This window comes from Pseudomonas sp. 58 R 12 (assembly GCF_900005865.1).
In the GTDB taxonomy this organism is placed as follows: domain Bacteria; phylum Pseudomonadota; class Gammaproteobacteria; order Pseudomonadales; family Pseudomonadaceae; genus Aquipseudomonas; species Aquipseudomonas tritici.
On sequence record NZ_CVTP01000028.1, the window covers coordinates 692,114 to 748,871 of the forward strand.

The 56,758-nt window shown below is 60.6% G+C and carries 53 protein-coding genes (2 of these 53 cut by a window edge); 15 read left to right on the forward strand and 38 right to left on the reverse strand.

Annotated features, from left to right (window positions below; all coding sequences use genetic code 11):
• Positions 1-532, forward strand: the 3' portion of a protein-coding gene (locus BFP95_RS27515; RefSeq protein WP_065910987.1) for an ABC transporter ATP-binding protein. The gene continues 236 nt to the left of window position 1, outside the view; 532 of the gene's 768 nt are visible here — the last part of the coding sequence; the start codon falls outside the window, past its left edge; its stop codon occupies positions 530-532.
• Positions 533-544: 12 nt separating this feature from the next.
• Entirely contained in the window at positions 545-1,939 is a 1,395-nt protein-coding gene (locus tag BFP95_RS27520; protein WP_065910988.1) for an FAD/NAD(P)-binding protein, read from the forward strand.
• 12 nt (positions 1,940-1,951) lie between these two features.
• Here the strand turns inward: BFP95_RS27520 and BFP95_RS27525 are convergent, their stop codons facing one another.
• Genes BFP95_RS27525 through BFP95_RS27540 form a run of 4 tightly spaced genes read right to left on the reverse strand, consistent with a single transcriptional unit; the run spans position 1,952 to position 6,578 of the window.
• Positions 1,952-3,199, reverse strand: coding sequence for an efflux RND transporter periplasmic adaptor subunit (locus tag BFP95_RS27525; RefSeq protein WP_065910989.1), 1,248 nt, complete (start codon positions 3,197-3,199; stop codon positions 1,952-1,954).
• A complete protein-coding gene (locus tag BFP95_RS27530) occupies positions 3,189-4,667 on the reverse strand; it encodes a TolC family protein (protein ID WP_065910990.1) in 1,479 nt (492 codons plus the stop codon). Before BFP95_RS27530 ends, BFP95_RS27525 begins: the two co-directional genes overlap by 11 nt.
• Positions 4,660-5,877: an ABC transporter permease gene (locus BFP95_RS27535; protein WP_065873430.1), complete on the reverse strand. Its 1,218-nt coding sequence runs from the start codon at positions 5,875-5,877 to the stop codon at positions 4,660-4,662. The genes BFP95_RS27530 and BFP95_RS27535 overlap by 8 nt, the downstream gene beginning before the upstream one ends.
• On the reverse strand, positions 5,874-6,578 hold the full coding sequence (locus BFP95_RS27540) for an ABC transporter ATP-binding protein (RefSeq protein WP_065881857.1): 705 nt from the start codon (positions 6,576-6,578) through the stop codon (positions 5,874-5,876). The genes BFP95_RS27535 and BFP95_RS27540 overlap by 4 nt, the downstream gene beginning before the upstream one ends.
• 362 nt (positions 6,579-6,940) lie before the next feature.
• Between BFP95_RS27540 and BFP95_RS27545 the strand changes: the two genes are divergently transcribed.
• A complete protein-coding gene (locus BFP95_RS27545; protein ID WP_065873428.1) occupies positions 6,941-7,699 on the forward strand; it encodes a TetR/AcrR family transcriptional regulator in 759 nt (252 codons plus the stop codon).
• Between the two features lie 180 nt (positions 7,700-7,879).
• On the opposite strand, the gene BFP95_RS27550 is transcribed toward BFP95_RS27545, so the two are convergent.
• The 3 genes from BFP95_RS27550 to BFP95_RS27560 form a co-directional block, all read right to left on the reverse strand.
• Positions 7,880-8,938 carry an FUSC family protein gene (locus BFP95_RS27550; protein WP_065911060.1) on the reverse strand — a complete coding sequence of 353 codons (1,059 nt, stop codon included), beginning with the start codon at positions 8,936-8,938 and terminating at the stop codon, positions 7,880-7,882.
• Positions 8,939-9,086: 148 nt separating this feature from the next.
• Complete coding sequence (locus BFP95_RS27555; RefSeq protein ID WP_065881859.1) at positions 9,087-10,703, reverse strand: NADP-dependent glyceraldehyde-3-phosphate dehydrogenase; 1,617 nt, start codon at positions 10,701-10,703, stop codon at positions 9,087-9,089.
• Between the two features lie 78 nt (positions 10,704-10,781).
• A complete protein-coding gene (locus BFP95_RS27560) occupies positions 10,782-11,846 on the reverse strand; it encodes an MFS transporter (RefSeq protein WP_065910991.1) in 1,065 nt (354 codons plus the stop codon).
• Between the two features lie 128 nt (positions 11,847-11,974).
• Here BFP95_RS27560 and BFP95_RS27565 point away from each other — a divergent pair, with 128 nt between their 5' ends.
• The 4 genes from BFP95_RS27565 to BFP95_RS27580 all read left to right on the forward strand — a co-directional run bounded on the left by BFP95_RS27565 (position 11,975) and on the right by BFP95_RS27580 (position 16,354).
• Entirely contained in the window at positions 11,975-12,691 is a 717-nt protein-coding gene (locus BFP95_RS27565; protein WP_065873425.1) for an ArsR/SmtB family transcription factor, read from the forward strand.
• Between the two features lie 28 nt (positions 12,692-12,719).
• Positions 12,720-13,595 (forward strand): Dyp-type peroxidase, encoded by an 876-nt coding sequence (locus tag BFP95_RS27570; RefSeq protein WP_065910992.1) that lies wholly within the window; start codon positions 12,720-12,722, stop codon positions 13,593-13,595.
• A gap of 199 nt (positions 13,596-13,794) precedes the next feature.
• Positions 13,795-15,162: an MFS transporter gene (locus tag BFP95_RS27575; protein WP_065873423.1), complete on the forward strand. Its 1,368-nt coding sequence runs from the start codon at positions 13,795-13,797 to the stop codon at positions 15,160-15,162.
• 58 nt (positions 15,163-15,220) lie between these two features.
• Positions 15,221-16,354: an MFS transporter gene (locus BFP95_RS27580; protein ID WP_065910993.1), complete on the forward strand. Its 1,134-nt coding sequence runs from the start codon at positions 15,221-15,223 to the stop codon at positions 16,352-16,354.
• Position 16,355: 1 nt separating this feature from the next.
• On the opposite strand, the gene BFP95_RS27585 is transcribed toward BFP95_RS27580, so the two are convergent.
• Positions 16,356-16,877 carry a DUF3087 domain-containing protein gene (locus BFP95_RS27585; RefSeq protein ID WP_065872054.1) on the reverse strand — a complete coding sequence of 174 codons (522 nt, stop codon included), beginning with the start codon at positions 16,875-16,877 and terminating at the stop codon, positions 16,356-16,358.
• A 113-nt stretch (positions 16,878-16,990) separates the two neighbouring features.
• On the opposite strand from BFP95_RS27585, the gene BFP95_RS29860 reads away from it, so the two are divergent.
• Both BFP95_RS29860 and BFP95_RS27590 read left to right on the forward strand, forming a co-directional pair.
• Complete coding sequence (locus tag BFP95_RS29860; protein ID WP_175403064.1) at positions 16,991-17,167, forward strand: hypothetical protein; 177 nt, start codon at positions 16,991-16,993, stop codon at positions 17,165-17,167.
• Between the two features lie 14 nt (positions 17,168-17,181).
• Entirely contained in the window at positions 17,182-17,382 is a 201-nt protein-coding gene (locus BFP95_RS27590; RefSeq protein ID WP_065872055.1) for a DUF6021 family protein, read from the forward strand.
• A gap of 31 nt (positions 17,383-17,413) precedes the next feature.
• Here BFP95_RS27590 and BFP95_RS27595 read toward each other — a convergent pair whose 3' ends face one another.
• Complete coding sequence (locus BFP95_RS27595) at positions 17,414-17,650, reverse strand: DUF6555 family protein (protein ID WP_065872056.1); 237 nt, start codon at positions 17,648-17,650, stop codon at positions 17,414-17,416.
• 120 nt (positions 17,651-17,770) lie between these two features.
• On the opposite strand from BFP95_RS27595, the gene BFP95_RS27600 reads away from it, so the two are divergent.
• Positions 17,771-18,607 carry an arylamine N-acetyltransferase family protein gene (locus BFP95_RS27600; RefSeq protein ID WP_065910994.1) on the forward strand — a complete coding sequence of 279 codons (837 nt, stop codon included), beginning with the start codon at positions 17,771-17,773 and terminating at the stop codon, positions 18,605-18,607.
• Between the two features lie 124 nt (positions 18,608-18,731).
• Entirely contained in the window at positions 18,732-19,484 is a 753-nt protein-coding gene (locus tag BFP95_RS27605; protein WP_065890761.1) for an outer membrane beta-barrel protein, read from the forward strand.
• A 60-nt stretch (positions 19,485-19,544) separates the two neighbouring features.
• Here the strand turns inward: BFP95_RS27605 and BFP95_RS27610 are convergent, their stop codons facing one another.
• The 25 genes from BFP95_RS27610 to BFP95_RS27730 all read right to left on the reverse strand — a co-directional run bounded on the left by BFP95_RS27610 (position 19,545) and on the right by BFP95_RS27730 (position 47,892).
• Positions 19,545-19,859, reverse strand: a complete 315-nt coding sequence (locus tag BFP95_RS27610; RefSeq protein ID WP_065881873.1) for a helix-turn-helix domain-containing protein — start codon at positions 19,857-19,859, stop codon at positions 19,545-19,547.
• Complete coding sequence (locus tag BFP95_RS27615; protein WP_065911061.1) at positions 19,849-20,199, reverse strand: toxin; 351 nt, start codon at positions 20,197-20,199, stop codon at positions 19,849-19,851. Before BFP95_RS27615 ends, BFP95_RS27610 begins: the two co-directional genes overlap by 11 nt.
• Before the next feature lie 238 nt (positions 20,200-20,437).
• Positions 20,438-21,901 (reverse strand): NADH-quinone oxidoreductase subunit NuoN, encoded by a 1,464-nt coding sequence (gene nuoN / locus BFP95_RS27620; protein ID WP_049712664.1) that lies wholly within the window; start codon positions 21,899-21,901, stop codon positions 20,438-20,440.
• A gap of 7 nt (positions 21,902-21,908) precedes the next feature.
• Positions 21,909-23,441 (reverse strand): NADH-quinone oxidoreductase subunit M, encoded by a 1,533-nt coding sequence (nuoM, locus tag BFP95_RS27625; RefSeq protein ID WP_049712665.1) that lies wholly within the window; start codon positions 23,439-23,441, stop codon positions 21,909-21,911.
• A gap of 49 nt (positions 23,442-23,490) precedes the next feature.
• Positions 23,491-25,344, reverse strand: coding sequence for an NADH-quinone oxidoreductase subunit L (gene nuoL, locus BFP95_RS27630; RefSeq protein WP_065872059.1), 1,854 nt, complete (start codon positions 25,342-25,344; stop codon positions 23,491-23,493).
• Positions 25,341-25,649, reverse strand: coding sequence for an NADH-quinone oxidoreductase subunit NuoK (nuoK, locus tag BFP95_RS27635; RefSeq protein ID WP_003174727.1), 309 nt, complete (start codon positions 25,647-25,649; stop codon positions 25,341-25,343). Before nuoK ends, nuoL begins: the two co-directional genes overlap by 4 nt.
• Positions 25,650-25,651: 2 nt before the next feature.
• The gene (gene nuoJ / locus BFP95_RS27640; RefSeq protein ID WP_049712667.1) at positions 25,652-26,155 is read right to left on the reverse strand and encodes an NADH-quinone oxidoreductase subunit J; all 504 of its coding nucleotides are present in this window, start codon (positions 26,153-26,155) and stop codon (positions 25,652-25,654) included.
• Positions 26,156-26,164: 9 nt separating this feature from the next.
• The gene (gene nuoI, locus BFP95_RS27645; protein ID WP_003174725.1) at positions 26,165-26,713 is read right to left on the reverse strand and encodes an NADH-quinone oxidoreductase subunit NuoI; all 549 of its coding nucleotides are present in this window, start codon (positions 26,711-26,713) and stop codon (positions 26,165-26,167) included.
• A gap of 11 nt (positions 26,714-26,724) precedes the next feature.
• Entirely contained in the window at positions 26,725-27,732 is a 1,008-nt protein-coding gene (gene nuoH, locus BFP95_RS27650) for an NADH-quinone oxidoreductase subunit NuoH (protein WP_012724954.1), read from the reverse strand.
• A complete protein-coding gene (nuoG, locus tag BFP95_RS27655; RefSeq protein WP_065910995.1) occupies positions 27,729-30,443 on the reverse strand; it encodes an NADH-quinone oxidoreductase subunit NuoG in 2,715 nt (904 codons plus the stop codon). The genes nuoH and nuoG overlap by 4 nt, the downstream gene beginning before the upstream one ends.
• Before the next feature lie 135 nt (positions 30,444-30,578).
• A complete protein-coding gene (gene nuoF / locus BFP95_RS27660) occupies positions 30,579-31,934 on the reverse strand; it encodes an NADH-quinone oxidoreductase subunit NuoF (RefSeq protein ID WP_065872061.1) in 1,356 nt (451 codons plus the stop codon).
• Entirely contained in the window at positions 31,931-32,428 is a 498-nt protein-coding gene (gene nuoE / locus BFP95_RS27665) for an NADH-quinone oxidoreductase subunit NuoE (RefSeq protein WP_065872062.1), read from the reverse strand. The genes nuoF and nuoE overlap by 4 nt, the downstream gene beginning before the upstream one ends.
• Positions 32,429-32,430: 2 nt before the next feature.
• Complete coding sequence (gene nuoC, locus BFP95_RS27670) at positions 32,431-34,215, reverse strand: NADH-quinone oxidoreductase subunit C/D (RefSeq protein WP_065872063.1); 1,785 nt, start codon at positions 34,213-34,215, stop codon at positions 32,431-32,433.
• 72 nt (positions 34,216-34,287) lie between these two features.
• Positions 34,288-34,962 carry a NuoB/complex I 20 kDa subunit family protein gene (locus BFP95_RS27675; protein ID WP_012724951.1) on the reverse strand — a complete coding sequence of 225 codons (675 nt, stop codon included), beginning with the start codon at positions 34,960-34,962 and terminating at the stop codon, positions 34,288-34,290.
• A 10-nt stretch (positions 34,963-34,972) separates the two neighbouring features.
• Positions 34,973-35,386, reverse strand: coding sequence for an NADH-quinone oxidoreductase subunit A (locus tag BFP95_RS27680; RefSeq protein WP_003219575.1), 414 nt, complete (start codon positions 35,384-35,386; stop codon positions 34,973-34,975).
• A 651-nt stretch (positions 35,387-36,037) separates the two neighbouring features.
• A complete protein-coding gene (gene aceA, locus BFP95_RS27685; RefSeq protein WP_065872064.1) occupies positions 36,038-37,363 on the reverse strand; it encodes an isocitrate lyase in 1,326 nt (441 codons plus the stop codon).
• A 490-nt stretch (positions 37,364-37,853) separates the two neighbouring features.
• On the reverse strand, positions 37,854-38,591 hold the full coding sequence (locus tag BFP95_RS27690; RefSeq protein WP_065881881.1) for a secretin N-terminal domain-containing protein: 738 nt from the start codon (positions 38,589-38,591) through the stop codon (positions 37,854-37,856).
• Positions 38,592-38,796: 205 nt separating this feature from the next.
• Positions 38,797-39,219, reverse strand: coding sequence for a GNAT family N-acetyltransferase (locus BFP95_RS27695; protein WP_049712672.1), 423 nt, complete (start codon positions 39,217-39,219; stop codon positions 38,797-38,799).
• Positions 39,212-40,378, reverse strand: a complete 1,167-nt coding sequence (locus tag BFP95_RS27700) for a ribosomal protein uL16 3-hydroxylase (protein WP_049712673.1) — start codon at positions 40,376-40,378, stop codon at positions 39,212-39,214. Before BFP95_RS27700 ends, BFP95_RS27695 begins: the two co-directional genes overlap by 8 nt.
• Positions 40,379-40,461: 83 nt before the next feature.
• Entirely contained in the window at positions 40,462-41,832 is a 1,371-nt protein-coding gene (gene purB / locus BFP95_RS27705) for an adenylosuccinate lyase (RefSeq protein ID WP_065872066.1), read from the reverse strand.
• Between the two features lie 125 nt (positions 41,833-41,957).
• On the reverse strand, positions 41,958-42,581 hold the full coding sequence (hflD, locus tag BFP95_RS27710) for a high frequency lysogenization protein HflD (RefSeq protein WP_065872067.1): 624 nt from the start codon (positions 42,579-42,581) through the stop codon (positions 41,958-41,960).
• Positions 42,578-43,702, reverse strand: a complete 1,125-nt coding sequence (mnmA, locus tag BFP95_RS27715) for a tRNA 2-thiouridine(34) synthase MnmA (RefSeq protein ID WP_065910996.1) — start codon at positions 43,700-43,702, stop codon at positions 42,578-42,580. Before mnmA ends, hflD begins: the two co-directional genes overlap by 4 nt.
• Positions 43,703-43,760: 58 nt before the next feature.
• The gene (locus tag BFP95_RS27720; RefSeq protein WP_065890767.1) at positions 43,761-44,207 is read right to left on the reverse strand and encodes an NUDIX hydrolase; all 447 of its coding nucleotides are present in this window, start codon (positions 44,205-44,207) and stop codon (positions 43,761-43,763) included.
• A gap of 69 nt (positions 44,208-44,276) precedes the next feature.
• Complete coding sequence (locus tag BFP95_RS27725; protein WP_065910997.1) at positions 44,277-45,494, reverse strand: serine hydrolase domain-containing protein; 1,218 nt, start codon at positions 45,492-45,494, stop codon at positions 44,277-44,279.
• Between the two features lie 172 nt (positions 45,495-45,666).
• Positions 45,667-47,892 (reverse strand): NADP-dependent isocitrate dehydrogenase, encoded by a 2,226-nt coding sequence (locus BFP95_RS27730; RefSeq protein ID WP_065910998.1) that lies wholly within the window; start codon positions 47,890-47,892, stop codon positions 45,667-45,669.
• 495 nt (positions 47,893-48,387) lie between these two features.
• On the opposite strand from BFP95_RS27730, the gene icd reads away from it, so the two are divergent.
• Positions 48,388-49,644: an NADP-dependent isocitrate dehydrogenase gene (gene icd / locus BFP95_RS27735; RefSeq protein ID WP_065872222.1), complete on the forward strand. Its 1,257-nt coding sequence runs from the start codon at positions 48,388-48,390 to the stop codon at positions 49,642-49,644.
• A 77-nt stretch (positions 49,645-49,721) separates the two neighbouring features.
• Here icd and cspD read toward each other — a convergent pair whose 3' ends face one another.
• Entirely contained in the window at positions 49,722-49,988 is a 267-nt protein-coding gene (gene cspD, locus BFP95_RS27740) for a cold shock domain-containing protein CspD (RefSeq protein ID WP_065872072.1), read from the reverse strand.
• Between the two features lie 218 nt (positions 49,989-50,206).
• On the opposite strand from cspD, the gene clpS reads away from it, so the two are divergent.
• Positions 50,207-50,575: an ATP-dependent Clp protease adapter ClpS gene (gene clpS / locus BFP95_RS27745; RefSeq protein ID WP_005789091.1), complete on the forward strand. Its 369-nt coding sequence runs from the start codon at positions 50,207-50,209 to the stop codon at positions 50,573-50,575.
• Between the two features lie 29 nt (positions 50,576-50,604).
• Positions 50,605-52,875: an ATP-dependent Clp protease ATP-binding subunit ClpA gene (gene clpA / locus BFP95_RS27750; RefSeq protein WP_049712679.1), complete on the forward strand. Its 2,271-nt coding sequence runs from the start codon at positions 50,605-50,607 to the stop codon at positions 52,873-52,875.
• Positions 52,876-53,050: 175 nt separating this feature from the next.
• On the opposite strand, the gene infA is transcribed toward clpA, so the two are convergent.
• The 3 genes from infA to aat form a co-directional block, all read right to left on the reverse strand.
• Entirely contained in the window at positions 53,051-53,269 is a 219-nt protein-coding gene (gene infA, locus BFP95_RS27755; protein ID WP_002553999.1) for a translation initiation factor IF-1, read from the reverse strand.
• Between the two features lie 100 nt (positions 53,270-53,369).
• On the reverse strand, positions 53,370-54,077 hold the full coding sequence (locus BFP95_RS27760; RefSeq protein ID WP_065872073.1) for an arginyltransferase: 708 nt from the start codon (positions 54,075-54,077) through the stop codon (positions 53,370-53,372).
• A gap of 55 nt (positions 54,078-54,132) precedes the next feature.
• On the reverse strand, positions 54,133-54,813 hold the full coding sequence (aat, locus tag BFP95_RS27765) for a leucyl/phenylalanyl-tRNA--protein transferase (protein ID WP_065872074.1): 681 nt from the start codon (positions 54,811-54,813) through the stop codon (positions 54,133-54,135).
• A gap of 497 nt (positions 54,814-55,310) precedes the next feature.
• Here aat and BFP95_RS27770 point away from each other — a divergent pair, with 497 nt between their 5' ends.
• A protein-coding gene (locus tag BFP95_RS27770; protein WP_049712682.1) for a DNA translocase FtsK crosses the window boundary here: on the forward strand, positions 55,311-56,758 show its 5' portion. 958 nt of this gene lie beyond the right edge of the window; the window shows 1,448 of its 2,406 coding nt (coding positions 1-1,448); it begins with the start codon at positions 55,311-55,313; its stop codon lies off the right edge, out of view.

Sequence of the window (56,758 nt, forward strand, 5' to 3'; positions counted from 1 at the left end):
CGGCGGCGACCTGGCCGGTGTCGATCCCAGCCAACGCGTGCGCCAGGGCATGGTGCATGTGCTGGAAGGTCGCCACGTGTTCGGCCAGCTCACCGTGGAGGACAACCTGCGCAGCGGCGGCTTTGTGCGGCGCCTGAGCCGCAAGGACATGGCGCACGACCTGGAACGTATCTACGCCTGGTTTCCAAGGCTCAAGACCAAGCGCAATACCCGCGCCGGGCTGACGTCGGGCGGCGAGCAACAGATGGTCGCCATCGGCCGGGCGCTGATGACGCGTCCTACTTTGGTACTGCTCGACGAGCCGTCCATGGGTTTGGCGCCTATGATCGTGCAGGAGATTTTCGAGATCATCGCGCACCTCAACCGTGAGCAGCAGGTGAGCTTTTTGATCGCCGAGCAGAACATCAACGTTGCGCTGAACTATGCGTCCCACGGCTACGTGCTGGATACTGGGCGCGTGGCCCTGAGTGGCAGCGCCGCTGAACTGCTGGCGCGGGGCGACCTGCATGATATTTATCTGGGCAAACAGTAAGGGCGACTTCGCATGACTGAATCCATCCGCAACGCTGATGTGCTGATCATCGGCGGCGGCCTGAGCGGCACGATGCTGGCCGTGCAACTGCTGCGCTTGCCGGGCAAGCGGCAGATTCTGGTGATCGAGCCGCGCGCTGAACTCGGCCGGGGCGAAGCCTACAGCGCCGTCGAGCTGGGCCACACCCTGAACGGCAACGCGGCGCGCATGAGCGTCGACCCGGACAATGCCGACGACCTGACCCAATGGCTCACCGACTACATTGGCGCGGGCGGTTGGCCCGAGTCAGGCCAGCAGGCGGTGCCGATCAGCGAGCTGTTTCCGCCGCGCGGCATTTTTGGCCTGTATGCCCAGCAACGCTTGGCCGAAGCCAGGGCGCAGTCCGCTTCCAGCGTTGAGCATGTGCGCGGTGAAGGGGTCGACCTGCAAGTTGATGACGCCTCGACGCTGCTCACCCTTGATAACGGGCAGCAACTGCGCGGCGACGTTGCGGTGTTGGCCACCGGCATGTTCCCGGCGGCGCGTACACCGCAGACCGAGTCCAGCGGCTTGAACGCGGCGGCGGTCGACCCTTGGGACGTGCAGGCGATGACCTTGATTGACCCGCAAGCGCCGGTGCTGATCATCGGTTCCGGGCTGACCATGGTCGATGCCGTGGTGTCCCTGGAACAGGCCGGGCATTGTGGGCCGATCGAAGTTTTCTCGCGTCACGGCCTGCTACCTCACGTGCGCCGACAACCGCCGAGCTGGGTGGATTTTCTCGGTGAGGACCACCGCCTGCGGAGTCCTCTGCAATTGCTGCGTGAGGTGCGTCGCCAATGCCGGATTGCGCAAGCGCAGGGTATCGATTGGCAAGCGCCACTGGACACGGTGCGCGCGCATATCGCTCGCCTGTGGAGCCAGGCCAGCGAGCGTGAAAAACGTCAGTTCGTGCGTCATGTCAGGCCGTGGTGGGAAAGCCATCATCACCGCTCGCCGCCGTTGAGCGCGCAGCTGGTGGCACGGTTGCAGGAAGAGGGGCGGTTGCGGATTCGGGCGGCGTCTTACAGAGGCCTGGAACCTTCGGTTGAAGGGGTGACCATCCGTTTGCGTCACCGCGGCGAGCAAGCGGTCGCGCAGGTTTCAGGGGCGGCGTTGATCAACTCCAGCGGCATCGAATACGACTGGCGCCGCGTGGCCCGGCCGTTGCCGCAACAGTTGCTCAAGCGTGGGTTGATTCAGCCAGGGCCATTGGCGTTGGGGATTGCGGCGGATGCTTCGGGGGCTGTGGTGGATGCCCAGGGGCAGGTCAGCTCGCGGTTGTTTGCCATGGGGCCGCCGTTGCGGGGGATGTGGTGGGAAAGTACGGCGGTAACGGATGTGGCGATTCAAGCTAAAGCCTTGGCCGCAAAGCTGACAAAAATCTAAATGGATCTTCATTTATCTTGAGACTTTCACAAGTCCAGGCCTAAGCCCAAACACCTCAACCCCCTGCGCCGTCGATTGCCCAGTCGTCACCTTCACTCGCTCCACCGGCTTATCCATCGCCTCCCGGTATTCAACCGTCATGTCCGGCTGGATCGCCTGGCTCGGAATCACAATCGCCTGCGCATTGTTGTAGGTCACGATGGTCAGCCGCGCGCTCATCCCCAGCCGCACACGCTGCAACTGTTGCGGCGTGAGCTTGGGAATCGACAAGGTCACCGGGAATTGCGCACTGCCCTGGCTGTCGGTGGCAATCGCCAAACCACTCACCACGCTTACCGACCCTGTCAGCCGCTCACCCTCAAAACCATCCCCCAGCACTTCCACCGCCTGGCCCTGGTGCAACTGGTTGATGTCCAGCTCCGACACCTTGGCAACGATTTTCAGCCGCTCGATATTTGCCAGGCCAAACAACACCTGACCCTGGCTGACCTTACTGCCGGCCTGCACCGGGGCATTGTTGTTGCCGCCGCCTTGGGAGGAGGAGCTATTGCCCGGCGGTGGCACCACGATGCCGGAGAAGGGTGCCTTGACCTCTTTGCCTTCGAGCAGTTGGTGCAGGGCGTCGTATTTCACCGTGGCGTTGGTCAGTTCCATGTCGGCGATCTGGCGGTATTCGCCCTTGCCCTGGTCGATCGCCTGTTGCAATTCGCTGCGGGCGGAGGCGAGGTCCAGTTGTTGCTGCTGGGTCTGTTGCCTGAGGTCGTCCAGCTCATTGCGCGGGATGATACCGCGCTGGAATAGGTTTTCACTTTCGGTGAGTTTGCGCTGGGTGTTACTGGCGGTCATTTCGGTGGTGCGCAGGCTGCGGCGTGCACGACTGACGGTGGGGCCGTTGTCCCAGTCCTGCATCTCTTGCACGGTGCGCCGGGCCTTGAGTTGGGCGGAGAGGGCGTCGCGCAGTTGCACCTCCAGGGTCGCCGGGTCCATGCGCAACAGCACTTGGCCGGCCTCGACCCGCTGGCCTTGCTCCACCAGATTGGCTTGCACATTGCCATCGAAAGGCGCGGTAAGGGTGATGGTGGTGTCGGGCTCGATCTTGCCCACCAAGCCGATCTGGTGCACCAGCGCGTCGGGCTTGACGGCCAGCCACTGCTCATTGGTGCTGGCCGGCGCGGACGCAGGGCTGCGCAAGGCCAGGCCCGCGCCACCCAGCAGTACGATCAATACAGCGCCCAGCAGGCGTTTTTGATTAGTAGTCATTGAGGGCGATTTCCCAACTTTCCAGCGTCATGCCCAGCGTCAAGTCGAGCTGGGTCTGGGCGTTCAAATAAGCGATCAGCGCATTGAGCTGCGCGTTTTCGGCGTTGCGCAGGTCGGTCTCGAAACTCAGCACCTGGAAGTTGGTGGAGCGCCCGGCGCTGAGTTTTTCCCGCTCGATCTCGATCTTGCGCCGCGACAATTCCACGGCGCGCTGGGAGATTTCATATTGGCGCCAGCGGGTGCCGAGGTCCCGCACCACATCGTTGACGCTGCGCTCCAGTTCCTGGCGCGCGTCGGTGATGCGGATCTCCTGGTCCTCCACGTTTACCCGTGCGCGGACTTCGGCCTGGCGCGTGCTGATATCGCCGATGGGGATTTGCACCTGCACCCCGGCGTAGCTGTCCCACGTGCGATTGTTGCTGCTGCCGGCATCGTTATTGTAGGCGTCGCGCACCTGATTCGCGCCGGCCACCAAGTCCACCTGCCAGCGCCCGGAGTCCTTGGCGATCACCAGGTTGAGGTCAGCCTGCTGGCTGCCGAGCAAGGCGGCAAGGTATTCAGGCTGCTGGGTCTGCGCCAGGTTGAAGGCCTGGCGCTTGTCGATCTGCATCGGCCGGGCCTCCAGGGCTTCGGTGGCGCGGACCGGCGTGGACAGGTCCAGGGCCAGCAGGCGCAGTAGGGAGAGACGGCTGGTGTCCAGTTGATTCTGCGCCTCTTCCACGCCGAGTTGCTGGGTGGCGATGTCGGCTTCGGTCTGCACGATTTCAAACTCGGCCATGCGCCCGGCACTGATCAGCGCCTTGTTGACTTCCAGCAAGGTGCCGGAGCGCTTGAGGGCGTCCTGCACGATGCTCAGTTGCTCCTGCGCGCGCAGCAGCTCGCGGTAGGTCGCGATGATCTGGCTGATGGTCTGCGCCACGGTGGCCTTGAGGTTCAGGCGGTTGGCCTGTTCCGACAGGCGCGACAGGCGCAGCGGTGCGGTGGTGGCGTCCCAGCCGGCGCCACGCAGCAGCGGCTGGATGATCGCCAGGTCGAGGCCATCGCTGCGGTAGCGGCCGGCGCGGTCGGCGTTGTTCAGTTGCTGGGTCCAGGCCATGCTCAGGCGCGTGCCGTATTCGCCGAGCAGGCTGGTGGCCGGCGCCACGCTGGCATTGCGCGCGTTGTCGGCGGAGCCGCGGGTATTACGGTAGTAACTGTTGAGGGTGAGCTTGGGGTTGAACACATCTTCGGCGACGCGCAGGTCGAACTTCTGCGCGACCCGTTGCAGGTAGGCGCTGCGAATCGCCGGGTTGTTGCGCAGGCCCAGGTAGACCGCATCGCCCAACGTCATGGTGGTGGCCTGGGCATTCAACGAGACGCCGCGGTCATAGCCGCTGCGCGTGGTGCTCGGCGCCGACGGTTTGATCACCACGTCGGCGGCCACGCCCGGCAGGCTGACCAATGCGAGCAGCCAGAGCCATTTACTCATCGCGCAGGGCCTCCACCGGCTGCAACCGTGAGGCCGAGACCGCCGGGTAGAGGCCGAAGAACAACCCCACCAGCAACGTGCTGCCCACCCCCAGCGGCAAGGCCGCGACGGCGAGGGCGAATTCCCAGCTCGACAGCCAGGCATACAGCCACGCGGCGGTCATGCCCAACACTGCACCGCACAAGGCCCCCACCGCCGTGAGCGTGATGGCTTCGAGCAGGAACAGGTTGCGGATGTCCCGCTGGCGCGCGCCGAGGGCCATGCGAATGCCGATCTCGCGGCGGCGTTCCGAAACGTTCATCAGCATCACATTCATTACCCCCACGCCACCGCCCACCAGGGAGATCGCACCCAGGGCCAGCAGCAGGTAGGCGAAGGTACGGCTTTGCCGGGTCATGCCGTCGATCATTTGCTGGGGCACCTGGATGTCCACATCGTGGTCGGGAAGTTGCGGTTTGAGAGCGGCGGCTACGTCCTTGGCAACGCGCTCCATGTCCTGGCCCTGCGTGGCGCGGATGATCACGTTGCCGATCTGCGGCGCTGCATAGATGCGGCGCATGCCTTCGGCGGGGATGAACAGTGATTCGTTGGCCTGCACCGGCATCAGCATCGCCCGCGGCTGGCCCTGCAAAATGCCCACAATCAGGAACAGGTAATCGTTGATGCGCACACGGTCGCCCAGTTGCAGTGGGTCACCCGGCGCGCCCAGGGCCTCTGCCACCTGCGCGCCGATCACGCCGTAGGTTTCGTTGGCATCAAAGCTCGACAGGAAACGCCCCTGTTGCAGTGCCAGGCGCATCGCGTCCTTGATACCCGGTGTACTGCCGACGAAGTTGGTGTTGACGGTGCGGCCATGGAATACGATGGGCCCGCTGAATAACGAGAGGGCGCCGATGTGCGCAACGCCGGGCACCGCTTGGCGCACAGAGTCCAGGTCCAGGCGGGCGGGCATCGGTGAACTGCTGCCGCCTTTAGGTGGGAACTGGGCGATCAGGGTGTCGGTGCCCATGTCCTTGAAGATCATCGCGGCATCCACCGCCGCGTTATGGCCGATATTGATCAATGCCACCACCGACGAGCTGCCGATCACGATACCCAGCAGGGCCAGGATCGAACGCTTGCCCAGGGTGCGCAGGCTGACAAACGCTTCATGCAGCAGTTGGCTGAGGCTTTGTTCGACCCGCAGGCGGCTCTCTCCCTGCGGGGTCATAGGCAGCCGGCCTCTTGCACCACGCCATTGCGCACCAGGATCTTGCGGTCCAGGCGCTCGGCGATGTGCGGGTCGTGAGTGACGATGATCAGCGTGACCTGTTGCTCGCGGTTCAAGGCCAGCAGCAGGTCCATGATGTCCTGGGCGGTGGTGCTGTCGAGGTTGCCGGTGGGTTCGTCGGCCAGTATCACCGAGGGTTTGCCCACCAGGGCCCGGGCAATCGCAACCCGTTGGCGCTGGCCGCCGGAAAGGTCGGCGGGGCGATGGTGGGCACGGTCGGCCAGGCCCACTTGCTCGAGCATGCGCAGGGCTTGCTCCACCGACTCGTGGCGCGATAGGCCGCGATAACTCAAGGGCAGGGCGACATTGTCCAGGGCGCTGAGGCGCGGCAGCAGGTTGAAACTCTGGAACACGAACCCGATCTGCTGGTTGCGGATGGCCGCCAGCTGATCGGGGGTGGCGTTGAAGATATCGTGGCCGGCAAAGTGGTACTGACCGCAGTTGGGCAGGTCCAGCAGGCCGAGGATATTGAGCAGGGTACTTTTGCCGGAGCCGGATGCGCCGAGGATGCCGCAGCTGTCGCCGCTGGCGATGGTCAGGCATACATCATTGAGAATGGACAGGTGTTGCCCGGCCAGCTGATAGCTTTTGCCGATGCCTTGCAGCGAGATCAAGCCTGGGTGCGCGGGGGTAGCTGTCATGAATATGCCTTCAGTCTGGGCGCCGCCCTCATCTGCTCCGGTAAAGCTTTGTAACAAGTTGGGGAGACTGAAGGAGTACACGCCATGGACTGGTTTTGTTTCTTGTTTTTAAAATATTGTTTGAATACTAACCGGCTTCCCGTCGCTTCGCCAGCCATCGATGTAGAGCGGTATTACCTTGGGAAAATGCTTACTCCCGGTGGAGAAAGGTGGCTCAACACTTTGATGAATCATCCATGGCGAGCCCGTCGTTCGAGGCTTTCGAACATATGGCGGTGTGTCACTACTTGCTTTCGAGCGACGTCCCCGGTATAAAAAAATCAAATAATTTTTTAAAACAATATTTCCCACGTGGAACTTCTATGGTCGCGAAGAAAGTCAGCGCTCCAAACATTACCAAGACTCGATTGCTGGATGCGACAGAGGCTCTCTTCATCAAGTATGGATACGACGCCGTTTTGTTGCGGCAGATTACCGAGCGCGCCCAGGTGAACCTGGCGGCGGTGAACTACCACTTCGGGGACAAGGACTCCCTGATGAAAACCCTGCTGATGCAGCGCCTGGAACCGCTCAACGAGCAGCGCCTGGAGCTGTTGGCACGCTGCGAAGCCGAGTCCGACGGCCCACTCGATTGCGACACCTTGCTTGGCGTGCTGTTTGCCCCGGCCATGGGCCTGGAACGCAGCGATCCAGCCAGCGCGAGTGGGGAAGGGCGTTCGTTTATCCGGTTCCTGGGTCGGGTCTACAGCGACACGTCGCCGTTTATCCAGGAATACCTCAAGGTGCATTACCAGCCGGTGTTCCAGCGTTTCTTCGAAGCCTTCGCCCTGGCCTTGCCGGATCTGCCGCGCAATGAACTCGGGGTGCGCCTGCAATTTGCCCTCAAGGCGATTTCCGGCGTGATGGCCGGGACCGAGCTGCGCCTGCTGATGAACTCCATGAGCCTGGGCCGTCCGGCGACGGATGCCGAGGTGATGGCCAAGTTGATCACCCTGGTGTCGGCGGCGATCCGCGTGCCACAGCAAAGCCCGGAAGCGGAGCATGCCTTGGCCAAGGTGCTGGATACCCAGCGGGCCATTCGTGAGCAGGCGGTCGCGCCCGCGAACAAGGCGGCGCGCTAGCTCAAATTCCAGGCAAAAAAAAGCCCGCTGGGGCGGCGGGCTTGATATGCAACGTTTGTAACGGATGAGGCTTCACACTACGTTCCGGGATGTGAATAAAACGTGAAAACTTTGTAAGGTAAAGTGTGAAAACCTTGAAATCTGTAATCGCATGGGGAATTTCTTTTCCTCCCGGCGAATTCAGATTTTCCAGCGCCCGGCACTCTTGGCCAGCCGCTGGCGCAGCGCATCGATGTTCTGCGCCAGTTGCAAGGTCAGCAGCCGGTAGCCATCCAACGCGCTATAGACCGGCACGTCCAACCCAGGCTCAACGCTGGCGTGGCTCGGCCGCTCCAACCGCTCCGTTACTCCAGATTTCAACGCCCGTGCCATGCCCACCAGTTGCACGCGAATTTGCCGATGCTCGGCCTTCAACATCACCTGCATCCGCGCCATCGCCGGTTTATCGCGAGGGTCGGGCCGGGTATTGCCGAGAATTTCCAGGGTGCTGATGCACATCCGTAAATGCCGCTGGATCGCGTCCAGCTCAGTCATGGAGATGCGTACCTCCTTGGACACCGACGGCATTAACGAGCGCAACTGCAACATCGCCGCATTCAGCCGATTGAGCAGCTTCAGGTGCTGATCATCCGTGACCGACTCGCCATTGATAATCCGGCTGTAGATCTCGGCGCAATCGCGCAACGCGCTGGCCAGGTTGTAGCGCCAGGAGTACACGGCATACAGCGGCAGGGCGAAGGAAAAGGCCAGGGCGAGGGCGATACCGATCAGGATATCCACGGTGCGCCATAACCCGTCCGACAGCGGGTTGTCGCCGTGACCCGCGACGATAAACACAGTGATCGCCGAGAGCAGCGCGGTGTAACCGCCCTTGCCGATGGCGTGGTAGGAAAAGAAGCCGCACACCACCGACATCAGCAGGTAGGTCAACAGCGGCTGGCCGACGTACGCCTCCTGCACCACCAGCAACAAGCCGACACTGGCGCCGATCAAGGTGCCATAGGCACGCTCCACGGCTTTCTTGCCGATATTGCCGTGGTGCTGCAAGCCGCCGATCACCACCAGCATGGTCACCGAGGCCCATTCACCGTGGGGCAGGTTGAGGCCAGTGGTCAGCATAATCGTCGCCAGCAAGCCGATGGACACGCGCACGGCGTGGATCAGCTTGGCGTGGCGATAGCGGCGGTAGGGGTCGAGCAGTGGGCGCAACAGGCGCCGGGCGAAGAGGGGCAGGTTCATCGGTATTAAAGTGGCCTCGGTGATCAGGGCAAACTCGATCACATGTGGGAGCTGGCTTGCCTGCGATGCAGGCACCTCGGTGTTTCAGGTACACCCGGTCGATGCTATCGCAGGCAAGCCAGCTCCCACATTGTGAGCGGTGGCACGCTTAAAAAATGTAATCAGTGGTCAAGAAACTCGAATCACGGTTACGCAAAATATCGCTGACCAGCGCCTTGTTGCTCTCCTGGAATTTGGTCGCCACCAAGGTGCGGATCGAGAACACGCGCAATGCGTCATGTACCGACAGCGTGCCCTCGGCCGAGTTCTTGCGCCCGTTGAAAGGGAAAGTGTCCGGCCCGCGCTGGCACTGGGCGTTGATGTTGATACGGCCGACCTGGTTAGCGAAGGTATCCACCAGGCGCCCGACTTCCACGGCATTCGTACCGAAGATGCTCAGTTGTTGACCGAAATCCGAGTCCAGCACGTAGTCGATCACCTTCTCTACATCACGGTAAGGCACGATCGGCACCACTGGGCCGAACTGTTCCTCGTGGTACACGCGCATCTGCGGGTTCACCGGGTACAGCACGGCCGGGTAGAAGAACGACCCGCGACTCTCACCGCCATGCTCATTCACCACCTTGGCACCGTGTTGCGCGGCATCGGCCACCAGGCTGTTGAGGTAATCCACCTTGCCCACTTCGGGCAATGGCGTCAGCGTCACACCGTTTTCCCACGGCATGCCGGGTTTGAGCGTGGCCAGCCTCTTATTGAATTTGTCGATAAAGCTGCCGACGACATCTTCATGCACGAACAGGATTTTCAACGCGGTGCAGCGCTGGCCATTGAACGACAACGAGCCGGTGACGGCTTCACTGACGGCATTGTCCAGGTCTACCTCAGGCAGCACGATGCCGGGATTCTTCGCATCCAGGCCCAGCGCCGCACGCAGGCGGTGCGGCTTGGGGTGCAGTTTCTTCAAGTCACTGGCGGCCTTGTTGGTGCCGATAAACGCGAAGATATCGATCCTCCCGCTGGCCATCAGCGCGCTGACGGTTTCGCGGCCACTGCCGTAGATCACGTTGATCACCCCGGCTGGGAAGCTGTCGCGAAACGCCTCCAGCAATGGGCGGATCAGCAGCACGCCGAGCTTGGCTGGCTTGAACACCACGGTGTTGCCCATGATCAGCGCCGGGATCAGCGTGGTGAACGTTTCGTTCAGTGGGTAGTTATAAGGGCCCATGCACAAGGCCACGCCCAGCGGGACGCGGCGGATTTGGCCGAGGGTGTCCTGTTCCAGCTCGAAACGGCTGGAGCGACGGTCGAGTTCCTTGAGGGCATTAATGGTGTCGGTGATGTAGTCGCAGGTACGGTCGAATTCTTTCTGCGAGTCCTTGAGGTTCTTGCCGATTTCCCACATCAGCAACTTCACCACCGCGTCGCGTTGTTCACGCATGCGTCGCAAGAACGCTTCGACATGCTGGATGCGGTCGGCCACACGCATCGTCGGCCATTCGCCCTGGCCCCGGTCATAGGCGCGCACGGCGGCGTCGAGGGCGGTCAGTGCGGTGTCGGCATCCAGCAGCGGCGTGCTGCCGATATGCACACGCTCGTCGCCCAGTTGCACCGGGCTTTGCACCTTGGCTAACGGGCCGTTCCATACTTGCAACTGGCCGTCGACCAGGTAATCGCGCTGTTCGATGGGCGCTGCCAGGCGGAATTCTTCGGGAATGTCGGCGGCGGAGGCGGGAAACAGCTGGGCGAGCAGGTTGCTGGTGGTCATGTCGCTACCCCTGTAATAGTTGCAAAACATGACTAGAGAGTCACCCATCCAAGGGCTGCGTGGCAAGGGCCAGGCGCGTCAGAGCAGCCCGCCGGCCAGCGCTACGCCCAGCGCCGCGCCGATTTGCCGGGCGGTGTTGAGGATGCCGGCGGCCACCCCAGCCTGTTCCTTTTGCACCCCATTCATCAGCGCGGCAGTGGCGGCGGGGGTGATCAGCCCCGCGGCGAGGCCGATCAGCGGCATGGGCACGACGATCAACGCGTAATCGGGTGTTGAGACGCTGATCAGCAGCAGGGCGAAACCCACGGTGTATGAAAACAAGGCGCCACCGATCAGCCAGCGGCTGCCAAAGGCGCGAACCAGTTCGCCGGCCATCAGGCTGCCAAGGCTGACCATGACCGTCAGTGGCAGGAAGGCGGCGCCGGTCCTCAGCGGTGAGAAACCCAACGTCCGCTGGAAATACAGGCTGAGTAAAAACATCAGGCCATACAACAGCAGCGCCGACACCAGGGACACTGCCACGCAGGCGCTGAACACGCGGTTGCCAAACAGTTGCACCGCGCGCCACACCGACGCTCGAGGCTGTGGTGCACTGGCGGCAAGGCGCGCGCTCAAGCCGATGGCGATCAGGCCCAGTGGCAGGTTGGCGAGGAAAATGCTGCGCCAGCCCAGGGTCTCGATCAGCACGCCGCCTACCAGAGGCCCGGCAGCCATGGCGATACCGCCACAACCGGCCCAAATGCCGATTGCTTTCGCGCGCCCGACCGGGTCGTCGAGATACGCCTGGTTGATCAACGCCAGTGACGCCGGCACCAGCATCGCTGCACCCATGCCTTGCAGTACCCGAGCGGCAACCAGTGTCATGCCATTCCCGGCCAAACCACACAGCAACGACGCCAGGGTAAACAGCAGCAATCCATGCAGATAGAGACGGCGCGCGCCAAACCGGTCCGCCAGTGCACCGCCGCCGAGCAGCAGGCAACCAAAGCTCAATGTGTAGGCGCTGACCACCCACTGTAGCCCTGTATTGTTGCTGTGCAAGGCGAGGGCGATGGGCTCCAGCGCGACGTTGACGATGGACGTGTCGAGGATCACCAGTACGTAGCTGAGGCTGGTTGCGGCCACTGCCTGTCGTTGTTGCATCGCGGGTCATCCTTGAAAGGGGCAGGCGGCGAATCTAGCCGAACGGTTGACGTGGATGCTTCGACAGCGGCCGAAGCATGCACGCGGTCGGCGCGCCTATACTGCGCCGGTCCTGATGGAGAGCTGCCATGTCAAACCCGTCCACCTTCACTGAAGTTGCCGCCCTGATTGCCGAGCCTGCCCGCGCCGCGATCCTGCTGGCGTTATTCGACGGGCGTGCGCTGCCGGCCGGCGAACTGGCCTTTGCCGCCAGCATCACCCCGCAGACGGCCAGTACCCACCTGGCCAAGCTGGTCGCCGGTGGGTTGCTCGCCTGCGAAACCCAGGGCCGGCATCGTTATTACCGCTTGGCCGGTGCGCATGTGGCACAGGCCATTGAATACCTCAGCGCAATTGCCCCGATGTCGGCGATAGTGCTCAAACCCCAGAGCCGCGAAGCCCAAGGGCTGCGTTTTGCGCGTTGCTGCTACAACCATCTGGCCGGGCAATTGGGCGTCGCCGTGACCCAGGCGTTGGAGAAAAACGGCTACCTGCGCGCCATCGACGATAAACACTTCGAGGTGCTGCCTGCAGGCGAAATATGGTTGCGCACCCTGGGCATCGACTCTCCTACCGTGAAGCCCGCCCGCCAATGCCTGGACTGGACCGAGCGCACTCATCACGTGGCCGGCCCGCTGGGCGTGCAACTGCTGAGCGCCTTGTGCGAAGCCGGTTGGTTGCGCCGTTCCAAAAACTCCCGTGCGGTGCTGGTCACGCCCAAAGGGTGGGCGCAGTTCAAGGCGCAACTGGGGCTGGCCCCGCGTGACCTGGAAAACCTTGAGCACAAGCCCGCGCTGGCCGGGTAAACTTGGCGGCTTTCTTGAAGGAGTTCACATGAGTCAGTACCAGCCGGGCATTCTTGCCGCACCGGTGCCGTTGCAGGCACGCCATCTGTTTTTTGCCATGGATTCCCTGGCTGCCGTTCCCGCAGCGCTGGACGCGTTGGTGCAGTTGGCCGATTCGGCGGCAGTGGTCGGTTTTGGCGAGCCGCTGGTAAGCGCTCTGGGCGCAGGGATTGAAGGCTTGCGCACATTCCCCACCGTCAGTGGGCCGGGCGCGCATAACCCGTCGACCCAGCAAGCACTGTGGGTGTGGTTGCATGGCGTGGATCGTGGTGAACTGCTGTTGCGCAGCCGCGCGTTTGAAAAGGCGCTGGCCCCGGCGTTTCGCCTGGTGCAGGCGACCGAAGGTTTCCGCTACAAGACCGGCTTCGACCTGACCGACTACGAAGACGGCACTGAAAACCCCCATGACGACGCAGCGGTTGAAGCGGCCCTGACCGACAGCGGCGCCAGTTTTGCCGCGATCCAGCAGTGGCAGCACGACCTCGACGGCTTCGCCGCCTTGCCTGCGCAAGAGCGCGACCACATCATCGGCCGTCGCCACGGCGACAACGAAGAACTCGACGACGCCCCCGAGTCCGCCCACACCAAACGCACCGCCCAGGAAAGCTTTACCCCGGAAGCCTTCGTGGTACGCCGTTCCATGCCATGGGCCGAGAATGGCCAGGCCGGGTTGATGTTTCTTGCGTTTGGTCATTCCTTTGATGCGTTTGAAGCGCAACTGCGCCGCATGAGCGGCCTGGAAGATGGGATTGTCGACGGGTTGTATCGCATCAGCACGCCGCTGACCGGCGGCTACTACTGGTGCCCGCCGATCAAGGAGGGGCGTCTGGACCTGAGTGCACTGTTCGTCACTGCAAGCCACTGAAAATGTGCGAGGGGGGGCAGCTACCTACCGGCTCGGCGGGTGAATACCTGGCCACCTGGCTTGGCAGTGAATTATTGTGGGGCATGGCTAAAACGGAGCATCGGTGAACATGAAGATACGGACAGCCACGCAATCAGCCACTGAAAAAATTCGCCGCCGCCCTTAATCTAAACGCCTTTGTCACCTGCCCGGACCGTTCATGTCTTCTGTTGCCGATGGGTTGCCCCTCAATAAACGCCTGCCGGCCGTCATTGCGATCTCCTTGGGGATCGGCATGGCGACGCTGGACACGGCCATCGTCAACACCGCGTTGCCGACCTTGGCCGAGGGGATTGGCACTGACTCTGCGTCGGTGATCTGGGTGGTCAATGCCTACCAGTTGGCGATCATCGCGACGGTGCTGCCGTTTGCTTCGCTCAGTGACGTACTGGGACATCGCCGCGTTTACCTCGGCGGGTTGCTCGTCTTTATCGTGTCGTCGCTGTTTTGCGGCCTCGCCGGTTCGCTCGTCACCCTGACCGCCGCGCGGGTGGTGCAGGGGCTGGGGGCGGCGGCGATCATGAGCGTGAATACGGCGTTGTTGCGGCATATCTATCCTTCAAAAATGCTTGGACGGGGGTTGGGCTATAACTCGTTGGTGGTGGGGCTGGCGTTTACGCTTGGGCCGACGGCGGCGTCGGCGATACTGTCTGTGGCGACCTGGCACTGGTTGTATCTGATCAACGTACCCTTGGGCTTGCTCGCACTGGCGCTGGGCTTGCGCTCGTTGCCGACCTTGCCGATGACTGGGCACGCCTTTGATCGAGTCGCCGCCGTGTTGTGTGCCGGGTTGTTTGCCTTGCTGGTCTTGGGGCTGGGCACGGCAGTGCACGGTGCACAAGGCACTCTGACCCTAGGCCTGGTCGCCGTGGCGCTGGCGTGCGGCGCCTTGCTGCTGCGGCGCCAAGCCGGGCACCCGGCGCCGATGCTGGCGCTGGATCTGTTCAAGCGCCCGGTGTTTGCTTTGTCTTCCCTTACCGCTATTTGCGCCTTCAGCGCCCAGGGCCTGGCGTTTGTGTCGTTGCCGTTTCTGTTGCAAGCGGCGCTTGGCCATAGCCAGGTCGAAACCGGCTTTCTAATGACGCCGTGGCCGGCTGTGGTGGCGGTGATGGCGCTGGTAGCGGGGCGCCTGGCGGACCGTGTATCCCTGGGCGCGCTGTGCGGCATCGGCCTATTGATGCTCAGCGTGGGAATGGCCGCGCTGGCAACATTGGGCAGCGGCGCCTCGGCGTTTGATATCGGCTGGCGCATGGCGCTGTGTGGAGCCGGTTTTGGCTTCTTCCAGTCACCTAACCTCAAGGCGTTGATGACCAGCGCACCGCTGGCTCGCAGTGGTGGAGCCAGCGGCATCGTGGCGATTTCGCGATTGCTGGGGCAGACGCTGGGCGCGTCGTTGGTGGCCTTGTGTTTCCACCTGTCGCTGGGCAACGGCCCGCATTATGCGCTGTGGTTGGGTTGCGGGTTCGCACTGGTGGGCGCCGTGGCCAGTGGCTTGCGTTTGTTGCCCTACGGGAAAAAGCCGTTGTAAATCACGGTTGCGGAAGGCTACCGTGGCGACCTGAATATTTCGGGATGTTTCCAGATTTATGTCCAGCCTGGCCCTCCGCACTGCTGATACCCATTCTCGCCGCGCCGCGCTGACCCTGGCCTTATGCTTGCCCAGTGACGTGTTGCTGTACCTGCTGCTGCCGATGGAATCCCAGGCGTTCGGTATCACCCTGGCCCAAGCCGGGGTGCTGCTGGCGGCCAACCGCCTGGTGCGGATTTTCGGCTACCGGCATGTGCTCAATTTCTACGCGCGCAACGGCGACCGCCTGACCTGCATGATTGCCGCCGGCGCGGCGACTCTGTGCGCGTTGGGCAACTCGATGTTGTCGGGTTTCGCGGCCTTGTTGGGCTTGCGGCTGGTGTGGGGCCTGTGTTTTGCCGCGTTGAACCTGTCGACCCAAGTACTGGCCACCTCGGAGCCGGCCGGTGCCGCACGCCGGGCCGGGCGTTCCCGGGCGATGATTGCGCTGGGGCCGATGCTGGCGCTGCCGCTCGGCGGCTGGCTGACGTTGTGGGCCGGGCCGCGTCCGATCTTTTTGATTTTGGCCGGGTGTTGCCTGGTGGGCTTGTGGATGGCGCGCGGCTTGCCTACCGCTGGGCATGATTTACACAGCACGCCGGGGCGTCGCTTCAAGTGGCCGGACAGCGTGGCGGTGTGGTCGTTTATCGAGGGCGTGGCGCTGGATGGTCTGTTTATCTTTGGCCTGTCGATCCAGGCGCAGAAGCTGCTTGGCGGTGATGCGGTGCTGATCGCCGGTGGCCTGATGGCCCTGCGGTATGTGTCGGAAATGCTCCTGAGCCCGTTGGGCGGCCGCGCCGCGCAGCATTTTGGCGCCACCTCGATGTTGCTGTTGTTTTCGTTCCTGAGTGCCCTGGCCCTGACGGCGTTTGGCAGTTACTGGGTGATTGTCGGCGCGGCGGCGGTGTTGGTACTGCGCGCGCTGCAACTGCCGCTGGTGACGACCCTGGTGGCGGAGCGTAACCCCGGTTCGATGCGCGTATCGGCCCTGGCCTCGAATGCCGTGTGGCGTGATGTCGGCGCCGGCCTCGGGCCATTGCTCGCAGGCCTGCTACTGCCGATTGTCTCGGCGCCCTGGGTGTTTGGCCTGGCGGGCGCGGCGATTGCGCTGAGCGCGGTGTTCTGCTGGCGGGCCAACACGGCAACGCAATGATTCAAGGGGTTTTGAAGCTTTGCAGCCAGGCCGGCTCGAAGCGGGTTTGTTCGGTATCCATGCCCAATGCCTGCATCTTGGCCTTATGGGCCTCGACCTCACCGACCAATTGCGCCTGGGCGCTGGAGTTGGCGTCCAACTCATGCATTTGCGTCAGGCCCAGGTGATAAAAACGCAGCACCTTGATCGCCGTCGGGTCATTGGCCTGGACCCGCTCGGTGACCTTGTGCATCACATTGGTCACGCTCATCAGGCTGCGCTTGAGTTGCCAGCCGTACACCGCCGGCGCCAGCCAAGGCTGGGTCCAGAACGGCCCGCGCACCAGGGCCAAGGTGATCAGCACCCCGGCGAAGACGCCGCCGACATTGAAGCGGAAGTTATCACCGCCGGGCTCGCCGAACAGCATCACTGCCAGGCTCGACAGCAACATACCCAGGGCCAGGAAGAGCACCGCCACAATCAGCGTACTGCGCCGGGTCTGTTGGCGAAAGGTGACAGGGTCGCAGGGTTTGAGCTCGAACATCCGGGTCGTTTCTCCAGAAGGGGCTGGCATCATCTCACGCTTGGGCAAACAAGTTGAACGATGGCGCACAGCGGTTTCTCTAAAGCTGTGTAGACCCTTTGAGGTGAACCATCATGTCCGACTACAAGCAGCCGCCGCCCGGCACCCCGAATCCTGACCGCACACCCGGTGAAGAGGAGCGTGACAACGATGCGTTGCGCCCCAATGACCCGGCGGAACGTCAGAACGACGACGTGGAACGCGTCGAGGAAGACCTGGAAAACCTTCACGACAAAGCCCGCCCGCTTTAAACAAGGAGATCGCCGTGAGTAATCCACCGAAAGGTCCGTCTTCAGACGAGCATGCCAGCGGTAAGGATGAATTGGGCTTCGACCCGGATTCGCCGGATGTGGCAGACCCACAGGTCGACCCCATCGGCCCTGCCATTGCACCGCTGGACAAGGACAAGAAAGACCCGGCAGAAAAAAAGCCGCCCTACGATCCGTTGGGCGACTTGAAGCCTTGAATCGAGCCCCGCCTTTGTGCGGGGCTTTTGTTTATTTGGGCGCGATCCAGATGACGTCGGTAATGCCGAATTTCTCCGCCCAAGGTCGGGTGGTTTTCTTCACCTGTTCGTGGCCCACGCGACCCACACGGCTGACATGCGCAATGTCGGCATCAACGGCCGCCCAGTGCCATGCCTCGGCGTTGTTCATCACTTCGGCGCGCACCACAAAGGACTTCGGTTGACCGTGCAGTTGGTAGTTGATGGTGTAGATTTTTGCGGTACTCATGTTGCCTCCCTGTGTTGTTATAGATGGATACGGGAGCGTTCAAAAAGGTTCATTCAAAATGACAACCTGCGTGCTGGCGCGGCATAGTGTCGCCTCTATCCCGCGCCCAAGGATTGCGCCATGTCACTGTTGACCCATAGCCGCCGCTACCTGCAACGCCTGGGCTATGACACGCCGCCCGCGCCAACCTTGCACACCCTGCAGGATTTGCAGCTGCGCCATGTGTGCACCTTTGCCTTCGAAAGCCTGTCGACTTTGATGCGCCTGCCGGTGCCCATTGACCTGCCCAGCGTCGAGCAAAAAGTGCTGTTGGAGGGGCGGGGCGGATACTGCTATGAGTTGAACCAGATGTTCCTGGCCCTGTTGCAGGAACTCGGTTTCGATGCAAGAGGTATCACCGGTCGGGTGGTGATGGGCGGCCCGCCGGACGCGCGCACCTCGCGCACTCATCGCTTGAGCCTGGTGACGCTGGAAGGCGTGCGCTATATCACCGACGTGGGTTTTGGCGGCATGGTGCCCAGCACCCCATTGCAACTGGACACCGATGCGGTGCAGGCCACGGCGCACGAACCTTATCGGCTGAGCTTCGACGGCCAGGGCAGTTACACCCTGTGGGCGCAAGTCGCCGGGGAATGGCGGGGCTTGTATGTATTCGACCTGCAAGTGCAGGGGGCCATCGACTATGAAATCGGCAACTGGTACGTCTCCACCCACCCGGATTCGCCGTTCGTGGGCCAACTGAAAGTCGCGCGGTTGGCGGCGGGTAAACGCCATACCCTGAACAATGCCAGCTATGCAGTGCACTCCCTGGACCGGCCGAGTGAAAAACGTACGCTCCAGAGTGCCGATGAAATGGTGGGGATGCTCGCCGACATTTTTGGGATTCGCGTGCCAGTCTCGCCCCAGCTTCGCCAAATCCTTGCGGGCTTGGCAGCGTCTGAATCTGGAGGCCGTTGAGCTAGAGCCTTGGTTGGCCCGTTTTATTTTCAGATCGGTGCAAATTATTTCGAACCTTTCGCGTAAGCCAGGGTTCGAAGCGGTTCCTGAATAATTTGCTCACCAGACAAGGAGATGTAAAACGATGTCCAAGCTATTCGGAAAATTCTTCAAGGGTTCATCGCTGCTGGCGCTGGTCGCTGCGCCTGCCGTGGTGTTCGCCGCACCGTCCACCGACCCGATTTCCACCTTCGGGATCATGGGCAGCTACAACGACTTCAAATTTGAAGGCGGTAGCCAAAGCGACAGGAGCCACATGCCCGAAGCAGGCCTGTTCTACAACTTCGGTAACAAGCTCACTGCCGAATCCGGCTTTATCTACCAGGCCGGTATCGAAGCCAAGTACGGCGAAAAAAGCGACAACAAACTCAAGGAAGGCCAGGCTGACCTGGACCTCGGCTGGCGTGCTGCGCTGGATGCGCGCAACTTTGTCGACGTGATCGTGGGTGGTGGCTACAGCTGGACCCGCTACGAGCCGGAAATCAACGACCTCGATGTGAAACTCACCAACAAATCGCCGTTCGCCAAGGCGGCCCTGGGCTACAACCACCAGTTCGACGACATGACCCTGCGCGTCGAAGCGGGCGCCCGTCGTACTATCGATGGACGCACCAGGCTCAAGGTAGATGACGTTGGCAGCGACACCGTGGACCTAAAGGACCGCACCAACCCGTACGCCGAAGTCAGCCTGCTGATGAATCAGAAAGGCGACCTGCCGGTGATGGCGGGCCTGTACTACACCCGCACCGAGTACAAGCTCGACGGTGATTCCGACGTAGCCGACAACACCAAGCTCAAGCGTGATGAGTACGGTTTCAAGGTCGGTATCGCGTTCTAACGCCGTTGCAATGGAAAACGCCCCGAATGTTCGGGGCGTTTTTTTTGGGGTAATTGCAGGTCAACCCAAGGCAGCAAGTTGCGCCACGGTCTCAGGAAAACGTGCCACCAGGCGAATCAGGGTGGCGGCCTGAGCGTTGGGTTTGGCCCGGCCTTGCTCCCAGTTCTCCAGCGTACGCGTGTTGGTGCGCAGGTACATGGCGAAGACCGCACGGGAGAGGTTGAGCTGTTGGCGCACGGCGACCACTTCCTCTGCGGTGAGCGGCTTCAGGTTGTTGAGATGAACCTTGTGGGTCCGCAGGGTGACTTTGCCTTGGCGTTCGTTTGCCAGGGCGTCGAAGCCTTCGACCAGTTCGGAAAAGATTTCACGTTTCATGGTGTGTTCTCGCTTTGATTTCCCTGTCCAGCATGTGTTTAAGGGCTTTTTTGTGCTGTGGCGTCAGGTCGTCCTGTTCGTGTTTGCCGTACAGGGTGAATAACCAGAATTGCGTGCCGCCCGACCACCAGTAGTAAATGACCCGCAGGCCACCGCGCTTGCCTTTGTTGCGTCGTTCGTCGACAAAGCGAACCTTGCGTAACCCGCCTGTTCCCTCGATCACGTCTCCCGCTTCCGGGTTCTTTATCAACGCCTGTTGAAAACCGTGGAAAAGCTCGTCACTCAGATAGTCCTTGCGATGCCGCTCGAAGGCCGGCAGTTCGATAAATAGAGCATCCATGTTCTGTACGTAGCCTGCGTATAGTTTGGTGGCCCACTCGCTTTGGGTCAAGTGACCCTGCTGTGGGAACTTTCCTAAAACGCAAACACCATACGGCGGCCTTCATTGGGTAGATGCCAGATTAGGAGGCAGGTGCAGGAGGAAATTTCCCTGAGTAGGGGAGGGTAAAAGCACCGGCCCCAGAAACGCAAAACGGCGCCCGAAGGCACCGTTTTGTTTACTGCATCCCGCTAAGCGATCAAACGCCCAGTACCGCGTGCTGCACCAGGGTGAGCAACGGTTGTGGGTACACGCCCAGGAAGAACGCGAGCAGGGCGATGGCCAGCAGCATTACGCCGCCTGCCTTCTGTTCCCAATGCAGCTCGGCGTCCACACGGCGCAGGTTTGGCTCGATCAGGTACAGGGTGACCATCACGCGCAGGTAGTAGAACACGCCGATGGCGGAGCCCAATACCAGCGACGCAACCAGCCACCATTCATGCGCTTGAACACCGGTCGCCACGATGTAGAACTTGCCGATAAAGCCTGCGGTCAGCGGGATACCGGCCAGCGACAGCATCATCACGGTGAGTACGGCGGTCAGGTACGGACGGCGCCAGAACAGGCCGCGGTATTCGTACAGGGCGTCGGCGTCACGGCCTTTGAATGGCGAGGACATCAGCGTGATCACGCCGAATGCGCCGAGGCTGGTGATCACGTAGGTGACCAGGTACACGCCCATGGCTTCCACGGCCAGGCCTTTGCTCGCCACCAGGGCGATCAGCAGGTAGCCGAAGTGGGCGATGGACGAATAACCCAGCAGACGCTTGAGGTTGTTCTGGGTCAGCGCCAGCAGGTTACCGAACAGGATCGACGCAATGGCGATCACGGTTAGCACGTCGCTCAGCACGCCGGTGTTGGCGGCGGGGGAGATCTGGAACAGACGCACCATCACCGCAAACACGGCCACTTTCGACGCGGTCGCCAGGAACGCAGCCACTGGCGCCGGGGCGCCTTCGTACACGTCCGGGGTCCACAAGTGGAACGGCACCAGGGACAGCTTGAACGCCAGGCCGATCAGCATCATGGCCAGGCCCAGTTGGGCAATCGGCGCAGGCATGCTGGTCGCCGCCAATGCGTGGCCGATGCCGGTGAAGCTCAGGCTGCCGGCTTCTGCGTAGAGCAGGGCCATACCGAACAACAGGAACGCGGAACCGGCGGCCGACAGCACCATGTACTTGATGCCGGCTTCCAGGGAGCGCTTGTTGAAGAAGGCGTAGGCCACCAGGCCGTAGGTCGGGATCGACAGCAGTTCCAGGCCGATGAACAAGCCGGCCAGGTGCTGAGCGCTGACCAGCACGATACCGCCGGCCGCAGCCAGCAGGATCAGCAGGTACAGCTCTTCCTTGTTGCCCGGGTAGCCGGTGCCGCCTTCGCCAAGGTAGGCGTGGGCGAGGGTGACGCAGGCCAGGGTCGCGACCAGGATCAACGCGATGTACAACAGCGCGAAGTCATCGACCATCATCAGTGGCGTGACCGCCAGTGGTGCGACCTTGAGGGCCGGAATGATCGACAGCAGGGCCAGGTTGAGACCGGCACACGACAGCAGGAACGTTTGCGAGTGATTGCGGCGCCAGGCGATTGCCAGCATCACCACCACGATGGTGAGGCTGGTAATCAGCAGCGGCGCAAGCGCGATAAAGTGTTGGATCGTGAATTCCATAGCGCTCTTACCGGGCCGAAGCGAGTTGAGAGAAGGCGGTGCCGAACCACTGCTGCACGCCATGCATCGTCGCGGCAGAAGTGTCCAGGAACGGTTGCGGGTACACGCCGATGTAGATCAGCAGTACCGCAAGGCCGAGCACCATGATCAGTTCGCGCGCATCCATCCCTTGCAGGACGGTGTCGGACTTGGCCGGGCCGAAGTAGGCGCGGTGGATCATGATCAGCGAGTAGACCGAACCAAACACCAGGCCGGAGGTAGCAATCGCACTGATCCACGGTGTTTGCACGAAGGCACCCATCAGGATCAGGAACTCGCCGATGAAGTTACCGGTACCCGGCAAGCCCAGCGACGCGGCGGCAAAGAACAGGCTGATCGCCGGCAGGTAAGCGATGCGCGACCACACGCCACCCATTTCCCGCATGTCACGGGTGTGCAGGCGTTCGTACAGCTGGCCACTCAGGATAAACAGTGCAGCGGCCGAGACACCGTGGGCCAACATCTGGATCACGGCGCCTTGCAATGCCAACTGGCTGCCGGAGTAGATGCCGATCAGTACGAAGCCCATGTGGGAAACGGACGAGAAGGCAATCAGACGCTTGATGTCGGTTTGTGCGAAGGCCAGGAACGCGCCGTAGAAGATCCCGATCAGACCCAGGGTCATGGCGATCGGCGCGAACTCGGCCGAGGCATTCGGGAACAGCGGCAGGGCGAAACGCAACAGGCCGTAGGCGGCGGTCTTCAACAGGATACCGGCCAAGTCCACGGAACCGGCGGTCGGTGCCTGTGCGTGGGCATCCGGCAGCCAGGAGTGGAACGGCACCACCGGCAGCTTCACCGCGAACGCGATGAAGAAGCCCAGCATCAGGATGTACTCGGTGGTCAGGGACATCTTGGTTTTCAACAGGTCGGCGTAGTTGAACGTAATCACGCCCGTGCTGTTGAAGTTGACCAGTACCAGACCCAGGATCGCCACCAACATGATCAGGCCGGAAGCCTGGGTGAAGATGAAGAACTTGGTCGCCGCGTAGATCCGGGTTTTCTTGCCGTCCGAAGAACTGTGACCCCAGAGCGCGATGAGGAAGTACATCGGCACCAGCATCATTTCCCAGAAGAAGAAGAACATGAACAGGTCGAGGGCGAGGAACACGCCGACAACGCCGCCCAGGATCCACATCAGGTTCAGGTGGAAGAAGCCCACGTGACGCTGGATCTCTTTCCAGGAGCAGAGTACCGAGAGGATACCCAGCAGGCCGGTCAGCAGAATCATCAACAGCGACAGGCCGTCGAGGGCCAGGTGCACGTTGATGCCGAAGCGCTGGATCCACACGTGCTTGAACTCAAGCGCGAAGGTTGGATCGGCACCCGGTGCCGGAGCAAATGAATAGTCGCCATGGGCCCACAGCCAGAGGCCGAGTGCGAGTTCCAGGGACATGGTCAGCAACGCAATCCAGCGGGGCAGGGTGGCGCCGAAGCGTTCACCCATCCAGCAGAGCAGGCCGCCGATAAAGGGGATCAGGATTAGCCAGGGCAGAATCATGACAGGCTCGTTTCCTTTCGCAAGTTCGCAAAGATCGCAATGTTCATAGTCAAACCGCTACCACAACGATGGCGCCGATCACCAGCACGGCACCTGCCGCCATGGAAGCTGCATACCAACGCAATTGGCCCGTCTCGCTGCGACTCAGGGCGGTGTGACCGGCCTTGGCGGCACGCGGGATCAAACCGATGGTCTGGTCGAGCGGGTCTTTACGCAGTACATGGCTGATGGCGAGGTAAGGCTTGACGAACAGTTTGTCGTAGAGCCAATCGAAGCCCCAGGCAGCAAACCACCAGGCCGACAGGAAACGACCAATGCCACTGTTGGCAACGGCCGTCACGAAGCGACGTTTGCCGAGGAACAGCAGGGCCGCCAGCAGGATACCCGCGATGGCGATGGCGCCCGAGGCGATTTCCAAGCTGTGCTTGGCCGCGCCGCCAGCATGGCCAGCGCTTTCCGGCAGTACACCGGCCAGGGGTGGGGTGATCAGTGCGCCGATGAAGGTCGACAGGATGATCAGTACCGACAAAGGCAACCAATGCGAAATGCCGTGGCCTGCGTGTGCTTCGGTCTTGGCTTCACCGTGGAAGGTGATGAAGATCAGGCGGAAGGTGTACAGCGAGGTCATGAACGCACCCACCAGGCCTGCGTACAGCAGGTTCTGGTTACCGCTGGCAAAGGCTTCCCAGAGGATTTCGTCTTTCGAGTAGAAACCGGCGGTCACGAGCGGCAGGGCTGCGAGGGCGGCACCACCGACGATGAAGCTGGCGTAGGCCAGTGGCAGTTTCTTCCACAGGCCGCCCATCTTGAAGATGTTCTGCTCGTGGTGGCAGGCAACAATCACCGCACCGGACGCAAGGAACAGCAGGGCCTTGAAGAAGGCGTGGGTCATCAGGTGGAAGATCGCCGCGTCCCAGGCACCCACGCCCAGGGCCAGGAACATGTAGCCGATCTGGCTCATGGTCGAGTAGGCGAGGATACGCTTGATGTCGGTTTGGACCAGCGCGGCAAAGCCGGCCAGTACCAGGGTCACGCCGCCCACTACGCCCACCAGGTGCAGGATATCCGGCGCCAGGGTGAACAGGCCGTGGGTACGCGCGATCAGGTAGACACCCGCAGTCACCATGGTTGCCGCGTGAATCAGTGCGGAAACCGGGGTAGGGCCGGCCATCGCGTCCGCCAGCCAGGTTTGCAGCGGCAGTTGCGCGGATTTACCGACAGCGCCGCCCAGCAGCATCAGGGTGGCCAGGGTGATCCAGAAGTCGCCGACCTGGAATTTCTGCGGTGCCAGCACCAGCAGTTCCTGGATGTTCAGCGTGCCCACCTGTTGGAACAGGATGAACAGGCCGATGGCCATGAACACGTCGCCGATACGCGTGACGATAAACGCCTTGAGTGCCGCGTTACCGTTGTTGCGGTTGCTGTAGTAGAAACCGATCAACAGGTACGAGCACAGGCCCACGCCTTCCCAGCCGAAGTACAGGAACAACAGGTTATCGCCGAGCACCAGGAACAGCATGCTGGCGATAAACAGGTTGGTGTACGAGAAGAAGCGCGAATAGCCCGCTTCACCGCGCATGTACCAGGACGCGAACAGGTGGATCAGGAAGCCCACGCCCACCACCACGCCAAGCATGGTGATCGACAGGCCGTCGACATAGAGGGCGAAGTTGGGCTTGAAGCCCTCCACCGACATCCACTGCCACAGCACCAGGGTGTAGTGGCCGCCTTCCGGCGGCGCCACGTTGAATTGCCAGATGACGTAGGCGGCCACGATGGCCGACAGGCCAATGGAACCCACACCGATCAGGGCAGAAAGGTTTTCCGACCAGCGTCCGCGAGAGAACGACAGCAGCAGGAAACCGATCAGGGGGAATACGAAAGTCAGAAAGATCATGTTCATCCGCGCATCTCACTGGCAGCGTCGATATCAAGCGTGTGGAAGCGACGATACAGTTGCAGCAGGATCGCCAGGCCGATACTGGCCTCGGCGGCTGCCAGGCTGATCACCAGGATGAACATGACTTGTCCATCCGGCTGGCCCCAACGTGCGCCTGCCACGATGAACGCCAGTGCTGCGGCGTTCATCATGATTTCCAGGCTCATCAACACGAACAAAATGTTACGGCGAACCATCAGGCCGACCAGGCCAAGGCAGAACAGGATGCCGGCGACCGCCAGACCATGCTCCAAAGGGATAGCAGGCATCGTCATTGCTCCTTGGCTTCGTTGCGGCCCAAGTGGAAGGCAGTGATGGCTGCGGCGAGCAGCAGCATCGAAGCCAGTTCGACCACCAGCAGGTACGGGCCGAACAAGCTGATGCCCACGGCCTTGGCGTCTACGGTGGTGTGGCCGATGGCCTGGCCGCTCTGGTGAGCGAACAGCACATACAGCAGTTCAGCCAGCAGCAGCGCTGCGAGGATGACTGGGCCGAGCCAGATGCCGGGCTTGAGCCAGACGCGTTCCTGGGCGACCGAAGCCGGACCGAGGTTGAGCATCATCACCACAAACACGAACAGCACCATGATGGCGCCGGCGTAGGCGATCACTTCCAGCACACCGGCGAACGGCGCGCCGAGTGCAAAAAAGGTCATGGCCACGGCGATCAGCGAAATGATCAGGTAGAGCAGGGCGTGCACAGGATTGGTGTTGGTGATCACGCGAAGCGTGGACACCACTGCAATACCGGACGCGAAATAGAAAGCGAATTCCATCTTTCTTCCTTAAGGCAGCAAGCTCTTCACGTTGATCGGCTCGGCTTCGTTTTGTGCGGCGCCTTTCGGCTTACCAGCAACGGCCATACCTGCAACACGATAGAAGTTGTAATCAGGGTTTTTACCGGGACCAGAGATCAGCAGATCTTCTTTCTCGTACACCAGGTCCTGACGTTTGAACTCGGCCATCTCGAAATCCGGTGTCAGCTGGATCGCGGTGGTCGGGCAAGCTTCCTCGCAGAGGCCGCAGAAAATGCAGCGCGAGAAGTTGATGCGGAAGAAGTCCGGGTACCAGCGACCGTCTTCGGTTTCAGCTTTCTGCAGGGAGATGCAACCCACCGGGCATGCCACGGCGCACAGGTTGCAGGCAACGCAACGCTCTTCGCCATCGGGGTCACGGGTCAGCACGATGCGGCCGCGATAGCGCGGCGGCAGGTACACCGCTTCTTCCGGGTATTGCAGGGTGTCGCGTTTGCGGAAGCCGTGACCGAACACCATCACCAGGCTTCGCAACTGGGTACCGGTACCCTTAACGATGTCGCCAATATATTTGAACATGGGTCAAATCCTCACTGAACCGCGGCCGCTGGCGTGTTCAACAACACAACGGCAGCAGTCACCAGCAAATTGATCAGGGTCAGTGGCAGGCAGAAGCGCCAGCTGAAATCCATCACCTGGTCGTATCGTGGACGCGGAATGGAAGCGCGCAGCAGGATAAACAACATGATGAAGAACGCGGTCTTCAGGAAGAACCAGAAGAACGCCAACTGCGGCAGGATGCCAAACGGTCCGTGCCAGCCGCCGAAGAACAGCGTGACCAGCAGGGCCGAGATCAAGATGATGCCGATGTACTCGCCAACGAAGAACATGCCCCATTTCATGCCGGCGTATTCAATGTGGTAACCGTCGGCCAGTTCCTGTTCCGCTTCCGGCTGGTCGAACGGGTGACGGTGAGTCACGGCGACGCCAGCGATGAAGAAGGTACAGAAGCCGAAGAACTGCGGAATGATGAACCACAGGTTCTGCGCCTGGTACTCGACGATGTCGCGCATGTTGAACGAGCCGACCTGCACCACGATGCCCATCAGCGCAAGGCCCATGAACACTTCGTAGGACACGGTCTGGGCCGAAGCCCGCAAGCTGCCCAGCAGGGCGAACTTGTTGTTGCTCGACCAACCGGCGAACAGCACCGCGTAGACCGACAAGCCGGCCATGGCGAAGAAGAACAGCAAGCCGATGTTCAGGTCCGCCACGCCCCAGGTCGGGGTGATCGGGATGACCGCGAAGGCGATCAGCAAGGCGCTCATGGCCACGACGGGTGCCAGGGTGAAGATCACCTTGTCGGCAAACGGCGGGGTCCAGTCTTCCTTGAAGAACATTTTCAGCATGTCGGCAGCGATCTGGAACATGCCGAATGGGCCAACGCGGTTCGGACCGTAACGGTCCTGCCACCAGCCCAAGAGGCGACGTTCGACGAAGCTGAGCAGAGCGCCCGCGACAACCACGGCCAACAGGATCACGATGGCCTTGACCACCGAGATGATCACGTCAATCACTTCAGGCGTGAACCAAGTCATTGCGCTGCCTCCTGCAGACCGTCAACGGTTTTGCCAAAGATCGCCGCTGGAATACCGGCGATGCCTTTCGGCAGGGCAACCATGCCAGCACCCAGCTCTTCGTTGATGCGCAGCGGCAGGCGCAGGGTCTGGCCAGCCACGTTCAGGCTGAGCAGGGCACCGTCGTTGACGCCCAGGCGATCGGCTTCGGACTTGGCCAGGGCCACGTAGGCTTCTGGAATGCGCTCTTGTACCGGCGCGGCCTTGGAAGAGGTCTCTTCGCTGCCAAACAGGTGGAAGAACGGCACAACCTGCCAGGTGCCCGGGGCCGGGTTGAACGGACGCGGTACGGCGGCGAACCAGTTCAGCGAGTCACCGGTGCTTTCGATCAGGCGGGTGCCCGGGTCGCCAGCGCGGATGTGACCACCGACTTCGTCCTGGAACTTGTTCCAGGCCTGCGGCGAGTTCCAGCCCGGCGACCAGGCAAATGGCACCTGCTGACGTGGCTCGACCGAACCCGAGTAACCTTCCATCGAGAAGTTGAACGCGGTGTCCGGGTCCTGCGGCGTACGCGGTTCGTGCACGCTGATGTTGGCGCGCATGGCGGTACGACCGGAGTAACGCAGCGGCTCACGGGCGAGTTTCATGCCCTTGATGCGGAACGCGGCGGATGGTGCGGCGTCGACGATACGTGCCAGCTGCGGCGCGCTTGCGGCGGTGGCAGCGGTGACGTGGTCGAGCTGGGTCCAGTCGATTGGCTGGTTCAGCAGGGTCGCGCGCAAGGCATGCAGCCAGCGCCAGCCTTCATGGACCAGGATGCTGGCGTCCATGTATTTCGGGTCGAACACTTGGAAGAAGCGCTGGGCGCGGCCTTCCTGGCTGACCAGGGTACCGTCGCCTTCGGCGAAGGTAGCGGCTGGCAGCACCAGGTTTGCACGCTCGCTGGTGGCGGTCTTCTGGTGGTCGGCAACGATCAGTACTTTGGCCGCGTCCAGCGCGGCGTCGACCTTGGCCGAATCCGTGCGGGTGTACAGGTCGTTTTCCAGCACGACGATGGCGTCGGCGTTGCCGTCGATCACGGCTTGCAGGGCCGCGTCCAGGGACTCGCCACCGAGCATGGCCAGGCCGAGGCTGTTGGCTTCCGGTACGACCAGGCTGATGGAGCCGTTTTTGTCGCGCAGCTTCAAGGCCTTGGCGATGTTGGCGGCGGCTTCGATCAGCGCCTTGGAACCCAAGGAGGTGCCGGCAATGATCAATGGGCGCTTGGCGGCCAGCAGGGCGTCGGCGATACGCTGGGCCAGTTCAACGGCTTCAGTGTCCAGGCCTTCGACCGCCGGTGCGCTGGCGTCGAGGGCGTGGGCCACGGCGAAACCGATGCGCGCCAGGTCGTCCGGTGCTGCGTGTACGCATTCTTCAGCGATATCGTCGAGCTTGGTTTCAGCGAGGCTTGCAATAAACAGCGGGTTCAGCGCGTGCTGGCCGATGTTTTTCACCGCGGCGTCGAGCCAAGGCTGTACGCGCATGGCGTCGGCCATGTCTTCAGCCTTGCCTTTCACCGACTGGCGCAGCGACAGCGCGATACGCGCAGCGGTCTGGGTCAGGTCTTCACCGAGCACGAAAATGGCGTCGTGGTCTTCGATGTCGCGCATGTTCGGAACGGGCAGCGGGCTGTCGTTCAGCACTTGCAGGACCAGGCGGATGCGCTCCAGTTCACCGGCTTCGATACCGCTGTAGAAGTGCTCAGCGCCGACCAGTTCGCGCAACGCGAAGTTGCTTTCGAGGCTGGCGCGTGGCGAACCGATACCGACGATGTTGCGGCCGCGCAGCAGGTCGGCGGCTTTATCCAGCGCCGCGTCGAGGCTCAGCTTGGCGCCATCGGCCAGCAGCGGCTGGCGTGGGCGGTCTTCGCGGTTGACGTAGCCATAACCGAAACGGCCACGGTCGCACAGGAAGTACTGGTTGACCGAACCGTTGAAGCGGTTTTCGATGCGACGCAGTTCGCCGTAGCGCTCGCCCGGGGAGATGTTGCAACCGCTGGAGCAGCCATGGCAGATGCTCGGCGAGAACTGCATGTCCCACTTACGGTTGTAGCGCTCGGAGTGGGTCTTGTCGGTGAACACACCGGTCGGGCAGACCTCGGTGAGGTTGCCGGAGAACTCGCTTTCAAGCACGCCGTCTTCAACGCGACCGAAGTACACGTTGTCGTGGGCGCCGAACACGCCGAGGTCGGTGCCGCCGGCGTAGTCTTTATAGAAACGCACGCAGCGATAGCAAGCGATGCAGCGGTTCATCTCGTGGGAAATGAACGGGCCCAGTTGCTGGTTCTGGTGGGTGCGCTTGGTGAAGCGATAACGGCGCTCGTTGTGGCCGGTCATCACCGTCATGTCTTGCAGGTGGCAGTGACCGCCTTCCTCACAGACCGGGCAGTCGTGGGGATGGTTGGTCATCAGCCATTCGACGACACTGGCGCGGAACGCCTTGGATTCTTCATCGTCGATGGAGATCCAGGTGTTGTCGGTGGCTGGCGTCATGCACGACATGACGATACGACCACGGGTGTCGTTCTCGTCGGTGTATTGCTTGACCGCACACTGGCGACAGGCACCGACGCTACCAAGCGCGGGGTGCCAGCAGAAATACGGGATGTCGAGGCCTAGTGAGAGACATGCCTGTAACAGGTTGTCTGCCCCATCGACTTCGAGCGCTTTGCCGTCTACGTGGATAGTGGCCATGGTTCAAAGTTCTTCGTTGGCCCGTTGTCAGCGGGCGTGGCTAATGGAATCTTGTTATTCATGTGCATCTACACAGCCCTAAAGGCGTCAGCACATGAGAAGGCGAAAGGCACGGACCCTTCGCCTTTTAAAGCGTTACGCGCCGACTACGATCGGCCTCGCCAGAGGCGGGACGGCGGCGCTGGTAGGCGCGATGCCGGCTTCGAACTCCGAGCGGAAGTATTTGATTGCGCTGCCCAATGGCTCCACGGCGCCCGGTGCGTGAGCACAGAAGGTCTTGCCTGGGCCAAGGAAGCCGACCAGGCCGAGCAGGGTTTCGATATCACCCTCGCGGCCTTCGCCATTTTCCAGGGCCATCAGCAGCTTCACGCTCCATGGCAGGCCGTCGCGGCAGGGGGTGCAGAAACCGCACGATTCACGCGCGAAGAACTGCTCCATGTTGCGCAGCAACGAAACCATGTTCACCGTGTTGTCGACCGCCATCGCCAGGCCGGTACCCATCCGGGTGCCCACCTTGCCGATGCCGCCGGCATACATTTGCGCGTCGAGGTGCTCAGGCAGCAGGAAACCGGTACCGGCGCCGCCTGGCTGCCAGGCTTTCAAGGTGTAGCCGTCGCGCATGCCGCCGGCGTAGTCCTCGAACAGCTCGCGCGCGGTCACGCCGAATGGCAGCTCCCACAGGCCAGGGTTCTTGACCTTGCCGGAGAAGCCCATGAGCTTGGTGCCCATGTCTTCGCTGCCTTCGCGAGCCAACGATTTGTACCAGTCGACGCCGTCGGCGATGATCGCCGGCACGTTGCACAGGGTTTCCACGTTGTTCACGCAGGTTGGCTTGCCCCACACGCCCACGGCGGCAGGGAAGGGCGGCTTGGAGCGCGGGTTGGCGCGGCGGCCTTCGAGAGAGTTGATCAGTGCGGTTTCTTCACCGCAGATATAACGCCCGGCGCCGGTGTGCACGAACAGTTCGAAGTCGAAACCCGAACCAAGGATGTTCTTGCCCAGCAGGCCCGCTGCCTTGGCTTCCTGCACCGCACGGTTGAGGTGCTTGGCGGCGGTGGTGTATTCGCCACGCAGGAAGATGTAGCCACGGTAGGTTTTCAATGCGCGGGCGCTGATCAGCATGCCTTCGATCAACAGATGGGGCAGTTGCTCCATCAGCATGCGGTCTTTCCAGGTGTTCGGTTCCATTTCATCCGCGTTGCACAGCAGGTAGCGGATGTTGATGGATTCGTCCTTGGGCATCAGGCCCCACTTAACACCCGTGGGGAAGCCTGCACCGCCGCGGCCTTTAAGGCCGGCGTCTTTCACGGTCTGGACGATATCGTCCTGGGCCATGTCGGCGAAGGCTTTGCGCGCAGCGGCGTAACCGTTCTTGGCCTGGTACTCGTCGAGCCATACCGGCTCGCCGTCGTCACGCAGGCGCCAGGTCAGCGGGTGAGTCTCGGCCGAACGCTTGATCAGGTTGGCCGGGCCGAAAGAGGTCAGGGTCATGGGTAGCCCTCGAGCAATTGGGTCACGCCAGCAGGCTGTACGTCACCGAATGTGTCGTCGTCGATCATCAACGCCGGCGCCTTGTCGCAGTTGCCCAGGCAGCACACCGGCAGCAGCGTGAAGCGGCCGTCCGGGGTGGTCTGGCCGAGGCCGATGCCCAGTTTGTTCTGGATCTCGCTGACCACCGACTCGTGGCCACCGATGTAGCAAACCATGCTGTCGCACACGCGAATGATGTGGCGACCCACCGGCTGGCGGAAGATCTGGCTGTAGAACGTCGCCACGCCTTCAACGTCGCTCGCGGGGATGCCAAGGATCTCGCCGATGGCGTAGAGGGCACCGTCAGGCACCCAGCCACGTTCCTTCTGGACGATCTTCAAGGCTTCGATCGACGCCGCGCGCGGGTCTTCGTAGTGATGCAGCTCGTGCTCGATGGCCAAGCGCTCGGTTTCACTCAGGGTGAAACGGTCTGTCTGGATAAGCGTGCTATTCATGCTTAGCGGTCCACGTCGGCCATAACGAAATCGATACTACCCAGGTACGCAATCAAGTCCGCGACCATCTCGCCTTTGATCACCGAAGGGATCTGCTGCAAGTGCGGGAAGCTTGGGGTACGAATCCGGGTGCGGTAGCTCATGGTGCCGCCATCGCTCGTCAGGTAATAACTGTTGATACCCTTGGTCGCTTCAATCATCTGGAAGGATTCGTTGGCCGGCATTACCGGGCCCCACGAAACCTGCAGGAAGTGCGTGATCAGGGTTTCGATGTGCTGCAGCGTGCGCTCTTTCGGCGGCGGCGTGGTCAGCGGGTGATCCGCCTTGTACGGGCCGGCCGGCATGTTGCGCATGCACTGCTCGATGATCTTCAGGCTCTGGCGCATTTCTTCGACGCGCACGATGCAACGGTCGTAGGCATCGCCGTTGGCCGCCAGCGGGACTTCGAATTCGAAGTTCTCGTAGCCGGAGTACGGGCGCGCTTTACGCAGGTCGAAATCGCAGCCGGTCGAACGCAGGCCAGCACCGGTGACGCCCCATTCCAGGGCTTCTTTGGTGTTGTACTGGGCGACGCCGATGGTACGGCCTTTGAGGATGCTGTTGTCCAGCGCTGCCTTTTGGTACTCGTCCAGACGCTTGGGCATCCAGTCGATGAATTCCTTGACCAGGCGCTCCCAGCCATTCGGCAGGTCGTGGGCCACACCGCCGATGCGGTACCAAGCCGGGTGCAGGCGGAAGCCAGTGATGGCTTCGATGACCTTGTAGGCACGCTGACGGTCGGTGAAGGTGAAGAACACCGGGGTCATGGCGCCAACGTCCTGGATATAGGTACCCAGGAACAGCAGGTGGCTGGTGATCCGGAAGAACTCGGCCATCATGATGCGGATGGTGTCGACGCGGTCCGGTACCTTGATGCCGGCCAGCTTCTCGACCGAGAGCACGTACGGCAGGTTGTTCATCACGCCGCCGAGGTAGTCGATACGGTCGGTGTACGGGATGAAGCTGTGCCACGACTGACGTTCGGCCATCTTCTCGGCACCACGGTGGTGGTAGCCGATGTCCGGCACGCAGTCGACGATTTCTTCGCCGTCCAGTTGCAGGATGATACGGAAGGCACCGTGAGCCGAAGGGTGGTTCGGGCCCAGGTTGAGGAACATGTAGTCCTCGTTGGTGCCGGAGCGTTTCATGCCCCAGTCTTCCGGACGGAAGCGCGCGGCCTCTTCTTCAAGCTGTTGCTTGGCGAGGTTGAGGCTGTACGGGTCGAATTCGGTGGCGCGGGCAGGGAAGTCCTTGCGCAGCGGGTGACCTTCCCAGGTGGGCGGCATCATGATGCGCGTCAGGTGCGGGTGGCCCGGGAAGTCGATACCGAACATGTCCCAGACTTCACGCTCGTACCAGCTGGCGTTCGGCCAGATGCCGGTCACGGTCGGTACGCTCAGGTCGCTTTCGGACAGCGCGACCTTGATCATCACGTCGCTGTTACGTTCGATCGAGAGCAGGTGATAGAACACGGTGAAATCGGCGCCGCTCGGCAGGCCTTGACGCTTGGTGCGCAGACGCTCGTCCACGCCATGCAGGTCATAGAGCATGACGTACGGCTTGGGCAGGTTGCGCAGGAAGGTCAGGACTTCGACAAGCTTGGCACGCGCCACCCACAGCACCGGCATACCGGTGCGTGTGGCCTGGGCGGTGAAGGCGTCAGGGCCAAAACGGTTATTGAGTTCGACGACCACATCCTGGTCGTCTGCCTTATAAGGCGGGATGTACAGAGCGCTGCCTGTAGTCATGGTTTTTTATCGCTTTCGGTCAACGTAAAGAATGAAGCCAGGTTTTCGTTCTATAAAAGAAGCGGTGCTGGATCAGACTTCGTCGGGGCTGCGCAGGTTGGTGACTGCGATACGCTGTTCGCGGCGCTGTTCCTTTTGCGACGGCATCTCGGCGCGATACACGCCTTGATCGCCGACGACCCAGGAAAGCGGGCGACGCTCCTTGCCAATCGATTCCTGCAACAGCATCAAGCCTTGCAAGAACGCTTCAGGGCGGGGCGGGCAGCCAGGCACGTAGACGTCCACGGGCAGGAACTTGTCCACCCCTTGAACCACGGAGTAGATGTCGTACATGCCACCGGAGTTGGCGCACGAACCCATGGAGATAACCCACTTTGGTTCGAGCATTTGCTCGTAGAGACGCTGAATGATCGGCGCCATCTTGATAAAGCAGGTACCGGCGATAACCATGAAATCCGCCTGACGCGGCGATGCCCGGATAACTTCGGCGCCAAAGCGCGCGATATCGTGGGGCGCCGTAAAGGCGGTGGTCATTTCCACGTAGCAGCAGGACAGACCGAAGTTGTACGGCCACAGGGAGTTTTTACGCCCCCAGTTGACCGCGCCACTCAGCACGTCTTCCAGCTTGCCCATGTAGATGTTTTTGTGGACTTGATCTTCTAACGGATCGGAAACGGTTTCCCGTTCGCCGATAGGGTACTGATCGTTAGGAGCATCCGGGTCGATCCTGGTGAGATTGTATTGCATCGCCAAAGCCTCATTGTTTCAGCTTCGCTTGCCGCTTACGACGAGCTTCCGGAGCCCAATCAAGGGCGCCCACTCGGAACAAGTAGACAAGGCCTGCCAACAGAATTGCTATGAAAACGAGGGCTTCGACGAATCCGGTCCAGCCGCTTTCGCGGACGGACACAGACCAGGCAAAGAGAAAAAGGGCTTCGATATCGAAGATCACGAACAGCATCGCGACCAGATAGAATTTGGCTGAGAGCCGCAAGCGGGCGCCACCTGTAGGCAGCATGCCGGACTCGAACGGTTCATTCTTGCTGCGGCCCCAGGCTTTTGACCCGAGGAGGCTGGAGACACCGAGCATGAAGGCGCAAAGGCCGACAACACCGAGGAGGAAAATGGCAAAGCCCCAGTTGTGGGCCATGAGTCCTGTCGCTTCGGTCATGCTGGAAATCCTTAACAGAGAGCAAAGGTCTCTGAGCTCGAAAAAGTAACGATGCAGTGACGATATGTCGCACTGCAATCAATCGCGGTGATTTTATGGCTAAACACCGGGCAAGTAAAATTCCTAGGGCGAAATTATTCGGTGGAATAAGCACATAGTGCACCTTCTTGGGGCTGTAGCCCTTATGGGGCGGGCATTAGCGGGCATTTAATCAAATGTGTTTTGTTTAACCGGTAACGAAGTTTTTATGAGTCAAATGATAATGAATATTGTTTGCGTGGGGTTTAAGCGAATGTTTCTCGTGTGGCGCGGGAAGTTGCCGTTACTTGGTTGATTGCGGCTTAGTTGCCGATTGGGATCTTTTAACCGATTGGGCTCTGGCAAATACCGCTCTGGATCAATGTTTTGCACAAAAAGTACCCGGCTCGGTCTCTGTGGGAGCCGGGCTTGCCCGCGATGGCGGTGTGTCAGCAAAAGAATGTGGTGACTGGCACGCCGCCATCGTAGGCAAGCCAGCTCCAACATCTGCTCTGCATTGCGTCAGTCAGATTTTTTCACGCAAAAAAACGCCCCGAACCAGTCGGGGCGTGATTGTTGTGCGGCACTGCGGTTAGCTTTTGAACGGTTACGCAGTGGCCGTGTACTCGATACTTAGTGGAACTGCTCTTCTTCGGTCGAACCGGTCAGCGCGGTCACGGACGAGGAGCCGCCCTGGATCACGGTGGTCATGTCGTCGAAGTAGCCGGTGCCCACTTCCTGCTGGTGCGCCACGAAGGTGTAGCCCTTGGCGGCGTCAGCGAACTCTTGCTCCTGCAGCTTCACGTAGGCGGTCATGTCGTTGCGGGCGTAGTCGTGCGCCAGGTTGAACATGCTGTGCCACATGTTGTGAATGCCGGCCAGGGTGATGAACTGGTGCTTGTAGCCCATGGCGGACAGTTCGCGCTGGAACTTGGCGATGGTCGCGTCGTCCAGGTTTTTCTTCCAGTTGAAGGAAGGCGAGCAGTTGTACGACAGCAGTTGGTCCGGGTATTCCTTCTTGATCGCTTCGGCGAAACGACGGGCTTCGTCCAGGTCCGGCTTGGCGGTTTCGCACCAGATCAGATCGGCGTACGGCGCGTAGGCCAGGCCACGGGCGATCGCCTGGTCGAGACCGGCGCGCACTTTGTAGAAACCTTCCTGGGTACGTTCGCCGGTCACGAATGGCTGGTCGTACGGGTCGCAGTCGGAGGTCAGCAAGTCAGCGGCGTTGGCATCGGTACGCGCCAGGATGATGGTTGGTGTGCCGGCAACGTCAGCGGCCAGGCGGGCAGCGGTCAGCTTCTGTACGGCTTCCTGGGTTGGCACCAGTACCTTGCCGCCCATGTGGCCGCACTTCTTCACCGAAGCCAGTTGGTCTTCGAAGTGCACGCCGGCAGCGCCTGCCTCGATCATGCTCTTCATCAGCTCGTAGGCGTTGAGTACGCCGCCGAAACCGGCTTCAGCGTCAGCCACGATGGGGGCGAAGTAGTCGATGTAGCCTTCGTCGCCCGGACCTTTGCCAGCTTTCCATTGGATCTGGTCGGCACGACGGAACGAGTTGTTGATGCGCTTGACCACGGTTGGAACCGAATCCACCGGGTACAGCGATTGGTCGGGGTACATGGATTCAGCGGAGTTGTTGTCCGCCGCCACTTGCCAGCCGGACAGGTAGATTGCCTGGATACCGGCTTTGACCTGTTGGACTGCCTGGCCACCGGTAAGGGCGCCCATGCAGTTGACGAAATCTTTGTCGGGACGGAAGGAAGGCTTGGCACCTTGGGTGACCAGGTTCCACAGCTTCTCGGCGCCGAGTTTTGCAAAGGTGTGCTCAGGTTGAACCGAGCCACGCAGGCGGACGACGTCAGCAGCGGAATAAGCGCGGGTCACGCCTTTCCAGCGTGGGTTTTCAGCCCAGTCTTTCTCAAGGGCTGCAATTTGCTGTTCGCGTGTCAGTGCCATGGAAGTAAACCTCGTCGCGTCTTCGTGTGGTGGAAAAATCCATTTGCCAGCCCTGCATTCAATGCGTGGGCAGGGCTGCTCGCTGACCAGAAGCTTAGGCGGTCATGTCGGGTCTGGCGGGGAATGCGACGGGATGAACGATTGGCGAGAGGGGGGAGCAGGTAAAGGCAGACCAGGAACAGTCTTCAGGCGTCGTGGGCCCTTAGGTGTTCAGCAGCGTGTAGCCGGGTTACCTGGTTAGCTTCCGTCCCTCGGGACAACTTCGTTCCAGTCGCAACCTCGTCAAACACACCTTGTGGGCGGTACAGACACGAATCGGCTCAGGTGGGTAGCTTAGAGCGGCGATCCGAAGGCCCTTGCCAGGGCCCCTGATTAGCGGGAGCGAGGCCATCATGCCCATGCTTTTTTGGATCGTCAAATGGTTTGTAGTGCTTTTTTTTGAGCACTACATCTTTAGTCTAATACGACTCATCAGTCAGTTTTTGGTGCTTCAGTTCAGGGTGTCGACCTTGACCCGCACCGTTAGGTCGTCGCGGCCCTGAGTAGAGTAGCTGCGGGTTGTAGAGGATTTGTCGGCCTGGGTTTCGCGATTGATGCCAGCCAGGGTAATCCACTCGCCCAACTGCCCGCTGACGGTTGTGTCGGTGCTTTGCACGTTCACTACATCGGGACGTTCCTGGCTCATGCGGTCACGGTTGGTACTGATTGCCAGGTGCACGGTTTCACCGGTGACGCTGGCTGTGACGTAGAAGCCCTGGGTGACGTTGCGGTACTGGGTCTGGTTTTGCAGACGGCCATAGCTGTCTTGCTGGGTGGTAGTGAGCGGTACGCTTTGACCCACCTGGATCAAGGCGGGTACGCCTTCACTGGCCTGGATCTGCTGGATACCGCCGTCGCGGCTGGTGGTGCCGTAGCTGATGATGCGGGTCTGGCTGTCGCCGCTGTTCTGCTGATTGCTTTCGTTGGTGTCGACGGTGATCAGCAAGCGCTTGGCCGGGGTGTCCAGTTGCGAGAGCAGGGCGCGCAAGTCCTGGATCTTGGCGGGGTCGGCCTTAACGATCAGTTGGTTGCCGTAGGCACTGACGGTGCCGTCCTTGCCAATGAAGTTCTGTGCCACAGGCAGTAGGTCGGCGCTGGTGCGGTTGCTCAGGTTGACGACTTCAGTGTCGGCCATGGCCGAGACGCTGGCGGTCAGGAGAAGGGCGGTGAGCAGGGTGCGTAGGGACATGTCCGTGATCTCTGCGAGTCATTTGGGCTTGAGTTTGCCAGTTTGTCGGCCTGGCGTGTAGTGAGCGGGCTTGCCCCGCGCTGGGCTGCGCAGCAGCCCCAATAAAAACGCCGAGTTCTTTCTGGAAGAACTCGGCGTCTGGTTTTAGGGCTGCTGCGCAGCCCAGCGCGGGGCAAGCCCGCTCACTACAAACCAGTGCCCCGGATCAGTCCCCGCGCACCATATCCACATGCGGAATCCCGACTTCAAGAAACTCATCACTGACAATCTTGAAACCCAACCGCTCATAGAACGGCGCCGCATAAACCTGCGCACTCAGAAACTGCCGGGTCTGGCCGCGTTTCTCGGCCTCGCCAATCACCGCTTCCATCAGCTTGTCGCCGACCTTCAGCCCGCGCCAGTCCTTGAGCACCGACACGCGACCAATCTCGCCGCTGGGCAGCAGGCGAGCAGTGCCGATAGGAAAGTCGCCTTCAAATGCAAGAAAGTGCATGGCGCCAGCGTCGTCCGCGTCCCACTCCAGCTCCGGTGGAACCGATTGTTCAGCGATAAACACCGCTTCACGAATGCGCCGAATCTCGTCGATATCCTTTCGCCAGTCCGCGACACGTACGTGAATCTTATTCATCGGCAAATCCCAGGCTGCCTTGCTTGACCAATTCGCACAGCAGGTCGCGACCGTCTTCATCCGCCAGCCATGGGCCGAGGTTTTCAGCATGCAAGGCGTCGGCGGCGCAGATCAGCTTCAACAGCTCGCGCAATTTGCCTGGCAAGTAACGGCTCTGGCCGCTGGCGAACAGCAGCACGTCGTCGTCCACTTCCGACCAGGCCATTCGCGCGCTCGGGTTGCGCACGAGGATCGCGCCGTCTTGCAGGCTGCTGATGAAGTCTTCTTCGCCCACTTCTTCACCGGCCACCAGTTCCGGGTAACGTGGCTCGGTCATGAACTGGCCGAACCAGGTCAGCAGCATGCGCTCGTCGCTCATGTGCTCGGCCAGCAGGCTCTTGAGGCGGTCGAGGGCGTCGCTCTGGATCTGGTGCGGGTCGCTGACGGGTTGGGCGTCGGCGTCGGTGTAACGCTCTTCGTCGGTCAGGTACTGGGCCAGGAAGTCGGTGAAGTGGGTCAGCACTTCAGCAGCGCTTGGCGCGCGGAAGCCGACCGAGTAGGTCATGCAGTCATCTTCGGCAATGCCGAAGTGCGCCAGGCGCGGCGGCAGGTAGAGCATGTCGCCCGGTTCCAGGACCCATTCGGCGCTTTCTTCAAATTCGGCGAGGATACGCAGGTCAGCGTGTTGCAGCAGCGGGCTTTCGGAGCTGCACATCTGGCCGATCTTCCAGTTGCGCTTGCCCTGGGCTTGCAGCAGGAACACATCGTAGTTGTCGAAGTGCGGACCCACGCTGCCACCCGGGGCCGCAAAGCTGATCATCACATCGTCGATGCGCCAGCTCGGCAGAAAGCGGAACTGCTCCAGCAGCTCGGCCACTTCCGGTACGAACTGGTCGACGGCCTGCACCAGCAGGGTCCACTCACGCTCGGGCAGGGTGCTGAAGGCGTCTTCAGCGAACGGGCCGCGACGCAGTTCCCACGGACGCTCGCCGTGTTCGATCACCAGGCGCGATTCGACTTCTTCTTCTAGGGCCAGGCCGGCCAGTTCGTCGGCGTCGATCGGGCTTTCGAAATCAGGAATGGCCTGACGAATCAGCAGCGGTTTTTTCTGCCAATAGTCGCGCAGGAATTCCCGTGCCGTGATGCCGCCCAGAAGTTGAAGAGGGATATCAGGATTCATGTGTAACCTATTGAAAAAATGCACTTTTCAGACTGAAATAAAAACGCCCGGCGCGGCCGGGCGTCTCAAGGGTCTTGCGGTAATCAGATGCGCTTGGCTTGCTCTACAGCGTTGCCGATGTAGTTGGCCGGGGTCAGCAGCTTCAGCTCGGCCTTGGCGGCGGCTGGCATGTCCAGGCCGTCGATGAAAGTTTGCAGTGCTTCGGGGCTGATGCCCTTGCCGCGCGTCAACTCTTTCAGCTTCTCGTAAGGGTTTTCGATGTTGTAGCGGCGCATCACGGTCTGGATTGGCTCGGCCAGGACTTCCCAGCACGCGTCCAGGTCAGCGGCGATCTTCTGCGCGTTGAGCTCAAGCTTGCTGATGCCTTTGAGGCTGGCTTCGTAGGCGATCACGCTGTGAGCGAAGCCCACACCGAGGTTGCGCAGTACGGTGGAGTCGGTCAGGTCGCGCTGCCAGCGGGAGATCGGCAACTTGCTGGCCAGGTGCTGGAACAGGGCGTTGGCGATGCCGAGGTTGCCTTCGGAGTTTTCGAAGTCGATCGGGTTGACCTTGTGCGGCATGGTCGACGAGCCGATTTCACCGGCAATGGTGCGCTGCTTGAAGTAGCCCAGGGAGATGTAGCCCCAGATATCGCGATCGAAGTCGATCAGGATGGTGTTGAAGCGCGCAATGGCGTCGAACAGCTCGGCAATGTAGTCGTGCGGTTCGATCTGCGTGGTGTACGGGTTGAAGCCCAGGCCCAGCTCGTCTTCGATGAAGGCGCGGGCGTTGGCTTCCCAGTCGATCTCAGGGTAGGCGGACAAGTGGGCGTTGTAGTTGCCTACGGCGCCATTGATCTTGCCCAGCAGTGGCACGGCTGCGACCTGAGCGATCTGGCGCTCCAGGCGGTACACCACGTTGGCCAGTTCTTTGCCCAAGGTCGTTGGCGATGCCGGCTGGCCGTGGGTGCGCGACAGCATCGGCACATCGGCGAAACGGATAGCCAGTTCGCGGATGGCTTCAGCGGTCTGGCGCATCAGCGGCAGCATGACGTCATCACGGCCTTCGCGCAGCATCAGGGCGTGGGACAGGTTGTTGATGTCCTCGCTGGTGCAGGCAAAGTGGATGAACTCGCTGACCTGGGCCAATTCCGGCAGCTTGGCCGCTTGCTCTTTCAGCAAGTATTCGATGGCTTTGACGTCGTGGTTGGTGGTGCGCTCGATCTCTTTCACACGCTCGGCGTGCTCCAGGGAGAAGTTTTCCGCCAAGGTGTTGAGCACAGCGTTGGCTTGCGCGGAAAACGCCGGCACTTCGCTGATGGCGGGGTGAGCGGCCAGGCGCTGGAGCCAGCGCACTTCAACCAGTACGCGAGCACGGATCAGGCCGTATTCGCTGAAAATAGGGCGCAGGGCCTGGGTTTTGCCGGCGTAGCGGCCGTCAACAGGGGAAACCGCAGTGAGCGAAGAAAGCTGCATGGGGTGTTCTCGGACAGTCGGGCAACGAAATGGGGCGCGTATCATACATGAAAAAATCCGCCGGTCCGTTGCCAACTGACCGGCGTATTACGCGTAACGGCTTGAAAATGAGCGGCTGGTGCGACTTATTCGTTGCGCATCAACGGGTAAAGTTCTTTGAGCAATTTGCGACGGCTGATGACCAACTGCCAACGATGTCCGCCCAACTGGCGCCACAAGCGCGCCGAGCGAATACCGGCCAGAAGCAGGGCGCGGATTTTCGAGGCGTTGTTTGGCTGTTGCAGGTTGCGCATGTCGCCGTGTACCTGGATTCGTTGGCGCAAGGTGCTCAAGGTGTCCTGGTACAGCGCACCGCAGGCGGCAACCACGTTTTCGTGGGCCGGGCCGAAGTGTTCCACTTGGGATTGGATTTGCGGCAGGCGCTTGCCGATGACCTCGAGCATGTCCTCGCGCTTGGCCAGTTGACGCTCAAGGCCGAGCATCGACAGCGCGTAGCGCAACGGCTCGCGCTGCAAGGTGCTGGGGTCGCGCTCAAGGGCGCCGATCAGCGCGCGGTAACCTTCACGCAGCGCGATATCGTCACCCCCGTAGACTTCCAGGGTGTCCTTGGGGTCGCGGATCAGCAGGCTGCCAAGCATGCAGGTCAGTCCGGCTTCGGTGACCTGGCCGGTCTTGGCGATCTTGTCCACCAACACCGCAGCCAGGAAAACCCCGCCCAGCGCGGTCAATTGCTCCTGGGTCGGGCTCATGCGGGGTTGCTCCAGGCTTCGGCCACTTCAATCACGCCGCCGCCCAGGCAGATTTCGCCGTCATAGAACACCACGGACTGGCCAGGGGTGACTGCGCGCTGCGGGTCATCGAACGTCGCACGATAGCCGGTGGCGGTTTTTTCCAGGGTGCAGGGCTGATCGCCCTGGCGATAGCGCACTTTGGCGGTCAGGCGACGCGGGCTGCTCAGGTCGATCGGGTTGACCCAATAGATCTCGGAAGCCAGCAGGGCGCCGGAGAACAGCAATGGATGTTCGTTGCCCTGGCCAACAATCAGCACGTTGTGTTCCAGGTCCTTGACCAGCACGTACCACGGCTCTTCACCGGCGTCTTTCAAGCCGCCAATGCCCAAGCCCTGGCGCTGGCCGATGGTGTGGTACATCAGGCCATGGTGACGGCCGATGACGTCGCCTTCGGTGGTTTTGATTTCACCCGGTTGCGCCGGCAGGTATTGCTTGAGGAAGTCGCTGAAGCGGCGCTCGCCGATAAAGCAGATCCCGGTCGAATCCTTCTTTTTGGCGGTGGCCAGGCCGTGTTTCTCGGCGATCCTGCGTACTTCGGGCTTTTCCAGCTCACCCACCGGGAACAGGGTCTTGGCGATCTGTTCACCGCCAACGGCGTGCAGGAAGTAGCTCTGGTCCTTGTTCGGGTCCAGGCCCTTGAGCAGTTCGGTGCGGCCCTCGATGTCGCAGCGGCGCACGTAGTGGCCAGTGGCGATCAGATCGGCGCCGAGCATCATCGCGTAGTCGAGGAACGCCTTGAACTTGATTTCACGGTTACACAGGATGTCTGGGTTCGGCGTGCGGCCGGCCTTGTATTCGGCCAGGAAGTGCTCGAACACGTTGTCCCAGTATTCGGCGGCAAAGTTGGCGGTGTGCAGCTTGATACCGATCTTGTCGCACACGGCCTGGGCGTCCGCCAGGTCGTCCATGGCGGTGCAATATTCCGTTCCATCGTCTTCTTCCCAGTTCTTCATGAACAGGCCTTCCACCTCATAACCCTGCTCCATGAGCAGAACGGCGGAAACGGAAGAATCCACGCCGCCGGACATGCCGACGATGACGCGCTTCTTTTGGGTGTCAGAAGGGGCTGGATCACGCATAGGTTTCAACGGGTGTCTTGAAAAAGGACGCGATTCTATCAGGCCCGAGCCTTCAAGGCTAAAGAGAAGGGCGGATCAATTCGAGACTGTGGCGCTGGCCGGCCAGATAATCGTCGATACAGCGGATGATCAGCTCGCTGCGCCAGCTGTCGCGCAGGGCCATCAGCTCGTCACGGGTCAGCCAGCGGGCGCGGATGATGCCTTCGTCGAGTTGATAGTCCGGGTGGTGTTTCAGGGCTTTGGCGGTAAAGCAGACTCGCTGGTAGGTCACGCCATTGCTGGGGGCGGTGTACAGGTAGATGCCGACGAGGCTGGTGGCTTCGACGTCCCAGCCGGTTTCTTCAAGGGTTTCGCGTACGGCGGCCTCGATCAGGGTTTCATGCGGGTCGAGGTGGCCGGCGGGTTGGTTGAGTACGGCGCGGCCGCCCTTGAGTTCTTCGACCATCAGGAAGCGGCCGTTGTCTTCGACGAGGGTAGCGACGGTGATGTGGGGTTGCCAGGTCATGGGAGTTCTCGATGAATCAGAGGGGCAAACGCGCATCATACAGGGGCGCCCGCCGAGCGCCCCTGTTGTTTACTTCGCGGCCTTGGTGATGGCGTCGAAGGCGACCATGTCGTCAATGACTTCACCGCCGGTGGCTTTGGTTTGCGCTTGCCACACGACGATCACCACTTTTTTGCTAGGGTTGATGTAGATGAACTGGCCGAAAATGCCTGCAGCCGTGAAGGCTTTGTCGGCCTTGGAGGCGTCGGTCCATGCGGGCCACCACATGGAGGCAAAATCACCGTACGCGGGATCGGTGCCGGTGGTGGCGCTGGCAAAGCTCATCCAGTCCTTGGGCAACACTTGCTTGTCGCCGGCCTTGCCGCCGCTGAGTACGAATTGTCCGAACCGCCCGTAATCTTCCAGCGTTGCGCTGATGCCGCTACCGCCCACTTCATTGCCGTTAGGGCCATCGAGCCACCAGTTGGCGTCGGTTTGCATGCCGTACGGCGCCCAGATCTTCTCACTCAGGTACTGCGCCAGCGGCTTGCCCACTGCGGCGCTGACCAGTTGTCCCAAGACTTGGGTTTCGCCGGTGCTGTAGTTGGTTCGGGTCCCAGGAGGCGCGGCGCTGGGCAGGCTGGCCATGAATTTGAGCGCGGAGCCGGGTACTTGCTCGGTTTGCAGCTTGAGCATCATGCGGCGGTCTGATGTGGGGTCAGCATACTTTTCGCTCCATTTGACCCCGGAGCGCATCGCCAGGACCTGACGTACCGTGGCCTGGTCATAACCGCTGCCAGCCAGTGCGGGCAGGTAGCGGGTCACTTTGTCATCAAGGCTTTTGATCGAGCCATCCTGCAGTGCAGCGCCGACGAGGGTCGAGGTAATGGATTTGGCCACTGACATCGACATCCAGCGGGTAGCCGGTGTGTTGCCTTTTTCGTAGCGTTCAGTAACGACTTGACCGTCCTTGATCACTAGCAGGCCTGTTACCCGGTTCAGGGTGACATAGTCATCGAGGCTGTAGCGTTTGCCTTCGTAGTCGAATGTGACCGGGCTCAGTGGTTGGCTGCTGCGCGGCAGTGGAAACGGGTGGCCGCCGGCTGGAATGGTGCGCACCGGGAATAAGCGGTCGATGTTGCGGAAGGTGCTGACAGCTGCGTCGGGGCTTAGTTTGCCGTCGTACATCGTCTGCACGTCGCCAATCGGCTCCTGTGCGTGGGGATAGGGCGGCGAATGGGTTGCGCAGGCGGTCAGCAGTGCGATCGCTGAAGCCCAGGCCAGCGCTTGGAAGTGAGCTCTTTGCATGGAAACTTCCCTATGTATGGTTTTCTGAATGGCTTGAACCAAAACCCAAAGCAAGTCCTGCGCCCATTCTCCAAAAAAAACGCAAAAAAAATCCGGGACCCTTTCGGGTTCCGGATTTTCCTGCTGTGTGAAGATCAGCCCGCAATCGTCACATCAGCGACACCGTGAAGCATCACACCAGCGCAGCAATCGCCGCATTGAGCGTGTTGCTCGGACGCATGGCCTTGCTGGTCAGCTCTGGGCTCGGCGCGTAGTAGCCGCCGATGTCCACTGGCTTGCCCTGTACGGCGTTGAGTTCGGCAACGATGGTTGCTTCGTTCGCGGTCAGGGTTTTTGCCAATTCGCCAAACTGCGCTTGCAGTGCAGTGTCTTCGGTCTGAGCGGCCAGGGCTTGAGCCCAGTACAGCGCCAGGTAGAAGTGGCTGCCGCGGTTGTCGATGTTGCCGACTTTGCGCGATGGCGACTTGTTGTTGTCGAGGAACTGGCCGGTGGCCTGGTCCAGGGTCTTGGACAGTACCAGGGCTTTCGGGTTGTTGTACGTCACACCCAAATGCTCAAGGGAGGCGGCCAGGGCCAGGAACTCGCCCAGGGAGTCCCAACGCAGGAAGTTCTCTTCGACCAGTTGCTGCACGTGTTTCGGAGCCGAACCGCCAGCGCCGGTTTCGAACAGGCCACCGCCGTTCATCAGCGGCACGATGGACAGCATCTTGGCGCTGGTGCCCAGTTCCATGATCGGGAACAGGTCGGTCAGGTAGTCACGCAGCACGTTACCCGTCACCGAGATGGTGTCCAGGCCCTTGCGGGTGCGCTCCAGGGTGAACTTCATCGCGTCGACGGGCGACATGATGCGGATGTCCAGGCCTTCGGTGTTGTGGTCTTTCAGGTAAGCCTGAACTTTCTCGACCACGACACCATCGTGTGCACGCTGTGGGTCCAGCCAGAAAATGGCCGGGGTGTTGCTGGCGCGGGCACGGTTGACGGCCAGTTTGACCCAGTCCTGGATCGGCGCGTCTTTGGTCTGGCACATGCGGAAGATGTCGCCGGCTTCGACTTTCTGTTCCATCAGCAGGCTGCCCTTGCTGTCGGTGACGCGGACTACGCCGTCAGCCTTGATCTGGAACGTCTTGTCGTGGGAGCCGTACTCTTCGGCTTTCTTGGCCATCAGGCCAACGTTTGGCACGCTGCCCATGGTGGTTGGGTCGAACGCGCCATTGGCCTTGCAGTCTTCGATGACGGCTTGGTAAATGGTGGCGTAGCAGCGATCCGGAATCACAGCCTTGGTGTCGTGCAGCTGGCCGTCGGTGCCCCACATTTTGCCGGAGTCACGGATCATGGCAGGCATCGAGGCGTCGACGATGACGTCGCTCGGCACGTGCAGGTTGGTGATGCCTTTGTCGGAGTTGACCATCGCCAGGGCAGGGCGAGCGGCGTAGACCGTCTGGATGTCAGCTTCGATCTGCGCTTGCTGGTCAGCCGGCAGGGCCTTGATGCGTGCGTACAGGTCGCCGATGCCGTTGTTCAGGTTGAAGCCGATCTGCTCCAGCACGGTCGCGTGCTTGGCCAGGGCGTCTTTATAGAACTCGGCAACGATCTGGCCGAACATGATCGGGTCGGAGACCTTCATCATGGTGGCTTTCAGGTGAACCGACAGCAGCACGCCTTGTTTCTTGGCGTCTTCGATTTCAGCGGCGATGAACGAACGCAGGGCTTTTTTGCTCAGTACGGCGGTGTCGATGATTTCGCCAGCCTGTACCGAGGTTTTTTCCTTCAGGACGGTCGCAGTGCCGTCTTGAGCGATCAGCTCGATCTTGACGGCATCAGCGCCTTCGATCTGTACGGCTTTTTCGCTGCCGTAGAAGTCGCCACTGTTCATGTGCGCAATGTGCGACTTGGAGTCGGCAGCCCAGGCGCCCATTTTGTGCGGGTGCTTGCGTGCATAGTTCTTGACCGACAGCGGTGCGCGGCGGTCGGAGTTGCCTTCGCGCAGTACCGGGTTCACGGCGCTGCCCTTGACCTTGTCGTAACGTGCACGGGTTTCTTTTTCCGCGTCGGTGGTTACGGTTTCCGGGTAGTCCGGCAGGGCGTAGCCCTGGGCCTGCAGTTCCTTGATCGCGGCTTGCAGCTGCGGGGTCGAGGCGCTGATGTTAGGCAGCTTGATGATGTTGGCTTCAGGCGTAACGGCCAGGTCGCCCAGTTCGGCGAGGTGGTCCGGGATAGCCTTTGCGCCCAGTTGCTCGGGGAAGCTTGCGAGGATACGCGCGGCGAGGGAGATGTCGCGGGTTTCCACGGCAATATCAGCGGAAGCGGTGAAGGCCTCTACGATAGGCAGCAGTGAATAGGTGGCGAGTGCCGGGGCTTCGTCGGTGAAGGTATAGATGATCTTCGAGCGGGTGGGCATATTCGGATTAACTCTCTTCTTTGCTGAAAGCGTGCGCAGAAACTCGAGATGCGCCGGGTGGAGCGCGTTCGTTCAAAGTCATCCATGAGCGAAATGTCGAGGTTTCTTCGCGGTGATGTTGGGTTGCATCAGTCGAGCGTCAAGCGGGTGGACTATTGTAATAGTCCTGCTTTGCGAGCCGAGGGCATCTGTTCTAGAGCGGTCGGCTATCGTGACTCTTTGGTCAGCGGCGGCATTATACATAGGTCGCTATGCTTACGCCGAGCCTTCATACAAAAGGTGTGTCGTCCATTGGTCTAAAGGTCGCAGGTGTCGGGTTACGCCTAAAGTCGCACGATGTGCTCAAGATTGGCGCTTTTCCCTTTGCTTTCAGGATTGTAGGCGACAATTTATGTTGTTTTCGGGGCAAATGAGCATGGCGCGAGGTTTCAGTCGCCATTTATCTGGAGTAGGCTCGAACGCAGCCAGATGTTCAATCCATAGATGGAGTTCAGCATGGGATACAAGAAGATTCAGGTTCCGGCAGTCGGCGACAAAATCACCGTCAATGCAGACCATTCTCTCAATGTTCCTGACCAACCGATCATCCCTTACATCGAGGGTGACGGTATCGGCGTCGACATCAGCCCGGTGATGATCAAGGTGGTCGACGCAGCTGTTGAAAAGGCTTACGGCGGCAAGCGCAAGATCTCGTGGATGGAGGTTTACGCCGGTGAGAAGGCGACCCAGGTCTACGATCAGGATACCTGGCTGCCCCAGGAAACCCTGGATGCGGTCAAGGATTACGTGGTGTCCATCAAGGGGCCGCTGACCACGCCGGTGGGTGGCGGCATCCGTTCGCTGAACGTGGCCCTGCGTCAGCAGCTCGACCTGTACGTGTGCCTGCGCCCGGTGCGCTGGTTCGAAGGCGTGCCCAGCCCGGTCAAGAAGCCAGGCGATGTGGACATGACCATCTTCCGTGAAAACTCCGAAGATATTTACGCCGGGATCGAATGGAAGGCCGGTTCGCCCGAAGCGATCAAGGTGATCAAGTTCCTGAAGGAAGAAATGGGTGTGACCAAGATCCGTTTCGACCAGGATTGCGGGATTGGCATCAAGCCGGTATCGCTGGAGGGCACCAAGCGTCTGGCGCGCAAGGCCCTGCAATATGTGGTGGATAATGACCGCGATTCGCTGACTATCGTGCACAAAGGCAACATCATGAAGTTCACCGAAGGGGCCTTCAAGGAGTGGGCCTACGAAGTGGCGGCGGAAGAGTTCGGCGCGACGCTGCTCGATGGTGGGCCGTGGATGCAGTTCAAGAACCCGAAGACCGGCAAGAATGTAGTGGTCAAGGATGCGATTGCGGACGCGATGCTCCAGCAAATCCTGCTTCGTCCGGCTGAGTATGACGTGATCGCCACCCTCAACCTGAACGGTGACTACCTGTCTGATGCCCTGGCCGCGGAAGTGGGCGGTATCGGTATCGCGCCGGGGGCCAACTTGTCCGACACTGTGGCGATGTTCGAGGCAACCCATGGTACTGCGCCTAAATATGCAGGCAAGGACCAGGTCAACCCAGGTTCGTTGATTCTGTCGGCAGAGATGATGTTGCGCCACATGGGCTGGACCGAGGCGGCGGATTTGATCATCAAGGGCACCAACGGTGCGATTTCGGCCAAGACCGTGACTTATGACTTCCATCGCTTGATGGAGGGCGCCAAGTTGCTGTCTTCGTCGGCCTTCGGCGATGCGTTGATTTCGCATATGTAAGACAGAAACACAAAAAGCCAGCCACCCTCGTGAATCGGAGTGGCTGGCTTTTTTATGGAAGTTTGCTCAGTGGCTGATCAGGCCAGTTGCGTTTTTGGTTTTTGAGCTGGTTCTGTTTTAACGGTGCCGATGCAGATTGATGCTTTGATTTTCACAGCGTGCTTGCCTTTGGGGCCTTGAATAATCTCAAAATCGACGCCCTGGCCCGCTTTCAGGGTTTTGTATCCTTCCATGTCTATCGCTGAGTAATGCGCAAAAAGGTCTTCATCCTTGCCTTCTTCAATGATGAAGCCGAACCCCTTGGCATTGTTGAACCACTTGACCTTACCAGTTGCCATACCCATATCCCTCTGCACCAGACTCCATCACTGGAGTATCATCCAGTTTATCCGTCCTAACCCGAATAAATAAGGTTGACTGCGCGGACCTTTTTTACCCACTGTGGGTTCTATTGGTTGTAACACCGATTTGCCGATAGTCAAGGCGACCCGTTGGTCAGAGTTGAAATTCTGACAGGTCGCCCCCACCACTGTATTTGAACCACTGACGAACCTTTCTTTCCATGCATGCAAACAGCCAGATTCGACTAACATTCAATCAGGATCGACCGGATCAGGAACATGATGACGACGGTTCTGCAGGCATTGCTGTTCAAGAGGCCAAGCCTGCTTTACAGGCGCCGCCGATGTACAAGGTGGTTTTGTTCAATGATGACTACACACCGATGGATTTCGTCGTCGAAGTGCTCGAGGTGTTTTTTAACCTGAACCGCGAGTTGGCGACCAAGGTAATGCTGGCCGTTCACACAGAAGGACGGGCAGTATGTGGAGTGTTTACCCGCGACATCGCCGAGACAAAGGCCATGCAGGTCAACCAGTACGCCAGGGAAAGCCAGCATCCGCTACTCTGTGAAATCGAGAAGGACGGTTAACGCCGACCACTTGGGTATGAGGTGAAGCTATGTTAAACCGCGAGCTCGAAGTCACCCTCAATCTTGCCTTCAAGGAGGCCCGTTCGAAGCGTCATGAATTCATGACCGTCGAGCACCTGCTGCTGGCACTTTTGGATAACGAAGCTGCCGCCACCGTTCTGCGTGCGTGCGGCGCTAACCTCGACAAACTCAAGCATGACCTGCAGGAGTTTATCGACTCCACGACGCCACTTATTCCCGTCCACGATGAAGACCGTGAAACCCAGCCAACCCTGGGCTTCCAGCGGGTGCTTCAGCGTGCTGTTTTCCACGTGCAGAGCTCCGGTAAGCGTGAAGTCACGGGCGCCAATGTGCTTGTGGCCATTTTCAGCGAGCAGGAAAGCCAGGCAGTGTTCCTGCTGAAACAGCAGAGCGTTGCCCGTATCGATGTCGTCAACTACATCGCCCACGGTATCTCCAAGGTGCCTGGGCACGGCGATCATTCCGAGGGTGAGCAGGAGATGCAGGACGACGAGGGGGGGGAGTCTTCTTCTTCGGGCAATCCACTGGATGCCTATGCCAGCAACCTCAATGAACTGGCGCGCCAGGGGCGGATCGATCCGCTGGTGGGGCGTGAGCTTGAAGTTGAGCGCGTCGCGCAGATCCTTGCGCGTCGTCGCAAGAACAACCCGTTGCTGGTGGGTGAGGCGGGCGTGGGTAAAACCGCGATCGCCGAAGGCCTGGCCAAGCGCATCGTGGATAACCAGGTGCCGGACCTGCTGGCCAACAGCGTCGTCTACTCCCTTGATCTCGGCGCTTTGCTCGCCGGGACCAAGTATCGGGGCGATTTCGAGAAGCGCTTCAAGGCGTTGCTCGGCGAGCTGAAAAAACGCCCGCAGGCCATCCTGTTCATCGACGAGATCCACACGATCATTGGTGCCGGTGCGGCCTCCGGTGGGGTGATGGACGCCTCCAACCTGCTCAAGCCGTTGTTGTCCTCGGGTGATATCCGTTGCATCGGCTCGACCACGTTCCAGGAATTTCGCGGCATCTTCGAGAAAGACCGTGCCTTGGCGCGTCGCTTCCAGAAAGTCGATGTGTCCGAGCCTTCGGTGGAAGACACCATCGGCATCCTGCGCGGGCTCAAGGGGCGCTTCGAAGCGCACCACGGTATCGAGTACACCGATGAAGCCTTACGTGCGGCGGCTGAGCTGGCGTCGCGCTACATCAATGACCGGCACATGCCGGACAAGGCCATCGATGTGATTGACGAGGCGGGTGCTTACCAGCGCCTGCAGCCGGTCGAGAAACGCGTAAAACGCATTGACGTGCCTCAAGTCGAGGATATCGTGGCGAAGATTGCGCGGATTCCACCTAAACACGTCAACAGTTCTGATAAGGAACTGCTGCGTAACCTGGAGCGCGACCTCAAGCTCACCGTATTTGGCCAGGACGCGGCCATCGACGCGCTGTCCACTGCGATCAAGCTGTCGCGTGCGGGCCTCAAGTCGCCGGACAAGCCTGTCGGTTCGTTCCTGTTCGCAGGCCCGACCGGCGTCGGCAAGACCGAAGCGGCGCGGCAGTTGGCCAAGGCCATGGGGATCGAGCTGGTGCGCTTCGACATGTCCGAATACATGGAGCGGCACACCGTGTCGCGCCTGATCGGTGCGCCTCCTGGCTATGTCGGTTTCGACCAGGGCGGCCTGTTGACCGAGGCGATCACCAAGCAGCCGCATTGCGTGTTGCTGCTCGATGAAATCGAGAAGGCCCACCCGGAAGTCTTCAACCTGCTGTTGCAGGTGATGGACCACGGGACCCTGACCGACAACAACGGGCGCAAAGCGGACTTCCGCAACGTGATCGTGATCATGACCACCAACGCCGGTGCCGAAACGGCCGCGCGCGCTTCGATTGGCTTCAGTCATCAAGATCACTCTTCTGATGCCATGGAAGTGATCAAGAAGAGCTTTACGCCTGAGTTCCGCAACCGCCTGGATACCATTATCCAATTTGGTCGCCTCAGCCATGAGGTCATCAAAAGTGTGGTGGACAAGTTCCTCACCGAGCTCCAGGCGCAGTTGGAAGACAAGCGCGTGCAACTGGAGGTTTCGGAAGCGGCGCGCAGCTGGATCGCCGAAGGCGGCTACGATGCGGCAATGGGCGCACGCCCGATGGCGCGTCTGATCCAGGACAAGATCAAGCGGCCGCTGGCCGAAGAGATCCTGTTTGGCGAGCTTTCCGACCATGGTGGCGTGGTGCACATCGATCTGAAGGACGGCGAGCTGACCTTTGACTTCGAAACCACGGCTGAAATGGCCTGATAGCTGACTGCAACAAAGCAAAAGGCGCCGAAAGGCGCCTTTTTGCTGTCTCTGATTGTGCAATGCAGTCTTCAGGTCAATAAAGACCAAATGTGGGAGCTGGCTTAACCAGTATCTGTTAAATCGCACACACACAAAAACGCCCGGCATAACCGGGCGTTTTGTATTGACTTGCTTAGCGAGCGCGGTAAGTGATGCGCCCTTTGCTCAAGTCATAGGGCGTCAGCTCGACGCGCACTTTGTCGCCGGTAAGAATACGAATGTAGTTCTTGCGCATCTTGCCGGAGATATGCGCGGTTACGACGTGCCCATTTTCCAACTCCACACGAAACATGGTGTTGGGCAGGGTGTCGACGACAGTGCCTTCCATTTCGAAGCTGTCTTCTTTCGACATGCAGTAAAGCCCTCGGTATCCAGTGAATGGCCCGGTGCAACTGCGCCAGGCAAAAGCGGCGTGCATTGTGCCCGAAAAAGGGTGTTTAAGCCAAGGGGTTCTAGTTAAGTGTGACCCATCTTTGATTAATCAGCAGTTCAATCGGTCGATATTGGGTCTTGTAATTCATCTTTTTGCAGTTCTTGATCCAGTAGCCGAGGTACACCGCCTCCAGTTCCTGGCGCAGCGCTTCGCCAATTTGCCAGAGGATCGCGAAGCGTCCCAGGCTACGGCGTTCTTCCGCAGGCTCATAAAAGGTATAGACCGCTGAAAGCCCGTTTGGCAGCAAATCGGTCACGGCGACGGCCACCAGGCGGCCGTCCGCACGAAACTCGTAGAAGCGTGAGAAGGGCAGGTCGCGCACCAGGAACGTGGAAAACTGGTCGCGACTGGGCGGGAACATATCGCCGTCGGCGTGGCGTTGCTCGATATAACGCTGGTACAGGTCGAAGTATTCTTCGGTGAAGCGCGGCTTGGCAGGCATCACCGTCAGGTCGGCGTTGCGCTTGAGGATGCGTTTCTGGTTACGGTCCGGCAGAAACTGCGCCACAGGGATGCGTGCCGGCACGCAGGCATTACAGTTCTGGCAATGCGGCCGGTACAAATGATCGCCACTGCGCCGAAAGCCCATTTCCGAGAGATCGGCATACACATGCACGTCCATCGGCTGGCTGGGGTCGAGGAACAGTGTGGTGGCCTGCTCGTTGGGCAGATAGCTGCAAGAGTGGGGTTGAGTGGCATAAAACTTCAAACGCGCCAACTCGGTCATGATCAACCCTCGGATAAGCTTTGAAATAAGTGTAAGCCAGGAGTGCGCAAGTCGCTTAAGAAACCCACGGTCCGGCGTTGGGCTGGTCCAGATGGTCACGCAGGAAACCTGCGAATTCGCTGCGGGATAGGGCGCGGGCACCCAGGCTGTGCAGGTGGTCGTTGGGCATCTGGCAGTCGATCAGCACGAAACCCCAGGCCTGCAATTGGCGGGTCAACGTGGCGAAGCCGAATTTCGAAGCGTTGTCGGCGCGGCTGAACATCGATTCGCCGAAAAACAATTGGCCCATTGCCAGGCCATACAGGCCGCCCACCAGTTCCCCGTCGTCCCAGACCTCTACCGAATGGGCGTAGCCGCGCTGGTGCAGTTCCAGGTAGGCGCTCTGTATGCTTTCAGTGATCCAGGTGCCATCGGCATAGGCGCGCGGTGCGGCGCAGGCCTGGATGACCGCAGCGAAGTCCTGGTCGAAGGTGACACTGTAGCGCTGCTGGCGCAACAGTTTGCCCAGGCTGCGAGACACATGCAGTTCGTCGGGGAATATGACGGTGCGTGGGTCAGGCGACCACCAGAGGATCGGCTGGCCCTCCGAGAACCAAGGGAAGCAGCCATGACGGTAGGCTTGCACCAGCCGTTCGGCCGAGAGGTCGCCACCGGCCGCGAGCAGGCCATTGGGCTCGCGCATGGCCTTGGCCAGCGGGGGGAAGGTCAGTGAATCGCGTTGTAACCAGGTCAGCATGGCATCCAGGCTTACGGAAGGGGAGGGGAGTGACAGGTGTGACACCTGCTTGCGCAGTGTTGATTATTGTCGACCTGGCGCCATCGGGCCAGCCCGAATCGGCCTTTCAGGCGTATTAGCGTGAGCAGGTGTTTCTGCAACTCTGTGTCGGGGACGCGGTCGTAATCGGGTCGGTTCGATGCAGGCCATTTGCCAAGCTGGCCTGGATTGATAAAAACAGCTCATAAGCCTTTGTCAGCAAAGACAATGCATGCTCAAATTGAACATGTTGTGAGACGCGATTGGCTAGGCTGCCGGGTGAAGGGCCAGGGCGTGGCATCGCAGTCACAAACCCGTACAATGCGGGCATTGTGGCGCTTTCCTCATTTCATCCAGCAATCGCCCAATGGTAAAAAGTAGATTCAACGACACTCGTTCATTTTTCAGCTGCTCGGATTGGGCAGTATTTGCAGTCATTCAACAGATGGACGCGCTAAAGGCGCAGGAAAAGACCCGTTTTGAAGAAATCCGCCGCAACACCTAAAGCAGCAGTCGTGCCGGCCTGGCGCCAGCACCTGCATTATCGCCTCAAGGAAGGTGCGCTGATCGCTATCGGCGCGCTGTGCCTGTTCCTGATGATGGCCTTGCTCACGTATGGCAAGGACGATCCGGGCTGGAGCCATAACAGCAAGATCGAAGACGTGCAGAACTTCGGCGGCCCTGCCGGTTCCTACAGCGCCGATATCCTGTTTATGGTGCTGGGTTACTTCGCGTATATCTTCCCGTTGCTGCTGGCGATCAAGACCTGGCAGATCTTCCGCCAGCGTCACGAGCCATGGCAGTGGAGCGGTTGGCTGTTTTCGTGGCGCCTGATCGGCCTGGTGTTCCTGGTGCTGTCCGGCGCGGCCCTGGCCCATATCCATTTTCATGCACCGACCGGCCTGCCGGCGGGTGCGGGCGGTGCGCTGGGCGAAAGCCTCGGCGACCTGGCGCGCAAGAGCCTGAATATCCAGGGCAGCACCCTGATGTTTATTGCGCTGTTCCTGTTCGGCCTCACCGTGTTCACCGACCTGTCGTGGTTCAAGGTGATGGACGTGACAGGCAAGATCACCCTCGACCTGCTGGAGTTGTTCCAGGGCGCGGCCAATCGCTGGTGGTCGGCCCGTGTGGACCGCAAACGCATGGTGGCCCAACTGCGTGAGGTGGACACCCGCGTCAACGAGGTGGTGGCCCCGAGCACGCCGGACCGACGCGAACAGGCCAAGGTCAAGGAACGCCTGATCGAACGCGAGCAAGCCCTGAGCAAGCACATGTCGGACCGCGAGAAGCAGGTGCCGCCAGTGATTGCCCCGGCACCGCCCAAGGCCCCCGAGCCCAGCGCTCGCGTGCAAAAAGAGAAACAGGCGCCGTTGTTCGTCGACAGCGCCGTCGAAGGTACCTTGCCGCCGATCTCGATTCTCGACCCGGCCGAAAAGAAACAACTCAATTATTCCCCAGAGTCGCTGGCGGCCGTCGGCCACCTGCTGGAAATCAAGCTCAAGGAATTCGGCGTCGAAGTGACGGTGGACTCGATCCACCCCGGCCCGGTGATTACCCGTTACGAGATCCAGCCGGCTGCGGGCGTCAAGGTCAGCCGTATTTCCAACCTGGCGAAAGACTTGGCCCGTTCCCTGGCCGTGACCAGCGTGCGCGTGGTGGAAGTGATCCCCGGCAAAACCACCGTGGGTATCGAAATCCCCAACGAAGACCGCCAGATCGTGCGCTTCTCCGAAGTCCTGTCGACGCCGGAATACGATAACTTCAAATCGCCGGTCACCCTGGCCCTGGGTCACGACATCGGCGGCAAGCCGGTAATCACTGACCTGGCGAAAATGCCTCATCTGCTGGTTGCGGGTACCACCGGTTCCGGTAAGTCGGTGGGCGTGAACGCGATGATCCTGTCGATCCTGTTCAAGTCCGGCCCGGA

Bases quoted from the DNA above. Each gene is read 5' to 3' on its own strand.
- nuoN (WP_049712664.1), bottom strand. From the start codon at position 21,901: ATGGAATTCACGATCCAACACTTTATCGCGCTTGCGCCGCTGCTGATT.
- BFP95_RS27615 (WP_065911061.1), bottom strand. From the start codon at position 20,199: ATGGATGCTCTATTTATCGAACTGCCGGCCTTCGAGCGGCATCGCAAG.
- BFP95_RS27675 (WP_012724951.1), bottom strand. From the start codon at position 34,962: ATGCAATACAATCTCACCAGGATCGACCCGGATGCTCCTAACGATCAG.
- aceA (WP_065872064.1), bottom strand. From the start codon at position 37,363: ATGGCACTGACACGCGAACAGCAAATTGCAGCCCTTGAGAAAGACTGG.
- nuoI (WP_003174725.1), bottom strand. From the start codon at position 26,713: ATGTTCAAATATATTGGCGACATCGTTAAGGGTACCGGTACCCAGTTG.
- BFP95_RS27570 (WP_065910992.1), top strand. From the start codon at position 12,720: ATGAGTCAGTACCAGCCGGGCATTCTTGCCGCACCGGTGCCGTTGCAG.
- BFP95_RS27530 (WP_065910990.1), bottom strand. From the start codon at position 4,667: ATGAGTAAATGGCTCTGGCTGCTCGCATTGGTCAGCCTGCCGGGCGTG.
- nuoK (WP_003174727.1), bottom strand. From the start codon at position 25,649: ATGCCTGCTATCCCTTTGGAGCATGGTCTGGCGGTCGCCGGCATCCTG.
- nuoJ (WP_049712667.1), bottom strand. From the start codon at position 26,155: ATGGAATTCGCTTTCTATTTCGCGTCCGGTATTGCAGTGGTGTCCACG.
- cspD (WP_065872072.1), bottom strand. From the start codon at position 49,988: ATGGGTATGGCAACTGGTAAGGTCAAGTGGTTCAACAATGCCAAGGGG.
- BFP95_RS27580 (WP_065910993.1), top strand. From the start codon at position 15,221: ATGTCCAGCCTGGCCCTCCGCACTGCTGATACCCATTCTCGCCGCGCC.
- hflD (WP_065872067.1), bottom strand. From the start codon at position 42,581: ATGAGCCCGACCCAGGAGCAATTGACCGCGCTGGGCGGGGTTTTCCTG.
- BFP95_RS27560 (WP_065910991.1), bottom strand. From the start codon at position 11,846: ATGCAACAACGACAGGCAGTGGCCGCAACCAGCCTCAGCTACGTACTG.
- nuoC (WP_065872063.1), bottom strand. From the start codon at position 34,215: ATGACTACAGGCAGCGCTCTGTACATCCCGCCTTATAAGGCAGACGAC.
- BFP95_RS27720 (WP_065890767.1), bottom strand. From the start codon at position 44,207: ATGACCTGGCAACCCCACATCACCGTCGCTACCCTCGTCGAAGACAAC.
- BFP95_RS29860 (WP_175403064.1), top strand. From the start codon at position 16,991: ATGTCCGACTACAAGCAGCCGCCGCCCGGCACCCCGAATCCTGACCGC.
- clpS (WP_005789091.1), top strand. From the start codon at position 50,207: ATGCATGCAAACAGCCAGATTCGACTAACATTCAATCAGGATCGACCG.
- BFP95_RS27545 (WP_065873428.1), top strand. From the start codon at position 6,941: ATGGTCGCGAAGAAAGTCAGCGCTCCAAACATTACCAAGACTCGATTG.
- infA (WP_002553999.1), bottom strand. From the start codon at position 53,269: ATGTCGAAAGAAGACAGCTTCGAAATGGAAGGCACTGTCGTCGACACC.
- BFP95_RS27540 (WP_065881857.1), bottom strand. From the start codon at position 6,578: ATGACAGCTACCCCCGCGCACCCAGGCTTGATCTCGCTGCAAGGCATC.
- clpA (WP_049712679.1), top strand. From the start codon at position 50,605: ATGTTAAACCGCGAGCTCGAAGTCACCCTCAATCTTGCCTTCAAGGAG.
- nuoF (WP_065872061.1), bottom strand. From the start codon at position 31,934: ATGACCCTGACCTCTTTCGGCCCGGCCAACCTGATCAAGCGTTCGGCC.
- BFP95_RS27600 (WP_065910994.1), top strand. From the start codon at position 17,771: ATGTCACTGTTGACCCATAGCCGCCGCTACCTGCAACGCCTGGGCTAT.
- nuoH (WP_012724954.1), bottom strand. From the start codon at position 27,732: ATGACTTGGTTCACGCCTGAAGTGATTGACGTGATCATCTCGGTGGTC.
- nuoL (WP_065872059.1), bottom strand. From the start codon at position 25,344: ATGAACATGATCTTTCTGACTTTCGTATTCCCCCTGATCGGTTTCCTG.
- BFP95_RS27760 (WP_065872073.1), bottom strand. From the start codon at position 54,077: ATGACCGAGTTGGCGCGTTTGAAGTTTTATGCCACTCAACCCCACTCT.
- BFP95_RS27690 (WP_065881881.1), bottom strand. From the start codon at position 38,591: ATGTCCCTACGCACCCTGCTCACCGCCCTTCTCCTGACCGCCAGCGTC.
- icd (WP_065872222.1), top strand. From the start codon at position 48,388: ATGGGATACAAGAAGATTCAGGTTCCGGCAGTCGGCGACAAAATCACC.
- BFP95_RS27575 (WP_065873423.1), top strand. From the start codon at position 13,795: ATGTCTTCTGTTGCCGATGGGTTGCCCCTCAATAAACGCCTGCCGGCC.
- BFP95_RS27565 (WP_065873425.1), top strand. From the start codon at position 11,975: ATGTCAAACCCGTCCACCTTCACTGAAGTTGCCGCCCTGATTGCCGAG.
- BFP95_RS27610 (WP_065881873.1), bottom strand. From the start codon at position 19,859: ATGAAACGTGAAATCTTTTCCGAACTGGTCGAAGGCTTCGACGCCCTG.
- BFP95_RS27585 (WP_065872054.1), bottom strand. From the start codon at position 16,877: ATGTTCGAGCTCAAACCCTGCGACCCTGTCACCTTTCGCCAACAGACC.
- BFP95_RS27595 (WP_065872056.1), bottom strand. From the start codon at position 17,650: ATGAGTACCGCAAAAATCTACACCATCAACTACCAACTGCACGGTCAA.
- BFP95_RS27525 (WP_065910989.1), bottom strand. From the start codon at position 3,199: ATGACTACTAATCAAAAACGCCTGCTGGGCGCTGTATTGATCGTACTG.
- BFP95_RS27555 (WP_065881859.1), bottom strand. From the start codon at position 10,703: ATGACCACCAGCAACCTGCTCGCCCAGCTGTTTCCCGCCTCCGCCGCC.
- mnmA (WP_065910996.1), bottom strand. From the start codon at position 43,702: ATGCGTGATCCAGCCCCTTCTGACACCCAAAAGAAGCGCGTCATCGTC.
- nuoM (WP_049712665.1), bottom strand. From the start codon at position 23,441: ATGATTCTGCCCTGGCTAATCCTGATCCCCTTTATCGGCGGCCTGCTC.
- BFP95_RS27520 (WP_065910988.1), top strand. From the start codon at position 545: ATGACTGAATCCATCCGCAACGCTGATGTGCTGATCATCGGCGGCGGC.
- BFP95_RS27695 (WP_049712672.1), bottom strand. From the start codon at position 39,219: ATGAATAAGATTCACGTACGTGTCGCGGACTGGCGAAAGGATATCGAC.
- BFP95_RS27550 (WP_065911060.1), bottom strand. From the start codon at position 8,938: ATGAACCTGCCCCTCTTCGCCCGGCGCCTGTTGCGCCCACTGCTCGAC.
- aat (WP_065872074.1), bottom strand. From the start codon at position 54,813: ATGCTGACCTGGTTACAACGCGATTCACTGACCTTCCCCCCGCTGGCC.
- nuoE (WP_065872062.1), bottom strand. From the start codon at position 32,428: ATGAATAGCACGCTTATCCAGACAGACCGTTTCACCCTGAGTGAAACC.
- BFP95_RS27535 (WP_065873430.1), bottom strand. From the start codon at position 5,877: ATGACCCCGCAGGGAGAGAGCCGCCTGCGGGTCGAACAAAGCCTCAGC.
- BFP95_RS27605 (WP_065890761.1), top strand. From the start codon at position 18,732: ATGTCCAAGCTATTCGGAAAATTCTTCAAGGGTTCATCGCTGCTGGCG.
- purB (WP_065872066.1), bottom strand. From the start codon at position 41,832: ATGCAGCTTTCTTCGCTCACTGCGGTTTCCCCTGTTGACGGCCGCTAC.
- BFP95_RS27730 (WP_065910998.1), bottom strand. From the start codon at position 47,892: ATGCCCACCCGCTCGAAGATCATCTATACCTTCACCGACGAAGCCCCG.
- nuoG (WP_065910995.1), bottom strand. From the start codon at position 30,443: ATGGCCACTATCCACGTAGACGGCAAAGCGCTCGAAGTCGATGGGGCA.
- BFP95_RS27700 (WP_049712673.1), bottom strand. From the start codon at position 40,378: ATGAATCCTGATATCCCTCTTCAACTTCTGGGCGGCATCACGGCACGG.
- BFP95_RS27725 (WP_065910997.1), bottom strand. From the start codon at position 45,494: ATGCAAAGAGCTCACTTCCAAGCGCTGGCCTGGGCTTCAGCGATCGCA.
- BFP95_RS27680 (WP_003219575.1), bottom strand. From the start codon at position 35,386: ATGACCGAAGCGACAGGACTCATGGCCCACAACTGGGGCTTTGCCATT.